This is a genomic window from Leisingera sp. ANG-DT, assembly GCF_000813785.1.
GTDB lineage: Bacteria > Pseudomonadota > Alphaproteobacteria > Rhodobacterales > Rhodobacteraceae > Leisingera.
Genome location: NZ_JWLE01000020.1, coordinates 1 through 55,355, shown reverse-complemented (window position 1 = coordinate 55,355; position 55,355 = coordinate 1). Strand labels below are relative to the sequence as shown.

General features: G+C 63.8%; 55 protein-coding genes (1 of these 55 running past the window's edge). 33 read left to right on the top strand and 22 right to left on the bottom strand.

The window, feature by feature from the left end:
* Positions 1–1,655, bottom strand: the 5' portion of a protein-coding gene (locus RA21_RS15470; RefSeq protein WP_039150483.1) for a hypothetical protein. It extends 151 nt beyond the left edge of the window; only the first 1,655 of its 1,806 coding nucleotides appear in the window; it begins with the start codon at positions 1,653–1,655; its stop codon lies off the left edge, out of view.
* Positions 1,656–2,151: 496 nt separating this feature from the next.
* On the opposite strand from RA21_RS15470, the gene RA21_RS15465 reads away from it, so the two are divergent.
* Genes RA21_RS15465 through RA21_RS15445 form a run of 5 tightly spaced genes read left to right on the top strand, consistent with a single transcriptional unit; the run spans position 2,152 to position 7,057 of the window.
* Complete coding sequence (locus tag RA21_RS15465; protein WP_019298626.1) at positions 2,152–2,712, top strand: F0F1 ATP synthase subunit delta; 561 nt, start codon at positions 2,152–2,154, stop codon at positions 2,710–2,712.
* Complete coding sequence (gene atpA / locus RA21_RS15460) at positions 2,713–4,251, top strand: F0F1 ATP synthase subunit alpha (RefSeq protein ID WP_019298627.1); 1,539 nt, start codon at positions 2,713–2,715, stop codon at positions 4,249–4,251.
* 14 nt (positions 4,252–4,265) lie between these two features.
* Positions 4,266–5,141, top strand: coding sequence for a F0F1 ATP synthase subunit gamma (locus RA21_RS15455; RefSeq protein ID WP_019298628.1), 876 nt, complete (start codon positions 4,266–4,268; stop codon positions 5,139–5,141).
* 21 nt (positions 5,142–5,162) lie between these two features.
* Positions 5,163–6,587 (top strand): F0F1 ATP synthase subunit beta, encoded by a 1,425-nt coding sequence (atpD, locus tag RA21_RS15450; protein WP_039150479.1) that lies wholly within the window; start codon positions 5,163–5,165, stop codon positions 6,585–6,587.
* Positions 6,588–6,643: 56 nt separating this feature from the next.
* The gene (locus RA21_RS15445) at positions 6,644–7,057 is read left to right on the top strand and encodes a F0F1 ATP synthase subunit epsilon (RefSeq protein WP_019298630.1); all 414 of its coding nucleotides are present in this window, start codon (positions 6,644–6,646) and stop codon (positions 7,055–7,057) included.
* A gap of 196 nt (positions 7,058–7,253) precedes the next feature.
* Here RA21_RS15445 and RA21_RS15440 read toward each other — a convergent pair whose 3' ends face one another.
* Positions 7,254–7,769 carry a hypothetical protein gene (locus RA21_RS15440; RefSeq protein ID WP_152610568.1) on the bottom strand — a complete coding sequence of 172 codons (516 nt, stop codon included), beginning with the start codon at positions 7,767–7,769 and terminating at the stop codon, positions 7,254–7,256.
* Positions 7,770–7,998: 229 nt separating this feature from the next.
* Between RA21_RS15440 and RA21_RS15435 the strand changes: the two genes are divergently transcribed.
* Positions 7,999–9,588: a class I SAM-dependent methyltransferase gene (locus tag RA21_RS15435; RefSeq protein WP_039150475.1), complete on the top strand. Its 1,590-nt coding sequence runs from the start codon at positions 7,999–8,001 to the stop codon at positions 9,586–9,588.
* Positions 9,589–9,703: 115 nt separating this feature from the next.
* Positions 9,704–10,921, top strand: coding sequence for a PAS domain-containing protein (locus tag RA21_RS15430; protein ID WP_039150472.1), 1,218 nt, complete (start codon positions 9,704–9,706; stop codon positions 10,919–10,921).
* A 2-nt stretch (positions 10,922–10,923) separates the two neighbouring features.
* Here RA21_RS15430 and RA21_RS15425 read toward each other — a convergent pair whose 3' ends face one another.
* Positions 10,924–11,946 carry a GlxA family transcriptional regulator gene (locus RA21_RS15425; RefSeq protein WP_039150470.1) on the bottom strand — a complete coding sequence of 341 codons (1,023 nt, stop codon included), beginning with the start codon at positions 11,944–11,946 and terminating at the stop codon, positions 10,924–10,926.
* Positions 11,947–12,019: 73 nt separating this feature from the next.
* Entirely contained in the window at positions 12,020–13,492 is a 1,473-nt protein-coding gene (gene nhaC / locus RA21_RS15420; protein ID WP_039150468.1) for a Na+/H+ antiporter NhaC, read from the bottom strand.
* A gap of 324 nt (positions 13,493–13,816) precedes the next feature.
* Here nhaC and RA21_RS15415 point away from each other — a divergent pair, with 324 nt between their 5' ends.
* Positions 13,817–14,167, top strand: a complete 351-nt coding sequence (locus tag RA21_RS15415; protein WP_039150465.1) for an H-type lectin domain-containing protein — start codon at positions 13,817–13,819, stop codon at positions 14,165–14,167.
* Here the strand turns inward: RA21_RS15415 and RA21_RS15410 are convergent.
* Positions 14,164–14,565, bottom strand: coding sequence for a helix-turn-helix domain-containing protein (locus RA21_RS15410; RefSeq protein WP_039150462.1), 402 nt, complete (start codon positions 14,563–14,565; stop codon positions 14,164–14,166). The two genes, RA21_RS15415 and RA21_RS15410, sit on opposite strands and share 4 nt — an antisense overlap.
* A 69-nt stretch (positions 14,566–14,634) precedes the next feature.
* Between RA21_RS15410 and RA21_RS15405 the strand changes: the two genes are divergently transcribed.
* Positions 14,635–15,828 carry an MFS transporter gene (locus tag RA21_RS15405; protein WP_039150459.1) on the top strand — a complete coding sequence of 398 codons (1,194 nt, stop codon included), beginning with the start codon at positions 14,635–14,637 and terminating at the stop codon, positions 15,826–15,828.
* A gap of 53 nt (positions 15,829–15,881) precedes the next feature.
* Here the strand turns inward: RA21_RS15405 and RA21_RS15400 are convergent, their stop codons facing one another.
* Positions 15,882–16,904, bottom strand: a complete 1,023-nt coding sequence (locus tag RA21_RS15400) for a ribose-phosphate pyrophosphokinase (protein WP_039150457.1) — start codon at positions 16,902–16,904, stop codon at positions 15,882–15,884.
* A 172-nt stretch (positions 16,905–17,076) separates the two neighbouring features.
* Here RA21_RS15400 and RA21_RS15395 point away from each other — a divergent pair, with 172 nt between their 5' ends.
* Both RA21_RS15395 and RA21_RS15390 read left to right on the top strand, forming a co-directional pair.
* Positions 17,077–17,871: an alpha/beta fold hydrolase gene (locus RA21_RS15395; RefSeq protein ID WP_039150454.1), complete on the top strand. Its 795-nt coding sequence runs from the start codon at positions 17,077–17,079 to the stop codon at positions 17,869–17,871.
* 67 nt (positions 17,872–17,938) lie between these two features.
* A complete protein-coding gene (locus RA21_RS15390) occupies positions 17,939–18,697 on the top strand; it encodes a nuclear transport factor 2 family protein (protein WP_039150452.1) in 759 nt (252 codons plus the stop codon).
* Between the two features lie 13 nt (positions 18,698–18,710).
* Here RA21_RS15390 and RA21_RS15385 read toward each other — a convergent pair whose 3' ends face one another.
* On the bottom strand, positions 18,711–19,232 hold the full coding sequence (locus RA21_RS15385) for a c-type cytochrome (protein WP_039150449.1): 522 nt from the start codon (positions 19,230–19,232) through the stop codon (positions 18,711–18,713).
* On the bottom strand, positions 19,219–20,502 hold the full coding sequence (gene soxC / locus RA21_RS15380) for a sulfite dehydrogenase (RefSeq protein ID WP_039150446.1): 1,284 nt from the start codon (positions 20,500–20,502) through the stop codon (positions 19,219–19,221). The genes RA21_RS15385 and soxC overlap by 14 nt, the downstream gene beginning before the upstream one ends.
* Positions 20,503–20,692: 190 nt before the next feature.
* Here soxC and RA21_RS15375 point away from each other — a divergent pair, with 190 nt between their 5' ends.
* Complete coding sequence (locus RA21_RS15375) at positions 20,693–21,286, top strand: 2-hydroxychromene-2-carboxylate isomerase (protein ID WP_039150442.1); 594 nt, start codon at positions 20,693–20,695, stop codon at positions 21,284–21,286.
* Positions 21,287–21,304: 18 nt separating this feature from the next.
* Here the strand turns inward: RA21_RS15375 and RA21_RS15370 are convergent, their stop codons facing one another.
* From RA21_RS15370 to RA21_RS15355, 4 genes are all read right to left on the bottom strand, one after another.
* Entirely contained in the window at positions 21,305–22,339 is a 1,035-nt protein-coding gene (locus tag RA21_RS15370; RefSeq protein WP_039150439.1) for a threonine aldolase family protein, read from the bottom strand.
* A gap of 84 nt (positions 22,340–22,423) precedes the next feature.
* Positions 22,424–22,630, bottom strand: a complete 207-nt coding sequence (locus tag RA21_RS15365; RefSeq protein WP_019298646.1) for a hypothetical protein — start codon at positions 22,628–22,630, stop codon at positions 22,424–22,426.
* Between the two features lie 113 nt (positions 22,631–22,743).
* Positions 22,744–23,226: a YcgN family cysteine cluster protein gene (locus RA21_RS15360; RefSeq protein ID WP_039150438.1), complete on the bottom strand. Its 483-nt coding sequence runs from the start codon at positions 23,224–23,226 to the stop codon at positions 22,744–22,746.
* Complete coding sequence (locus tag RA21_RS15355) at positions 23,223–24,155, bottom strand: bifunctional riboflavin kinase/FAD synthetase (protein ID WP_039150433.1); 933 nt, start codon at positions 24,153–24,155, stop codon at positions 23,223–23,225. The genes RA21_RS15360 and RA21_RS15355 overlap by 4 nt, the downstream gene beginning before the upstream one ends.
* Positions 24,156–24,307: 152 nt before the next feature.
* Here RA21_RS15355 and RA21_RS15350 point away from each other — a divergent pair, with 152 nt between their 5' ends.
* Complete coding sequence (locus RA21_RS15350; protein WP_152610567.1) at positions 24,308–24,928, top strand: hypothetical protein; 621 nt, start codon at positions 24,308–24,310, stop codon at positions 24,926–24,928.
* 525 nt (positions 24,929–25,453) lie between these two features.
* Here the strand turns inward: RA21_RS15350 and RA21_RS15345 are convergent.
* A complete protein-coding gene (locus tag RA21_RS15345; protein WP_019298602.1) occupies positions 25,454–25,897 on the bottom strand; it encodes a MaoC family dehydratase in 444 nt (147 codons plus the stop codon).
* A 200-nt stretch (positions 25,898–26,097) separates the two neighbouring features.
* Positions 26,098–26,973, bottom strand: a complete 876-nt coding sequence (locus RA21_RS15340) for a TIGR01459 family HAD-type hydrolase (protein WP_039150427.1) — start codon at positions 26,971–26,973, stop codon at positions 26,098–26,100.
* 226 nt (positions 26,974–27,199) lie between these two features.
* On the opposite strand from RA21_RS15340, the gene RA21_RS15335 reads away from it, so the two are divergent.
* Together RA21_RS15335 and RA21_RS15330 are read left to right on the top strand one after the other, a co-directional pair.
* Positions 27,200–29,104, top strand: a complete 1,905-nt coding sequence (locus tag RA21_RS15335) for a methyl-accepting chemotaxis protein (RefSeq protein WP_241483512.1) — start codon at positions 27,200–27,202, stop codon at positions 29,102–29,104.
* Between the two features lie 122 nt (positions 29,105–29,226).
* Positions 29,227–29,919, top strand: coding sequence for a hypothetical protein (locus tag RA21_RS15330; protein WP_019298599.1), 693 nt, complete (start codon positions 29,227–29,229; stop codon positions 29,917–29,919).
* A 77-nt stretch (positions 29,920–29,996) separates the two neighbouring features.
* Here RA21_RS15330 and RA21_RS15325 read toward each other — a convergent pair whose 3' ends face one another.
* The 3 genes from RA21_RS15325 to RA21_RS15315 form a co-directional block, all read right to left on the bottom strand.
* The gene (locus RA21_RS15325; protein ID WP_039150699.1) at positions 29,997–30,917 is read right to left on the bottom strand and encodes a manganese-dependent inorganic pyrophosphatase; all 921 of its coding nucleotides are present in this window, start codon (positions 30,915–30,917) and stop codon (positions 29,997–29,999) included.
* A 118-nt stretch (positions 30,918–31,035) separates the two neighbouring features.
* Entirely contained in the window at positions 31,036–32,016 is a 981-nt protein-coding gene (locus RA21_RS15320; protein WP_039150424.1) for a TraB/GumN family protein, read from the bottom strand.
* 46 nt (positions 32,017–32,062) lie between these two features.
* A complete protein-coding gene (locus tag RA21_RS15315; RefSeq protein ID WP_039150422.1) occupies positions 32,063–33,046 on the bottom strand; it encodes a TraB/GumN family protein in 984 nt (327 codons plus the stop codon).
* A gap of 150 nt (positions 33,047–33,196) precedes the next feature.
* Here RA21_RS15315 and RA21_RS15310 point away from each other — a divergent pair, with 150 nt between their 5' ends.
* The 10 genes from RA21_RS15310 (at position 33,197) to RA21_RS15265 (ending at position 42,488) form a co-directional block, all read left to right on the top strand.
* A complete protein-coding gene (locus RA21_RS15310; RefSeq protein ID WP_039150420.1) occupies positions 33,197–33,868 on the top strand; it encodes a DUF2161 domain-containing phosphodiesterase in 672 nt (223 codons plus the stop codon).
* A 175-nt stretch (positions 33,869–34,043) separates the two neighbouring features.
* Positions 34,044–35,045, top strand: coding sequence for an isopenicillin N synthase family dioxygenase (locus tag RA21_RS15305; RefSeq protein WP_052257675.1), 1,002 nt, complete (start codon positions 34,044–34,046; stop codon positions 35,043–35,045).
* A 191-nt stretch (positions 35,046–35,236) separates the two neighbouring features.
* Entirely contained in the window at positions 35,237–35,524 is a 288-nt protein-coding gene (locus RA21_RS15300) for a co-chaperone GroES (RefSeq protein ID WP_019298592.1), read from the top strand.
* A gap of 65 nt (positions 35,525–35,589) precedes the next feature.
* Positions 35,590–37,242: a chaperonin GroEL gene (gene groL / locus RA21_RS15295; RefSeq protein ID WP_039150417.1), complete on the top strand. Its 1,653-nt coding sequence runs from the start codon at positions 35,590–35,592 to the stop codon at positions 37,240–37,242.
* Between the two features lie 102 nt (positions 37,243–37,344).
* On the top strand, positions 37,345–38,385 hold the full coding sequence (locus RA21_RS15290) for an HNH endonuclease (RefSeq protein ID WP_241483511.1): 1,041 nt from the start codon (positions 37,345–37,347) through the stop codon (positions 38,383–38,385).
* A 94-nt stretch (positions 38,386–38,479) separates the two neighbouring features.
* Entirely contained in the window at positions 38,480–39,337 is an 858-nt protein-coding gene (locus RA21_RS15285; RefSeq protein WP_039150413.1) for a DMT family transporter, read from the top strand.
* Positions 39,338–39,382: 45 nt separating this feature from the next.
* Positions 39,383–40,159, top strand: a complete 777-nt coding sequence (locus RA21_RS15280) for an esterase/lipase family protein (RefSeq protein ID WP_019298588.1) — start codon at positions 39,383–39,385, stop codon at positions 40,157–40,159.
* A complete protein-coding gene (locus tag RA21_RS15275; protein ID WP_039150410.1) occupies positions 40,156–41,304 on the top strand; it encodes an alpha-D-ribose 1-methylphosphonate 5-triphosphate diphosphatase in 1,149 nt (382 codons plus the stop codon). Before RA21_RS15280 ends, RA21_RS15275 begins: the two co-directional genes overlap by 4 nt.
* Positions 41,305–41,338: 34 nt before the next feature.
* Positions 41,339–41,659 (top strand): hypothetical protein, encoded by a 321-nt coding sequence (locus RA21_RS15270; RefSeq protein ID WP_152610566.1) that lies wholly within the window; start codon positions 41,339–41,341, stop codon positions 41,657–41,659.
* A gap of 205 nt (positions 41,660–41,864) precedes the next feature.
* Positions 41,865–42,488 (top strand): RNA ligase family protein, encoded by a 624-nt coding sequence (locus tag RA21_RS15265; RefSeq protein WP_082008968.1) that lies wholly within the window; start codon positions 41,865–41,867, stop codon positions 42,486–42,488.
* 59 nt (positions 42,489–42,547) lie between these two features.
* Here RA21_RS15265 and RA21_RS15260 read toward each other — a convergent pair whose 3' ends face one another.
* Both RA21_RS15260 and purE read right to left on the bottom strand, forming a co-directional pair.
* The gene (locus tag RA21_RS15260; protein ID WP_039150406.1) at positions 42,548–43,624 is read right to left on the bottom strand and encodes a 5-(carboxyamino)imidazole ribonucleotide synthase; all 1,077 of its coding nucleotides are present in this window, start codon (positions 43,622–43,624) and stop codon (positions 42,548–42,550) included.
* Positions 43,617–44,105 (bottom strand): 5-(carboxyamino)imidazole ribonucleotide mutase, encoded by a 489-nt coding sequence (gene purE / locus RA21_RS15255; RefSeq protein ID WP_039150404.1) that lies wholly within the window; start codon positions 44,103–44,105, stop codon positions 43,617–43,619. The genes RA21_RS15260 and purE overlap by 8 nt, the downstream gene beginning before the upstream one ends.
* A gap of 291 nt (positions 44,106–44,396) precedes the next feature.
* Between purE and RA21_RS15250 the strand changes: the two genes are divergently transcribed.
* Together RA21_RS15250 and RA21_RS22045 are read left to right on the top strand one after the other, a co-directional pair.
* A complete protein-coding gene (locus tag RA21_RS15250; protein WP_019298581.1) occupies positions 44,397–44,711 on the top strand; it encodes a DUF1272 domain-containing protein in 315 nt (104 codons plus the stop codon).
* A 75-nt stretch (positions 44,712–44,786) separates the two neighbouring features.
* Positions 44,787–46,082 carry a PDDEXK-like family protein gene (locus RA21_RS22045; protein WP_052257674.1) on the top strand — a complete coding sequence of 432 codons (1,296 nt, stop codon included), beginning with the start codon at positions 44,787–44,789 and terminating at the stop codon, positions 46,080–46,082.
* 66 nt (positions 46,083–46,148) lie between these two features.
* Here RA21_RS22045 and RA21_RS15240 read toward each other — a convergent pair whose 3' ends face one another.
* Complete coding sequence (locus tag RA21_RS15240; protein WP_019298579.1) at positions 46,149–47,432, bottom strand: uracil-xanthine permease family protein; 1,284 nt, start codon at positions 47,430–47,432, stop codon at positions 46,149–46,151.
* 237 nt (positions 47,433–47,669) lie between these two features.
* Here RA21_RS15240 and RA21_RS15235 point away from each other — a divergent pair, with 237 nt between their 5' ends.
* Positions 47,670–49,709, top strand: coding sequence for an oxidoreductase (locus RA21_RS15235; RefSeq protein ID WP_039150401.1), 2,040 nt, complete (start codon positions 47,670–47,672; stop codon positions 49,707–49,709).
* 187 nt (positions 49,710–49,896) lie between these two features.
* Here the strand turns inward: RA21_RS15235 and RA21_RS15230 are convergent, their stop codons facing one another.
* A complete protein-coding gene (locus tag RA21_RS15230; RefSeq protein ID WP_019298577.1) occupies positions 49,897–50,121 on the bottom strand; it encodes a YdcH family protein in 225 nt (74 codons plus the stop codon).
* A gap of 181 nt (positions 50,122–50,302) precedes the next feature.
* Here RA21_RS15230 and RA21_RS15225 point away from each other — a divergent pair, with 181 nt between their 5' ends.
* From RA21_RS15225 to RA21_RS15205, 5 genes are all read left to right on the top strand, one after another.
* Entirely contained in the window at positions 50,303–50,716 is a 414-nt protein-coding gene (locus RA21_RS15225; RefSeq protein WP_019298576.1) for an Hsp20 family protein, read from the top strand.
* 5 nt (positions 50,717–50,721) lie between these two features.
* Positions 50,722–50,946, top strand: a complete 225-nt coding sequence (locus RA21_RS15220; RefSeq protein WP_039150398.1) for a DUF1150 family protein — start codon at positions 50,722–50,724, stop codon at positions 50,944–50,946.
* A 103-nt stretch (positions 50,947–51,049) separates the two neighbouring features.
* A complete protein-coding gene (locus RA21_RS15215; RefSeq protein WP_039150395.1) occupies positions 51,050–52,198 on the top strand; it encodes a peptidoglycan-binding domain-containing protein in 1,149 nt (382 codons plus the stop codon).
* Positions 52,195–53,343, top strand: coding sequence for a hypothetical protein (locus RA21_RS15210; RefSeq protein WP_152610565.1), 1,149 nt, complete (start codon positions 52,195–52,197; stop codon positions 53,341–53,343). The genes RA21_RS15215 and RA21_RS15210 overlap by 4 nt, the downstream gene beginning before the upstream one ends.
* Complete coding sequence (locus RA21_RS15205) at positions 53,340–54,224, top strand: PhzF family phenazine biosynthesis protein (RefSeq protein ID WP_019298572.1); 885 nt, start codon at positions 53,340–53,342, stop codon at positions 54,222–54,224. Before RA21_RS15210 ends, RA21_RS15205 begins: the two co-directional genes overlap by 4 nt.
* A 22-nt stretch (positions 54,225–54,246) precedes the next feature.
* On the opposite strand, the gene RA21_RS15200 is transcribed toward RA21_RS15205, so the two are convergent.
* Positions 54,247–55,116, bottom strand: coding sequence for a DUF1206 domain-containing protein (locus tag RA21_RS15200; RefSeq protein ID WP_039150391.1), 870 nt, complete (start codon positions 55,114–55,116; stop codon positions 54,247–54,249).
* Positions 55,117–55,355: the final 239 nt, after the last annotated feature.

Here is a 55,355-nt window from a genome sequence, read left to right as displayed (position 1 = left end):
CGGGTGATTTCGAGGGGGCCTTCAATCTCCGAAGGCAGGTTCAATGTGACGGTGAAATCCGTGACGCTTGAGCTAGCCAGCGTCAGCAGCCCCGAGTCCCGGTCCAGATGCTCAGGGTAGATATTCACGGTCATCCGGTCGCCATCGCCAGCCATATGCACATCGTGGCCCATGCCAACGCTGAGCTGATTGCCGCCCTGGCTCTGGACTTCGATGTCTGCGCCGGCGTCGCGGGAAATGTCGACCACATCCGTGCCCAGGCCAGTGCGGACCTCAAGGTTGTCACCGCTGGCCGTCAGCGTGTCATCGCCTGCGCCCAGGTCGATGATGCTGCTGCTGTCCGAAGATCCGGCCGGGGTCCAGACAATGGCATCATCGCCGTTGCCGGCGTTCACCGACAGGCTGTGGCTGGTGGCGGTCAGCACGTCATTGCCGTCTCCCAGCCGTGCAACATCGTGAATGCCGCCCGCCTCAACAGTGTCATCTCCGCCAAAAGTGGAATAAGAGGAGGAGCTGCCGCCAGCGTAGGTTTCACCGGTGCCGTCGCCAAACACCGGGTCAAGCTCCGGTCCGCCGCTGTCGATCAGCAGGATCTGGTCTGCAGAGAGATCGCTGACACCTTCCACCCGGATCACCGCCGTCTTGACGTAGGCGTCAGAGGCGGCATGGGAACCTGTAAAGCGAACAACCACCTCTGTGCTGTCCCCGTCAGGGCGCGTTTCAAACTCCACTATGCTGCCAAAATCCTGTCCCTCGAATTCGCCGGTATAAAGCACCAGTACATCTTCCTCGGGGTCAAAGTCCCGGATGATGGTGGTTGTCTTCTCCGCATCCGTGAGTGTCGCGCCGGTATGCGTCGTCCCAACGTTGAACACATCTGCCCCGGCGCCGCCTGTCAGAATGCCAGGGGCCTCGCTCCGGTCAAAGGCGTGGGTATAGGTCAGCGTGTCGTTGCATTCACCGCCATGAAGATCCACGTGGCCGTTGCCGGTCAGGTTATCTGCGCCGTCACCGCCGCTGCCGTAAGCACGTTCGCCAGACCAGGGCCGGAGGTGGATTTCGTCGTTTCCGGCGCCGCCTTCAAGCGTGCTGCCGCTTGAACCGCTCAGCGTGTCGTCGCCGGTGCCGCCTGAAACCGCGCTCTCCCTGCCGCTGTCAATGAGATCATTTCCGGCACCGCCCGTAACGGTGCCTTGCAAGCCTGCGCTGATCGTATCATTGCCGCTGCCGCCATCAACCTCGGCTTCCCGGCCGGCGCTGATTTCGTCGTCGCCCTGACCGCCGGACACTTCGATGAAGGATCCCGCATCAATCGTGTCGTTTCCGTCCCCGCCTGTGGCGATGCCCTTGTTGCCAAAGTACAGGTAGTCATCCCCGTCACCGCCATGCAGGGTGAGATTGTCCTCAAAGCGCTGGCCGAGAGTGTCGTTGCCGTCCAGGCCAAACCCGGTCTGGCCGCTGAATATCTCAAGCACGTCGTCTCCGGCCGTGCCGCGAACGGTTTCCTCAAATTCAGGCTCGGGTTCTGGCTCCGGCTCGGAGCGCAGTTCCGGCTCGTCAGGGGGGACGGGGGCATCGTCTTCGTCGTTGATCGAGTCGATGACGGCGGCTGCTGCGGCGACGCCGGCCGTGGCCATCAGGATTGCGGCAAGCATACTGCGGGCCCTTCGGTTGAATCATTTTTTTCAATAATCGTCACAATTGCGCCGAAACAGGGGTTTGTCCAGCACTCGGGGCGGCTCGCTGCAAGCAAGAGCGCGCCTTTCCTTTCAAGAGGCCATGCGGCGGCAAAACGGCGTTGCATTTCGATTCCCGAAATCTGTCCGCACCGCCCATTTGGGTGGTTTTTTCTCCATATGTGACGTTTTTTGGCGTAAATGCCGCTTTCCGGAATCGCCAAATCCTGCAGTTCAGCCGCACTTTTTTATAAAACGACTGTGGTCAAAGGGCCGCACTTGGTGCAAGTCGTTGAAAACAATGAAAACATGCTTTTTCCTGTTACCGTTATAGGCAGTTGATAGGTCGCATCCGCTCTGCTAGACCCACGCTGATTTCAACGCCCCGCTGCCAAGGGGGATGTCTCACGCCCCCGGACGCCTCCTGATCGCCAGGTACGCCAACCGGGGCCAAAAACATATCGGAAGGGTGGACGTGTCCGAACCAGCTTCGATTTCTGCAGGCATTGCTGCGCGCTATGCCACGGCGGTGTTCGACATCGCGGAAGAAAACAAGGCGCTCGACAGCCTTGAAACCAGCATCAATGATCTGGCAGCCGCGCTGGCTGACAGCCAAGAGCTTAACAGCCTGATCCATTCGCCGCTTGTGTCGCGCGAAGAGCAGGGCGCCGCAATCACTGCGGTGGCAGACAAGATGGGGCTGGACCCCGTCCTGCGCAACACCCTGGCCCTGATGGCCGACAAGCGCCGCCTGTTCGTGCTGCCCGCGCTGATCGAGGCGCTGCGCGCCCGTCTGGCTGACGCCCGCGGCGAAGTGACCGCCGAGGTGGTTTCCGCCAAGGCGCTGACCAAGACCCAAAGCGAAAAGCTGGCCAAGACCCTGGCCGAGCGCGTGGGCAAGAAAGTTACCATCAATGCTTCCGTCGATGCCTCCATCATCGGCGGTCTTGTCGTTAAAGTGGGCTCGAAGATGATCGACAGCTCGATCCGCTCCAAGCTCAACTCCCTACAGAATGCAATGAAAGAGGTCGGATAAATGGGTATCCAAGCAGCAGAGATTTCTGCGATCCTGAAAGACCAGATCAAGAATTTTGGTCAAGAAGCCGAAGTGGCAGAAATCGGCCGCGTGCTGTCCGTCGGTGACGGTATTGCCCGCGTTTACGGCCTCGACAACGTCCAGGCCGGCGAAATGGTCGAATTCCCGGGCGGCATCATGGGCATGGCGCTGAACCTTGAAGCCGACAACGTCGGTATCGTGATCTTCGGCTCCGACCGCGACATTAAAGAAGGCGACACCGTCAAGCGTACCAACGCCATCGTGGACGTCCCGGTCGGCAACGGCCTGCTGGGCCGCGTTGTTGACGGCCTGGGCAACCCGCTGGACGGCAAGGGCCCGATCGAAGACGTTACCCGCGGCGTTGCCGACGTGAAAGCACCGGGCATCATCCCGCGTAAATCGGTTCACGAACCGATGGCAACTGGCCTCAAGTCCGTTGACGCGATGATCCCGATCGGCCGCGGCCAGCGCGAGCTGATCATCGGCGACCGTCAGACCGGCAAAACCGCCGTTGCTCTGGACGCGATGCTGAACCAGAAATCCTACAACGACGCCGCCGGCGACGACGAGAGCAAGAAGCTGTACTGCGTTTACGTCGCGGTTGGCCAGAAGCGCTCCACCGTGGCTCAGCTGGTGAAGAAACTGGAAGAGTCCGGCGCGATGGAATACTCCATCGTTGTGGCCGCAACCGCGTCCGACCCGGCACCGCTGCAGTTCCTGGCGCCCTACGCCGCAACCGCAATGGCAGAATTCTTCCGTGACAACGGCCGCCACGCGCTGATCATCTATGATGACCTGTCCAAACAGGCGGTTGCTTACCGTCAGATGTCGCTGCTGCTGCGCCGTCCGCCGGGACGTGAAGCTTACCCGGGCGACGTTTTCTACCTGCACTCCCGCCTGCTGGAGCGTTCAGCAAAGCTGAACGAGGACTTCGGTGCCGGCTCGCTGACCGCGCTGCCGATCATCGAAACCCAGGGCGGCGACGTGTCCGCGTTTATTCCGACCAACGTGATCTCGATCACCGACGGCCAGATCTTCCTGGAAACCGAACTGTTCTACCAGGGCATCCGCCCCGCCGTGAACACCGGTCTGTCGGTTTCCCGCGTTGGCTCCTCGGCCCAGACCAAGGCGATGTCCTCGGTTGCAGGCCCGGTTAAGCTGTCGCTGGCTCAGTACCGCGAAATGGCTGCCTTTGCGCAGTTCGGCTCCGACCTGGATGCCGCCACCCAGCAGCTGCTGGCCCGCGGCGCCCGTCTGACCGAGCTGATGAAGCAGCCGCAGTATTCGCCGCTGACCAACGCCGAAATCGTCTGCGTCATCTTCGCCGGCACCAACGGCTACCTCGACAAAGTCGACGTCAAGGACGTTGGCCGCTACGAGGCAGGCCTGCTGAGCCACCTGCGCGGCAAACATGCCGACCTGCTTGCCGACATCACCAACAACGACCGTAAGGTGAAGGACGAGCTGGCTGACAAGGTAAAGGCTGCGCTGGACGAGTTCGCCGCTAGCTTCGCTTGAGGGGGGACGAGGCAATGCCGAGTCTTAAGGACCTTAAAACCAGGATCGAGTCGGTCAAATCGACCCGCAAGATCACCAAAGCCATGCAGATGGTGGCCGCGGCGAAACTTCGCCGCGCCCAGGAAGCTGCCGAGGACTCCCGTCCCTACACCAAGCGGTTCAATGCCGTGATGGCAGGGCTGGCGGCCTCGGTCGGCGGCAGCGAGTCAGCGCCCAAGCTGCTTCGCGGCACCGGCAGCGACCAAGTCCAGCTGCTTGTCGTCATGACCGCCGAGCGCGGCCTGTGCGGCGGCTTCAACTCGAACATTGCCAAGCTCGCCCGCCAAAAGGCGGCTGAGCTGAAGGCCGCGGGCAAGACGGTGAAGATCCTCACCGTCGGCAAGAAGGGCCGCGATGCCCTGAAGCGCGACCTGGGCGATGACTTCATCGGCCATGTGGACCTGAGCGAAGTCAAACGTGTTGGCTATGCCAACGCGCAGGACATCGCCAAGGGGATCCTCACCCGCTTTGACGCAGGTGAATTCGACGTTGCCACGATCTTCTACGCGGAGTTCGTCAATGTCGTGACCCAGATCCCCACCGCACAGCAGATCATTCCGGCGTCCTTCGAGGCATCGGAAGGCGAAAGCACTGGCGCCGTCTATGACTACGAGCCCGGCGAAGAGCAGATCCTTGCGGACCTGCTGCCGCGCGGCGTGGCGACCCAGATCTTCTCGGCCCTGCTGGAAAACGGTGCATCCGAACAGGGTGCGCGGATGAGCGCGATGGACAATGCGACCCGCAACGCGGGCGACATGATCGACAAGCTGACCATCCAGTTCAACCGCTCGCGCCAGGCCGTGATCACCAATGAGCTGATTGAAATCATTTCGGGCGCTGAGGCGCTCTAAGAGACAACCGGAGACCAACTAATGGCACAAGCAAAAGGCAAGGTGACCCAGATCATCGGCGCCGTTGTGGACGTCCAGTTTGACGACCACCTGCCCGCAATTCTGAACGCACTGAACACTGAGAACGACGGCAAGACCCTGGTTCTCGAAGTGGCTCAGCACCTCGGCGAAAACACCGTCCGCACCATCGCAATGGACGCAACCGAGGGCCTGGTCCGCGGTCAGGAAGTGACCGACACCGGCGCCCCGATCTCGATCCCGGTCGGCAACGCCACCCTGGGCCGCATCCTGAACGTCGTGGGCGAGCCCGTGGACGAAAAGGGCCCGGTCAACGCATCCGAGACCCGCGCCATCCACCAGCCCGCACCCGAGTTCAACGAACAGTCGACCGAGTCGGAAGTTCTGGTGACCGGCATCAAGGTGATCGACCTGCTGGCGCCTTACTCCAAAGGCGGCAAGATCGGCCTGTTCGGCGGCGCCGGCGTGGGCAAGACCGTTCTCATCATGGAACTGATCAACAACATCGCAAAAGTGCACTCGGGCTACTCCGTGTTCGCCGGTGTTGGCGAGCGGACCCGTGAAGGCAACGACCTGTACTGGGAAATGATCGAATCCAACGTGATCAAGCCGGACAACCTGGAAGAGTCCCAGGTGGCCCTGGTTTACGGTCAGATGAACGAACCTCCGGGAGCCCGTGCCCGTGTTGCGCTGACCGGCCTGACCCTGGCCGAACAGTTCCGCGACCAGTCCGGCACCGACGTTCTGTTCTTCGTGGACAACATCTTCCGCTTCACCCAGGCCGGTTCTGAGGTGTCCGCTCTGCTCGGCCGTATTCCTTCGGCTGTGGGCTACCAGCCGACCCTGGCAACCGACATGGGCGCGATGCAGGAACGCATCACCTCCACCAAGAACGGCTCGATCACCTCGATCCAGGCCGTCTACGTTCCCGCGGACGACCTTACCGACCCGGCACCGGCAACCACCTTTGCCCACCTGGACGCGACCACCGTTCTTAACCGTGCGATCTCCGAGCTCGGCATCTACCCCGCTGTGGACCCGCTCGATAGCTCGTCGCGCCTGATGGACCCGCAGATCGTTGGCGAGGAGCACTACGCAGTGGCGTCCGAAGTTCAGCAGATCCTCCAGCGCTACAAGTCGCTGCAGGACATCATCGCGATCCTCGGCATGGACGAACTGTCGGAAGAGGACAAGCTGACCGTTGCGCGTGCGCGTAAGATCCAGCGTTTCCTGTCCCAGCCGTTCGACGTTGCGAAGGTCTTCACCGGCTCCGACGGTGTCCAGGTTTCCCTGGAAGACACCATCTCGTCGTTCAAGGCCGTTGTGGCTGGCGAATACGACCACCTGCCCGAAGGCGCCTTCTACATGGTTGGCGGCATCGACGAAGTGATCGCCAAAGCCGAGAAGATGGCTGCGGAAGCCGCCTAAGAACGGATTTTCCCCCGCGCTCCCGTGGTGCGGGGGGACCCTGAAAGGAGGCCCCAATGGCACAAACGATGCAATTCGACCTCGTGAGCCCCGAGCGGAGCCTGGCTTCGCTGCAGGCCAGCGCGGTTCAGATCCCCGGAGCCGAGGGTGACATGACGGCGATGCCTCAGCACGCGCCGACCATCACCACCCTGCGCCCCGGCGTGCTGAAGGTCGAAAGCCCCGAAGGCAATTCGGAGTATCTGGTGACCGGCGGTTTTGCCGAAATCGCAGGCGACAGCCTGTCGGTTCTGGCCGAACGCGCGATCCCGATGGCCGAGATGACCCGCGATCAGATGAACGATCTGATCGAGGAAGCCCGCGAGATGTACAAGACCGCGAAAGAGGAAGACCAGCCGCACGGCCTGGTCGAGGACGCAGCCAAGCTGCTCGCCGACATGGAAGCCCTGGGCACCCATATGTCCCTCTGATCCAGGCGCGGATTGGACGAATAAGAAGCCGGCTCCCAGTGGGGGCCGGTTTTTTGTTGGGCCGCCTAAGACGTTTTCCTGGGAGGGAAACGCCCAGGAAATCTGGCAATTTTTCTAGCCGGAGTTTTGTTGAAACTCCGGGCGGCAGACTGAAAACGGCACAATCAGCCGGGCATGGAGCCTGCCTTGCCAGGCATCAAAGCCTGCGCTCGATCCCGCGCATCAGGGTGAACGTCCGCCGCCAGAGTTTTTCATACTCCGGGACCGACCGGGTCCGGTAGAGTTCACTGGCCTGCTCGAATTTCCCCGCTTCCAGAAGGGTTGAGATTTCCTGCCCGGTTGCAATCGCGGTCTCAAACAGCGCGATTATTTCGGACATTTCCGACGCGGTTTGCTCATCCGTGCGGCCTCTGCGCAGCTGCGCCTTGATCCGGTTGAGGTTGAGCGGGATGACCTGTTTGGAAACGCCGGAGAACACGTCGATCTCAGAGCCGTCTTCATTGGCCGGGCGGGCCCAGCCACCGAGATGCGCAACAAGTGCCTTGGTTTGAAGGTGGTAGAGGTGACGGGAATCATGCTCGACCGCAACGATGGATTCATAGTCGGTGATCAGTTGTTCGGCCGGATCAGTGCCTGAACCGGCCTGAGCGGCGGCGCTTACCGAAGTGGCCATGACCATTGCGGCAGCGATTGCCAAAAGCATTTTCCTCATCAACTCCTCCCAGTAGGCTCCGGCCGAGTGTACCACAGGGCACCCGGCCTGTCCGAACCGGCCCCGGATCTGCCCTTGAGACGGGCAGCGTATCCCGCCAGCAGGGATCCTTTTCCGCATTTCGCCACCGTCCCCGGCTGCTGTTCAAATCACCCAAGCCTTAACCCAATTCTCACCAAATTTTCCGAAATTGCCCTGAATGACGTTTACCTAACCAGCAGGATTCCCCGTGACCGATTGGACCTCCGGCTATGTCGCCGGCATCGACTACACCTTCGACTTCCACCGCCAGTTGACCCCAGCCTTGCTGGGCTTCACCGCAACCGCCCAGGGCCACCGGCACGGGCTGGACGGCGCGGGCCTCACCTATTGCGAGCTGGGCTGCGGCCAGGGGTTCTCCGCCAACCTGCTGGCTGCCGCCAACCCGCATATCGAATTTCACGCGATGGACTTCAGCCCTTCCCATATCGCAGGCGCCGCCGAGCTGGCGCAGGAGGCGGCGCTGGACAACATGTTCTTCCACGAGCGCAGCTTCGAGGATTTCGGCGATACCTCCGGCCTGCCTGCGTCATTCGACATCATCGCGCTGCACGGGGTCTACAGCTGGGTGTCAGAGGAGAATCGCCAGCATATCCTGCGTTTCATTGCCGACCGGCTGAAACCGGGCGGCTTGGTCTATGTCAGCAGCAACACCCAGCCCGGCTGGGCTGCCGCGATGCCGCTGCGCCGGATCCTCGCTGCCCGTGCTGAGCAGGGCCGGGGCACCCTGCAAGACCGGATCAGGGAAGCGATGGCGTTTGGCCGCCAGCTGGCCGGCGCCGGCGGCGGTTATTTCGAACGGAACCCGGCGGTTGCTGCCCGCCTTGAGCACATGGCGTCGATGCCGGAAAACTATGTGGCGCATGAGTATTTCAACAAGGATTGGACCCCTTTCTTCTTCGAGGACCTTGCCGCCGAACTGGGCACTGCCAAGCTCAGCTTTGCAGGCTCCGTCAGCCTGATGGACAATCTCGACTGTGTCCGCTTCACGCCAGAACAACGCGCCCTGCTGGACAGCGAAAGCGACCCGGTCCGCCGCGAAGGCCTGCGCGATGTGCTGCTGAACGAGCACTTCCGCACCGATGTTTTTGTCAAAGGGCGGCTTGCGCATACCCCGCGCGGTGAAATCGGCGCCTGGTTTGCCACAACATTGGCCCTGACCCGCCCCTACAATGGCGGCGCGCTCAAATTCCACCACCGCAGTCAGGATGTGCCGCTGGCGCAGGCAGAATACGCGCCCGTGCTGCAGGCGCTCTCCCAAGGCCCGGCCACGGTGCGCAGCCTGCTGGATCAGGGCGCCTTCGGCACCATGGAATGGGGCGCCATAACCCGGATGCTGACGGTGCTGGCCGGCACCGGCCAGATCGCCCCGGCCTTGCCGCAGGAGGGGCTGGAGCACCGCACCGCCGCTTGCCGCGCCTTCAACCTCGCGGTCTGCAAACGGGCCGAGGAAAGCGATGCCCTGCGCTATCTCGCTTCACCCGTCACCGGCGGCGGGGTGGAACTGGACCGGTTCGAGCAGCTGTTTCTTCTTGCCCGCAGCGAGGGGCTGGAGACGCCCGCGGACTGGGCTGCCCTGGCCTGGCGCATTCTGGCGCCGCAGGGCCAGCGCCTGCAGCATGACGGAAGGGTGCTGGAGACGGAGGAGGAAAACCTCGCCCTCCTGCGTGCCCGTGCGGGTAATTTCGCAGCCCGCCGCCTGCCGCTCTGCGAAAGCCTCGGGGTGACGCTGGAAGACAGCCGCCAGGCCCCGGCGCAGGCGCAGAACGCCGCGGCCTGAACCGTAGGAATGCAGGGGCGGGAAAACATGCGCCATCCGCCCCTCATTAGCATTTCGGCAAGCACTGGCCGGTAAACAGGACCGGTACAAGACAACCACTTACAGGAACCGAAACGTGTCCTTTGAAGACCGCGCGCTGGCTGCTCAATCCACGGGCCGGGAATCGGCCTTTGCCCTTGATGAAGTGTTCTTTTCCCGCACCGATCCCCGCGGTGTGATCCAGGCCGGCAATGCCGTGTTCAGCCGGGTCGCCAAATACCCGCTGGAAAAGCTGCTGGGGGCGCCGCACAAGGTGATCCGCCACCCGGACATGCCGCGCGCGGTGTTCCAGCTGTTGTGGGATACGATCAAGGGCGGCGAAACCGTTGGCGCCTATGTCAAGAACCGCGCCAGCGACGGCAGCTATTACTGGGTTTTTGCAGTGGTCACCCCTTGCGACGGCGGCTATCTCTCCGCCCGCATCAAACCGACCAGTCCGCTGCTCAAGACAGTGCAGCAGGAATACGCCACCCTGCGCCAGGCCGAACTGGCAGAGGAGCTGAGCCCCGAGGACAGCGCTGCCCGGCTGCTGGCCCGCCTGCGCGAGCTGGGCTTTGCCACTTACAGCGACTTTGCCGGCCACGCTTTGGCTGAGGAACTGCTGGCGCGTGATGCGGGCCTGAAACGCCCGCCATGCGCACGTCTCGCCGAACGCCGCGCAATGCATTCCACCGCCGGGCAGCTGGTGGCGGAGACCGAGGCGCTGGTGCAGGAGTTTGAATCGATGCGCACCATCCCTCATAACCTGCGGGTCATTGCCTCGCGCATCGAACCGGCCGGCGGCCCGGTGACAGTGCTGTCCCAGAACTACAGCGCCATGTCGCGCGACATGTCGGACTGGTTTGAGGCCCACGTCTGGGGCAAGGACAGCAACTTCCGCGCCATCAAGGGTACGGTAACGGCGGCCATCTTTGTCGAGGGGCTGGCCCGCATCCTGACCGAATGCGGCCATCAGTTGGAACAGGAAGACGGCAGCGCGGCGACCGACATCACCCGCGAGCAGGGCATTCTGAGCGACCTTACCGGTATCCAGTTCAGCAAGGCGCGGAGCAGCCTGCAGGACGTCCGCTTCGAGGCCGACCGCATCCAGAAGGCGTGTCAGACCCTGCACCGCCATTTCATGGCGCTGACCACAACCCGGGTGCTGTGCAAAATCGAATGCGCCCGGCTGGGTAATGTCGGCGAGACCCTGAACACCATCATCGACGAGCTGGGACGCTTCCAGGACCGGATCTCGGCCCGGCTGGAAAAGATCAGCGAACTCAGCACCGCGCTGGCCAGTGACGAGGGCTGAGCCTACTCCTTGGCTGCCTTCTCTGCCCAGCTCTTGCGGAAGGAGGCAGGCGACTGCCCGTACCGCTTCTTGAAGCGGATCGACAGCTGGGTCGCGCTGCTGAAACCTGTGGCGGCGGATATTTCTGCCACCGTCATGTTGGTCTCATTCAGCAGCGCCAGTGCCCGGCCCACGCGCAGGTCGATATAGAACTGCACCGGTGAGGTACCGACATAACGCTGGAACAGCCGCTCCAGCTGGCGCCGCGAAATCTGCGCGTGCTCCGCCACCACTCCGACCTCCACCGGCTCCTCGATGGTGTCGTGCATGAACTGCATGGCGTTGATCAGATGCTGGTTGCGGCTGCTCAGCGCTACCGAATAGGCCGACTTCTGCAGCGCCTCGCGGTTGTTGGACCGGAAGTGGATGCACATGTCAGAGACAATCACCGCCAGATCCTTGCCGTGGTCGGTCTCGATCATCTCCAGCATCATATCGGTGGCCGCATTGCCGCCGCCGCAGGTCAACAGCCCTCGGTCGATCTCATATAGGTTCGACGTCGGCTCCAGCCCCGGGAAATATTCGGAAAACGACGGCTGGTTCTCCCAATGCAGGGTAAAGCGCTGCCCCTGCAAAAGCCCGGCCTGGGCCAAAGCAAAAGCCCCGGTGCAAATGCCGCCAAAGCGGCTGCCATGGGCATTCTGCCGCCGCATCCAGGACAGCACCTTGGGGCTGGCGCTTTCTGAGGGTTCAATGCCCGCACAGACAAAACCGAAACTGCCCCGCGGCAGGTCTTCCAGCGTCATGTCGGTGTTGATGCCGATCCCGTTGGAGCAGGGCACCGGTGCGCCGTCCTCGCTCAGCAGGAACCAGCGGTACAGCTCCTTGCCGGTGACCTGATTGGCGATCCGCAACGGCTCCACCGCAGCGCTGAAGGCCAGCATGGTCAGCTTCGGCAGAAGCACAAAGTAGATATCCTTGGGCGGCCCGTCGTAATCGACCCGGAAACTGGCCGCACCCTTCGGGACAAAGCTGCGGAGTGTCATATCGCTAACCTAACAGATGGGACGTTCACAGTGAAACGCGCGCCGGAGGGGAGGCTCCGGCGCGCAGGGGGGATCAGGCGGTCAGTTCCTGCACCGGCTCGCCGCTATCCTCCCAGGCCGCGATCTCTTCGTCGCTTGCCTTGGGCGAGAACAGCCCGGTCATCGCATAGAAGATGCCGATGAGCGGTGACAGCCAGCAGGCAAAGGCCAGCGGGATGTACAGCAGGTTCTCGAAGTTGCCATCGGCAATCCCCAGCGCCAGAGCCGAGATCACAAAGGCGCCGCCCGCGTTCCAGGGGATCAGCGGCGACACCAGCGTGCCGCCTTCCTCGATGGCGCGCGACAGGTTCAGCGGCGAGTACTTCATGCCGCGGTAAACCGGCGCATACATCCGGCCCGGCAGGGCAATGGAAAGATACGGATCGCCCGCCACGGTGTTGGTCGCAACCGAGGTCAGAATGGCCGAGGTCTGGATGCCGGCAAAGCTCTTCACCCGGGCAATGATCACCTCGATGATCGCCTGCAGGCAGCCGGTCCGCTCCAGCGCGCCGCCGAACCCCAGCGCCAGCAGCACCAGCGAGATCGTCCACATCATCGACTGGATGCCGCCGCGGTTCAGCAGCGGGTCGATCTCGGCCACGCCGGTGTCGATGGAATACCCGCTGTTGGCGAAGGTAAATGTCTCATGCAGACCCGCGCCCTGGCACGCCATCGCCATGATGCCGCCCACGACCGCACCGGCAAACAGCGACGGGATCGGCGGCTGTTTCTTCACCGCCAGCACAATGACCAGCAGTGCGGGCAGCAGCATCAGCGGCGAGATCCAGAACGCATTGTCCAGCGCTGCGGTGATCGCGTCGATCCGCTCAAACGACACTTGCGAGGTGTCGATCAGGGTGAACCCGACAACCAGATAGATCGCCAGCGCAATCAGCATCGACGGCACGGTGGTCGGCAGCATGTTGCGGATGTGATCGAACAGGTTGGTGCCGGTCACGGCCGGGGCCAGGTTTGTGGTGTCCGACAGCGGCGAGATCTTGTCGCCGAAGAACGCGCCGGAAACCACCGCGCCCGCGGTCCAGTACATCGGAATGCCAAAGCCTGCGCCAATCCCCATCAGCGCCAGGCCGACGGTGCCGACGGTGCCCCAGGAGGTGCCCAGCGACACCGACACGATGGAGCACAGCACCATGCCCGCAGCCAGGAACAGTTCCGGCGACAGGATTTTCAGGCCGTAATAGATCAGCGTCGGCACCGTGCCGCTGGCAATCCAGATGCCGACGATCATGCCGACGGTGATCAGGATAGACACCGACGGCAGCGAGATGTTGATGACGTGGAACACGCCCTCTTCGATATTGTCCCACTTGTGGCCCAGCTTCAGGCCGACCAGCGCGGTGATGGCGATGCCGATCGCCAGCGGGATATGCGGGGTGAAATCCCCGAAGTAGAACAGCTGGATGCCCAGTACCAGCAAGGTCAGCAGGATCGGCAGCAGCGCCAGTCCGAGACCGGGTTTGGCAATATTCGGATCAGATGGTGACACGGGGTATCTCCTCCCTTTGGTCAAAACGCCTGACTTTGGCGGATGCAGATACACACCAGAGATCGCCGCCGCGGACTCGATGCCAGCGCGCCGGAATCCACAGATATTGCGACATTCGGGAAGAATGGCCTCTTTCGGGGATTTTCGGATGATAGGAGGGAATATTCCCCTCATGGCACGCCGGGCCAATGCGCCAGGAAGGGGGGCAGCCCTGGCCTCAGCACTGCAAGAAAGGCCATAGGCAGCGCGGCTTTTCGGCTGGTTTCTGGATTATACCGCTGTATGACTTACTCTGAGAAACGGGCTAACGGCTTGGGAACCGGAATGAAACGACTGCGCAATCCCCGCACCGGCGTCGAACAGGGCGATGTCACCGTGTTCTCGGATTTCGAGGACGGCGGCGAGATGTGGACCGGCACCGGCCCGCGGGTGCGGCGCCGGGCGGTGGAGTTCACCGCTGCCTTTGCCAGCCCGCCCGCAGTGCATGTGTCTGTGTCGCTCTGGGATATGGACACCTCCGCCGCGATCCGCGCGGAACTGGTGGCGGAAAACATCACTTGCCAGGGCTTTGATATCGTCTTCCGCACCTGGGCCGACAGCCGCGCCGCCCGCCTGCGCGCCGCCTGGCTGGCGATCGGCGAACTGCCCCACGCTGATGACTGGGACGTCGACTAAACCTCCGCCGTGATGGACCCGGCCCACAGCAGCTTTCGAAATTTCGGGCACTCCAGATGGCTTGGCGCCGGGCAGTCCGCCACATGGCGCAGCGCGTCCTTCAGCACCGTCAGCTCGCGGATCTGCGCCTCCAGCGCATCGGCGCGGGCGTGCAGCTGGTCCCGCGGCAGATCGGGCTGGCCGTCCTTGCCGAACATGCCTGCAATCTCCTGCAGCGAAAACCCCGCCGCCTTGCCCAAGGTAATCAGCGACAGTTGCAACAGGACCTCCGGTCCGAACTGCCGCCTGAGTCCCTTGCGCCCTGCGGAGGTGATCAGCCCCAGATCCTCGTAATACCGCAGGGCAGAGGGCGCCACGCCGGAGCGTTCCGCGACCTCGCCGATATCCAGAAGTTTCATCCTTGACCTCAAGCTGACTTTAATTTGCAGGCTGCCAGCCTTGCACGGATTGAACAAGGAAAATCCCTGATGACGAGCAACAATCAAAGCCTCTGGCGGCATCCCCAGGCCATTGCGCTGCTGATGGCCGCCAGCCTTACGGTGATGGCCAACGCCACCATCAGTCCGGCACTGGCCGGGCTGGAGCAGGAGTTTGCGGAGGTGCCAGACGCGGGCTTCCTGGTACGCCTCCTGGTCACCGCGCCCTCGCTGGGGGTGATGCTGACTGCGCCGCTGGCAGGCTGGCTCACTGACCGCAGCGGGCGGCGGCGGGTGCTGCTGGCCGGTATCTGGCTGTTCCTCCTGTGCGGCACCGCGGGGTATTACCTGCCGGACCTGTACCTGATGCTCATCAGCCGCTTTGGCCTTGGCATTGCCGTCGGGCTGATCATGACCGCGCAGACCGCGCTGATCGGCGACTATTTCACCGGTGCCAGCCGCCAGGCCCTGACAGGCCTGCAGATTTCGGCCCGTAATTTCGGCGGGCTGGTTTTCATCGGCACCGCTGGGCTGGCCGCCACCCTGTCGCCGCGGCTGCCGTTCCTGATCTACGGTCTGGCAGTGCTGTGTCTTTACACCGTCTGGCGCCACGCCCCCGAACCCCGGCGCAGCACCGGCGGGGCAGGGCAGGCAGAGGCACCGGGTCACCCGGCCTGGCCGCTTCTGGTCATTGCCGTCTCTGCCCTGCAGATGCTGACCAATGGCCTCTTTTTCATGATGCCAACCCAGCTGCCGTTCTTCTTTGCCGCCCAGGGCCTCGATAGCGCGCTGATGACCGGGGCCGGGCTGGGCCTCCTGTCGCTTTGCGGCGGTATCGCCGCGCTGTTCTACGGCCGGCTCAAAGCCCGTTTGCCGCATGCTGCAATCTTTGCGCTCGGCTACGGCGCGCTGGCGCTGGGCTTTGCGGTGCTGGCCCAGCAAGGAAGCGCGGCGCTGTCCCTGGCAGGCGCCATGGTTGTCGGCATCGGTTACGCCACGGTCTCCCCCGGTTTTGTTGCCATTACGCTGGCGCTTGCCCCCTCGGGACGGCGCGGCACGGCAGGCGCAATCCTCACGGCTTCGGTGTTCTGCGGCCAGTTCCTGTCGCCCTTTGCCAGCACGCCGGCCATCACACAGTGGGGATATGTCGGCGCTTTCGGTGCTGCCGCAGCCCTGCTGGCGCTGGTGGCGGCAACAGCCGCCGCCGCGACCGTCTTAGCCGGCCGCCACCGTGCGAGAGCCTGAAAAGCAAAAAGCCCCGCAACCGCGGGGCTTTCCAATTCGATTTAACAGCCGCCTCAGCCCCCGTTGGAATAGAGGCTCTCGTAGATCGGAACCAGCGTCTTGTCCTCGAACAGCGAGGACACGGAGGTGCCGTGCCAGATGTTCAGGATCGCCTGAGTAAACAGCGGCGCGGTCGGCACGATGCGGATGTTGGGCGCGTTCTTTACCGCCTCGGTCGGCTGGATCGTGTCGGTCAGCACCAGCGATTTCATCACCGAATTGCTGACGCGCTCCACCGCCGGGCCGCTCATCACGCCGTGGGTGATATAGGCGTGCACTTCCTTGGCACCGTTGTCCAGCAGCACCTGGGCCGCCTTGCACAGGGTGCCGGCAGTGTCGCACATGTCATCGACGATCAGGCAGATCTTGTCCTTCACGTCGCCGATCACGGTCATCTCTGCCACTTCGCCGGCCTTCTCGCGGCGCTTGTCGACGATCGACAGCGGTGCGCTGATGCGCTTGGCCAGCTCGCGGGCGCGGGCCACGCCGCCCACATCCGGCGACACCACCATCAGCTCGTCCATCCGGTCCTTGAACTGATCTTTCACGTCCAGCGCAAAGATCGGCGAGGCATAAAGGTTGTCCACCGGAATGTCGAAGAAGCCCTGGATCTGGGCCGCGTGCAGGTCCATGGTCAGCACCCGCTCGATGCCGGCGCCGGTCAGCATGTTGGCGACCAGCTTGGCCGAAATCGGCGTGCGCGCCTTGGTGCGGCGGTCCTGGCGGGCATAGCCGAAGTAGGGGATCACTGCAGTGATGCGCTGGGCCGAGGAGCGGCGCAGCGCGTCGGCGATGATCAGCAGCTCCATCAGGTTGTCATTGGCCGGGTTCGAGGTCGGCTGGATGATGAACATGTCCTCGCCGCGGACGTTCTCATAGACTTCGACGAAGATCTCGCCGTCGTTGAACCGCTCGACGCGGGCGTCCACCAGCCCCTGGTCGACACCGCGGTGCAGGCTCATGCGGCGGGTAATGGCTTGGGCAAGAGGAAGGTTGGCGTTCCCAGCAATCAGCTTGGGTTCGTTCAAGGTCGGCATTGGCTGTGATCCCCAGGCAGCAATGGCAATGTGTCAGATTCGTGATATTGAACCCCGCTTATCATGCACTTACCCTCGCGCAAAGTTCTAAGCGGGAGAAACAGCTTTTGGTGGCACGCAGGCGCAGCCCTACAACCCCTCGTCAAAACCCGCATCGTGAAGGGCCAGCTGCATGAGCCGCGCCCCGCAGGTGTTCCATCGCAGCTTCGGTCAGGGGCCTCGGTCTGTTCTGGCGGTGCATTGCTCGCTGGCCCATTCCGGCGCCTGGCGCGGCGTGGCAGAGCAAATGGCAGAGGAGGTCACCCTCACCGGTTTCGACATGCTCAGCCATGGCCGCAGCCCGGACTGGGACGGGCAGGGCAACTACCAGCTCTTGAACATGCAGGCAGGGCTTTCGCTGCTGACGGTTCCCGTGGACCTCGTCGGCCACTCCTTCGGCGCCACCGTGGCATTGCGGATGGCGATGGCCAGGCCGGACCTAGTGCGCAGCCTCACCCTGATCGAGCCGGTGCTGTTTGCCGCCGCGCGGGACGAAGACCCCGCCGCCTTTGCCGCTTTGGAAAAGGCCAGCCAGCCGGCCGAAGCCGCCTGGGAAGCGGGAGACCGGGAACTCACCACCCGTCTGTTCAACCGCATGTGGGGGATCGGAGAGGTGAAATGGCCCGACCTGCCAGCCCCCGCCCGTGCGGCAATGCTGCGCGCCATGCCAGTGGTGATGGCCAGCCGCGCGGTGCTGCATGAGGACGCAAACGGCACCCTGGCCCCCGGCGCACTGGCTCCCGTGACGATGCCGGTGCAGATTCTGACCGGCGCGGACAGCCCGCCGGTGATCCCCGCCATCGCCCGCAGCCTTTGCCGACGCCTGAACGCCGCGCACACCGCGGTGCCGGGCGCGGGCCACATGCTGCCAATCACCCACGCGGCACAGACCGTAGCGTTGCTGCGCAGCTTCTGGCACCTGCACTGACCCTTTGCACCACTGCGATGGACGGGGCAGGATAAGCACCACCGCCTGCAGCGAGGAGACGGCACAGATGGCATCGAAGAAAGACCTGCTGAAAACCCTCCTCAAAGGCTTGGAGACCGGCGACCCGGCCTCTGCCGCCGTCGTGAACGAGGCGAAATACATCCAGCACAACCCGCAGACCCACGAGGGCAGCGAGGGGCTGGCGGAGCTGTTTGCCCGCCTCGCCAAGACCTCGCCCCGCGTCACCTTCAAACGGGTGTTTGAGGATGGCGATTTCGCCTTTGCCCATATCGAATACGATTTCTCCTCCTTGCGCGCGGCGTTCGAAGTGTTCCGCTTCGAGGACGGGCAGGCGGTGGAGCATTGGGATAACATCCAGCCTTTGCGCGGCCCCAACCCCTCCGGACGCGGGATGCAGGACGGCGCCACGGAGATCACGGACCTGGACAAGACCAAAAAGAACCGCACCCTGGCCCGCAGCTATACCGAGCAGGTGCTGATCCGGCGGCAGCTGGACCAGCTGCCGGACTATGTCCACGCGGACCTCATCCAGCACAACCCGGATCTGACCGACGGCCTGCCCGCCCTGCGCGAAGCGCTGTCAGCCACAGAAAACAGCACGCTCGCAATCCAGTACGAGTACCTCCACCGGGTGCTGGCAGAGGGCAATTTCGTCCTCTGCGCCTGCGAGGGGCAGCGGGGCGGCATCCACACCAGCTTCTACGATCTCTACCGCATCAAGGACGGTCGGATCGCCGAGCACTGGGACACGATCGAGGCCATCCCCCCGCGCAGCGAGTGGAAGAACGACAACGGCAAGTTCTAAGCCCGGCCCGTCCTCACCAGGGGTTCGCGCCCTGCTTGGCCCAGACGTCGGTGAAGTTGCCGTGGTTCGGCATCTGCACCGCGGGCAGGGTCTCTGCCGTCATCGCGGTGTCCGCATCAATCACCCCGTTGCGTTCCAGGATATAGGCCGCCAGCGCATAGGCCTCGTCATCGCTCAGCGACTTCGGCGCCTCCAGCGGCATCGCCCGGCGGATGTAATCAAACAGCGTGGTGGCATAGGGCCAGTAGCTGCCTGCGGGCTTGGCCCAGACATCATTGGGGCCAACCGGCGGCATCACCGGGCCCTCGCTGCCGGTTGCGCCATGGCAGGTGGCACATTTTGCGGCATAGATCTCCGCGCCTTGCGCTGCAGTGCCGCTGCCTTCGGGCAGGCCGGTGCCATCGGGTTTCACATAGGTGGCATAAAACGGGATATCCGCGGCCTCGAGCGGCTGCCCCAGCCCCGGTCCTTCGGCGCGGGCGGCGGCAGCAGTCAGCAGCAGGGCGGCGGTGGTGGCGAGTTTAAAGATAGACATTCTGAACCGCTCCTTCTGCCGTGACCCGCCAGGGCTGGATGGCGTTGTAATGCAGGAAATTCGAGGCGTGATAGCGCGCCTTCCAGTCAGCGCGCGCAGGCTGCACCGCGCCGGTCTCGTCGGTGGCGCGGCTCATCAGCACCAGGGGCGATCCGTCCCAGTGCCAGGGCAGGCTGAAGCGTGTCAGCGCCTGCGGCAGCACCGGCCCGGCCAGCGCCGCCTCGGCCCAGCTGGTGCCGCCATCGGCTGACACCTCGACCTTGGCGACCTTGCCCGCGCCGGTCCAGGCCAGCCCGGAAATCTCGTAAAATCCCGGCCCGCTCATGGTCATGGTGGAGGACGGATGGGTGATGAACGACTTCACCCCCATCGCAAAGGTGAACTGCAGCGAGGAGCCATCGGCCAGGATCTCGGTATATTCGCCCGATTCATCCTTGGTATGCACCGGCGCCTCCGTCACCCACAGGCTGGTCAGCCACTTGATGTTCATATTGCCCTCGAACCCGGGCAGCAGCAGCCGCATCGGATAGCCCTGCTCGGGCCGGATCCGCTCGCCGTTCTGGTAGAGCGCCAGCATCCCGTCGCTCATCACCTTCTCCATCGGGATCGAGCGCGCCAGGCTCGGCCCGTCGGCGCCCGCGGCCACCACCCATTTGCCCTCGGGCTTCACCCCGGCTTCCTCCATCAGAATGCGCATCGGGATGCCGGCCCATTCGGTGTTCGACACCAGCCCATGCAGCATGTCGCAGCCCGCCTGCATCGGCTCTGGCATCACCGCGTTGAACAGGCTGTTGCCGGCGCATTCCAGGAAATGGGTCGCCGTCACCATCGGATAACGCTCCAGCGCGTCCAGATCGAACTGCAGCGGGCGTTCCACCAGCCCGTGGATCATCAGATGGTGGCGGGCCGGGTCAATATCGGGCCGGCCGCCGTGATGCACCTCGTAATGCAGCCCGCTGGGGGTGATGGTGCCGCGCAACTTGTGGTGCGGCGTGCCCGACAGGCTGAAGGCCGGCGCCACGTCCTGCCAGGGTTCGATGATGGCGCGCTGCACTGTAGATTCTGCCGCCGCCGGCGCGCCATAACCGCGCGCCCTTGCGCCTGCGGCCTTGGTCCATTCCGGGATTTCCGCCTCTGCCCGCGCCACGCGCGGCTGCAGCAGCCCCGCGGCCGTCCCCGCAGCGGCTGAAGCCAACAGCGTCCGGCGGCTCAGCAGCCCGCCGCCCGCGGCATAGTCCAGCGCCGCGCCGTCAATGGTGGATCGTGTCATTTGAATGTCCCCTCCCTTGCTGGCAAATGCTGCTCGCTCAGGGCCCCAGGACGCGGGTCTTGCCACCCGCTGCTTTCGTTACTCTACCATAAAACAGCCCGCGGCAGCAGGGGCGGCGGCAGGGGGAGAGTGGATAAACCGCGCCCCGCTGCTAAACTCTACCGCAGGTCACGACTGACAGGAGGCTCCCATGCCCGGACTGGATTTCTGGTATTCGATCGGCAGCACCTACAGCTACCTCACCGTGATGCGCATCGGCGATGCGGCGGCGCAGGCGGGCATTCCGGTCCGCTGGCGCCCCTTCAACGTGCGCCATGTGATGACGGTGCAGAACAACATCCCGTTCAAGGATAAGCCGGAAAAGACCGCCTATATGTGGCGCGACATCGAACGCCGCGCCGGGCGCTACGGCCTCCACGTGCGGCTGCCTGCGCCGTACCCGTTGCCGGAACTGGTGCTGGCCAACCAGGTGGCGGCGCTGGGCGCGGCAGAGGGCTGGGGCGAGGCCTATACCCAGGCCGCCTACCGCTGCTGGTTCGAGGCCGGCCAGCCCGCGGGCGAGGACCCGAACCTCTCCGCTAGCCTCCAGGCCGCGGGCCAGGACCCGGGCAGGGTGCTGGCTGAGGCGGTGTCGGACAAGACCGTCAAGATGCTGGCGGATGCAACGGAGGAGGCGATGGCGCTGGGCATCTTTGGCGCCCCCAGCTTCGTTGTGGCGGGGGAGGTTTTCTGGGGTGACGACCGGCTGGAGGACGCGTTGCTCTGGGCGCAGGGCAAGCGCTGACCGCGGCCCTGCTTGCGGTCAGAGTAGCGACAGGAACGCCCGGATGTCCTCCTCCGGCACCGACCAGTCGCAGACAAACCGGGCCGTGACCATCTCGTTCTCCGGCCCCTGCAGCAGCCCGTCCCAAAGGTGATAAATGGCGCCGGCGGCGAACAGCTCCTGATGCTTGCGGCGGGGCAGGGCGGCAAAGATCATATTGGCCTGCGCCGGGTGGGTGAAATGCGCGCCCGCCGCCTTCAGTCCCTCGGCCAGCAGCGCGGTTTTCGCATTGGCAGCGCGGGCGTTCTCCAGCCACAGATCGTCGCTCAGATAGGCCAGCATCTGCGCTGACAGGTAACGGTGCTTGGAAAACAGATGCGCACCGCGCTTGCGCCGGTACTCGAACTCCTGCGCGTGGCGGGGATCAAAGAAGATCACCGCCTCTACCCCCATGCAGCCGTTCTTGGTGCCGCCGAAGGACACCGCATCGACGCCCGCTTTCCAGGTCATCTCCGCAGGCGTGCAGCCCAGCGACACCAGCGCATTGGTAAACCGGGCGCCATCCATATGCACCGGCAGCCCGTATTCCTTGGCCGCCCCGCAGATGGCCTGCAGCTCCTGCAGGCTGTAGACGGTGCCGAACTCAGTGACCTGCGTCAGCGACACCGGCCCCCGCTGCGGCCCGTGCACGCCGCGGGTCTCCTCACCCTCGATGGCGGCGCGCAGCCCTTCGGAGGTCATCTTGTCCGCCTCCGTCACCAGCGTCAGCTTGGCGCCTCCGCTGTAAAACTCCGGCGCGTTGCATTCATCCATGTTGATATGGGCGGGCTTGGTGCAGAACACCGTCTGCCAGGGCTGCGCCAGGGTGGACAGCGCCAGCACATTGGCCGCGGTGCCGGTGGCCACCAGATAGACGGCCGCCTCAGGTGCCTCGAAAATCTCCCGGATCCGCTCCGTCACCTCTGCCATCTCAGCGTCAGAGCCATAGCCCATGGCATAGCCCTGGTTGGCCCGCGCCAGCGCGTCGAGGATCTGCTGCGGCACCGGGCCGGAGTTGTCAGAGGCGAAATGCATCAGCGAAGTCCCTTGTCTGCCAGAGTATCCGTCTAGCAGTAGGCAGTTCCGGCGCCGATGCCAAGCCGCCCCGGCCCGGCGGGTTCAGAACATCCGCGCAAACAGCAGCCCCAGCCCGATGCCGGCAAAGGTCCCGACCGTGGCCCAGACCGTCAGCTGCTTGCCCAGGTGATACTGATGCCAAGCCTGGATCTCCGCGGCCTGCTTGCCGCTCAGCCCCAGGGTCGAAAGGAACGCCTTGGCCTTATAGGCTTCTTTCTCGCTGAAATAGGTGCCGTGCTCGAATGGCATTTGCTGCCCTCCTTGTGGGAAACCCGCTTGGATTCCCTCATCATGGCGGCGGGGTGGCGTGCAATGCAACCTGAAATTGTATTTCTGTTTAACAGTCCCGCGGCAGGGCAGGATCAGCCGGTCGGCTCGTCGATGATGTGGTCCTCCCACTCATCCTCGGCAATCTCAAACTCCGACACCGTCCAGCCGCGCACCGAAACACCTGCCTCATGCACGCTCTCGGGGGTACCGGTCAGCAAGGGGTGCCATTCCGGCAGCGGCTTGCCTTGCCACAGCAGCCGGTAGGCGCAGGTTTCGGGCATCCAATAGGCGTGGGTGTCCAGGTTCTCGGGCTTCAGCACGATACACTCGGGGATGAACTGATGGCGGATCGGGTACTGGGCACAGCGGCAGGTGCTGTCATCCAGCAGGCGGCAGGCCACCCGGGTCAGCGCGACCTCGCCGGTCTCCTCATCCTCCAGCTTGTTCAGGCAGCATTTGCCGCAGCCGTCGCACAGCGCTTCCCATTCCTTCTGGCTCAGTTTCTCCAGCGGCTTCTTCTCCCAGAAGCGCTGGCCAAGGCCGGAGCGGTCGATCACGTCTTTTGCAGGTTTCATAGCGCCGCCAGTATGTCACGCGCCTCGGCGCAATCCGCGTCCATCTGCGCGATCAGCGCGTCCAGCCCGTCAAACTTCATCTCCGGCCGCAGGAAAGCCACCAGCCCCACCGACAGCGTCGCGCCGTACAGGTCGCCGGAGAAGTCGAACACGAAGGTCTCGATATTCGGGACCACGCCGCCGAACATCGGCCGCACCCCGACAGAGGCAGCGCCGTGGTAGCTGCCCTTATGCGGCCCGTCCAAAACATCGACCAGCACCGCATAGACGCCAAAGCACGGCTGATGCAGCCCGTCGATCGACATGTTGGCGGTGGGAAACCCCAGCTCCCGCCCGCGCTGCTCGCCGCCGATCACGGTGCCCTCGATCCGGTGCCAATGGCCCAGCATCTCTTTGGCATCCGCAGGCCGGCCCTCGCTCAGCGCGTTGCGGATCGCGGTGGAGGACACCGCGTGCTCGGAATATTCCATCAAGGGCGCAATCGTCACGCCAAAACCATACTGTTCGCCAAAGTGCTGCAGGTCCTCGGCGTTGCCCGCACGCCCCTTGCCGAAACAGAAATCGGCGCCGACGACCACATGCGCCAGCCCCAGCCCTTCGGAGATCACGTCGCGGGCGAACTCCTCCGGCGTCAGGCTCGACAGCGCGGTATTGAAGTTCAGCTCATACAGCCGCTCCACCCCCAGCTTCTCCAGCCGGTGGGCGCGGGTCTCGGCCCGCATCAGCCGGAACGGAGGGCTGTCGGGCGCAAAATACTCCCGCGGGTGCGGCTCAAACGTCATCACCCCCAGCGGCGCCTCCGGTGCCGCATCGCGGGCCAGCTCGATCACCGACTGATGGCCCAGATGCACGCCGTCAAAATTGCCGATGGCAACGGTGGCGCCCCGGTCCTGGTCTTCGACGAATTCATAATCTCTGACGATACGCATGGCGCATCCGTACCCGCAGCCGCGCGGCGGTTCAAGCGGCCAGTGGCGGGGGAGGGCGGGACCGGCAGTCACAAGGACTCTGGCGGGGGACCGCGTTAAAAGCTTAGAACAGGCTGATTGAAAAAGCGCATCAGGTTAAGGGTATTCGAATCTTGCGACTAACAATTCTGGCCGCAATGGCAATGTATGCAACGCTGCTGACTCAGGCTCGGGCGGAGCTGATCGCCCAATTCACTTTAGGTACAAGTACAAAGAGCTTTGTCCTGATCAAAGCAATCGTTGTATGCTCTCAGTATCCTGAACTGAATGCGAAACGCCTCAGGGGATTTCTGAAAGAAGCCACAGGCATCCAGCCGGATTTTCACATTCAGGATGGGCCATTCCAATTCGTTGACCCGGCTCCGAACAAGGAACGAGTTCAAAAAATGATCCTGGTCGCGGCCGAACAGGAACCAAGCCAGGTCGTTAAGGAATGTATTCAGGAAACCGTACCGTTTGGCGAAAAGGTGTTGCGGCAAGTATATGACACATGGGCCAGAATCGGAGGACCATTGACTGCAGATGTGCCAAACAGCAGTATTTTGGGACCTGTGAAAACGTCCCGGCATTACTCCTATGTCAATGATGACAATGGCAAACGGGAATGGGTAATAGTAACTGTTGCGTCAGAGTTTTCAAGCACGCCCCATGAAATCAATAGCACAATGATTGGCCTTTTCGATCTGGACCAAAAGGTTTGCCAGGGAAACAGGTTCTGTCTGGCAGAAGATTGAGTGACTAGGGCGCACGCTGCCGCCGGGTTTCACAGGGGCTGAGGCTGCAGGTTGAGTGGCATGTTCACAGGGTGTTGCGGACCCACCGTACGCCCCCTTCACGCAATCCTCATGCCCCTCTGCCATACTCCCCAATGATCGCGATCCCCCGCCATGGCTCCGCGCATGGGCCATGATACGAGGCGCAGGCATCTTTGGGCTGCCTGCGCGACACCCCGGAGACCGGCCCTGATAAAAAGGGGGTCGTCCAGGATATCCTGTCCGAGCAGGCCCCCGGCGGGGTCTGTCCACCTCCACCCGGCGGCGCCGCCCCCTTAACTGGGACACAGCGCAACACCCGAACGGAACGAAAGAAACAACAGGCACGGCAAGAGAAAACCGCCAAGGGCAGAGGCCCCCGGCGGCTGAAACTGCTGCGCGCACCGCGCACACCGCGCCTGCGCTTCTTTCTGGTCCGAAATACCCAGGGGGTGAGCGCCAAAGGCGCGAGGGGGCAACGCCCCCTGTCCGGGCTCGGCCTCTGCCTCAGTCGAACTTGCGCGATGGCGCCATCACCATGGCCTCGCCCACCAGCACCTTCTTGCCATCCACGATGCAGCGGCAGTCCAGCTTGACCCGGCGCTTGTCGATCACGATGTCGGTCACCTCGACCTCCGCCAGCACCAGGTCGCCCGGGCGCACCGGCGCCAGGAATTTCAGCGACTGGCTCATGTAGATGGTGCCGTGGCCCGGCAGCTGCTCGCCAATGACGGCTGAAATCAGCCCGGCGGTGAGCATCCCGTGCGCGATCCGGCCCTCGAAAATGGTGTCCTGGGCGTAATCGTCATCCAGATGCACCGGATTGCGGTCGGTTGACACCTGGGCGAACTTCTCGATGTCCTCATCGGTGATGACTTTGCGCAGGTAACGCACCATGCCCATCTCGATGTCCTCGATGCAGATGGTTCCGCGCGGCATGTTGTCCAACATTTCATCCTCCGTTCGCCCGGTCCTGATCGTGCTGCTTGACCGTTTGGCGTTGTAACTTTTGCGCGCCAGCGTGACGCCTTGCGCAACTTTATTACTTTGCAACTGCAGAAAATCAAGAAGTTTCTGACAAAAGAAAACCCCGCCCAAAGCGGGCGGGGTTGCAAGGCATAGTAAGCTGGAAGGGGTGCCGGCCGCTGTATTTACCGCAGGAAACCAATGGCATAGCTGGGCGCGGACTGCTCCTGCGCCAGATAGGCTTCCAGTGCCTCCGGGTCCGGCTGGACTGATGTCTTTGTCTCTCTGGCTGCAAGCCCGCCGGTAATGAACAGGGAATCGATGCCTTCGCCCATGGCGCCGGCAATATCCGTATGCGGCCCGTCGCCGATCGCCAGGATCTCGGAATCGGCAATCCCAGGCGCCACCTCCTGCAGCCGCAGCCGGGCCAGGTCATAGATCGGCGGATGCGGTTTGCCGAAGTACAGGCTCTCGCCGCCCATCTCGGTATAAAGCCGCGCCAGAGCGCCCGCGCACCATTCCCGTTTCTCGCCGCGATCGACGATGATGTCAGGGTTGGCGCACAAGAGCTTCATCCCCATCTGCTTGGCATAAAGGAAATCGGCCCGGTTCACCTCCGGGTCTGCCATGGTGTCGAACGGGCCGCAGCAGACGATGCCCTCGGCCTCCTTCAGCGGCACCCGGGTGATCTCCACCGGGTCATGGATCACGTGCAGCGGCTCGAAAAAGCCCGCATCGCGCTCCCACTCACCCATGAAGTAGACCTTGTTGCCCACGGCACCGGTGAACATCGCCGCCCGTGCGCTGTCGCCGGAGGTGGAGATCGTGTCATAGGCATCATCCGGCACGTTGAACTGGCCCAGCTGCGCCGCCACACCGGCGCGCGGCTTCGGCGAATTGGTCACCAGCACCACGATGCCGCCCGCCGCGCGGTAGGCCTGCAGCGCCGCCACCGCATCAGGAAAAGCAGTGATGCCATTGTGCACGCAGCCCCACAGGTCCACGAACAGCGCCTTGTAGCGGCTGGAAATGTCGGAAAGGGAGTTGATGATCTGAGTCATGTCCGGGCCTTCGCGCGTGGGATCTTTGCCGCCAGCTATGGCAGAGACGGCAGCAGAAGGCCAGTGGTCCGCGCGCCCCGGAATTGCCGCCGTTCCGTTCAGCTACCGTTAAAAAGCTGCATCGGGCCTGCAGATTTTTCAAAAATTAACCCGGGCGATCTTGTATGTCAGAAAACAACCCTGTGGTGATTTTGTCATGTTTCGCAGTCCGTCTATTTTTCGCACGATGTCCCTGAAACGGCGGCTTCTGCTGTCCGGCGTCATCGCCATGTCCTCGGTGGTTATCCTGGCCACGGTATCGCTCTTCAGCCTGTGGCAGAGCGAGCTGAACCTGGAAAAGCAGATCAATGTGACCCAGGCGGTCCGGCATGAGCTGACGGCGGACATGGCCCACAGCAAGGTGGAGGCCGCGGTGGTTTCTGCAGTGGTGCTGGGCCAGAACGGGGCGGAGGACCGCAAGGCAGAGCTGCAGGCCGCCATGGAGGCTGAAGCAAAAAAATTCCGCACCGAGATGGAGTTGCTGCACGGGCTGGAGCAGCCGGAGCATATCCGCAACATGGTGGCGTCGCTGCTGCCGCTGGTCGACGGGTTCAACAATACGGGTGCAGAGGTCGTGGCGCTCGCCTTTACCGACACGGCGGAAGCCGTCGATGCGTTGCCCGCCTTCCAGTCCTACTCCGCTACGATCTCCGAAAAACTGTCCAGGCTTGGCACCGCGATCAAGGCATCAGCTTCAGAAACCGCGATTGAAGCACGCCAGCATAATTACAACCTGCTCTATCTGGTGCTGGGTATTTCGGCGGTTGCGACGGTCATCATGGCCCGCAATTCCCGCAAGGTGACGCTGACCATCACACGGCCGATTGAACGGATGCGGGCCGCCCTGCGCGAGGTGGCAGAGGGCGACTTCAGCCTCAAGGTTGCGGACCGGATGCGGGCGGATGATTTCGGCGAGATTGCCAAGGACATTGATGCGGTTTCGGGCCGCGTGGTCAAGGCGCTGGAGGAGCAGAACAAGCTGCGCCAGGAAGGCGAGGCAGTGATCGAGCGCTTGCGCCAGGCGCTGCAGCATCTGGCAGAGGGTGACTTCAGCGACCAGATTGCTGAACAATTCGGGGCCGATTACGATCCGCTGCGGGTGAATTACAATGAGACCGTCGACAAGCTGAATGAGCTGCTGTCCAAGGTGGTGCAGGCCGGCGGGCGGCTGAACAGCCAGGCGGATGGCATCCGCACCGCGGCAGAGGATCTGTCGCAGCGCACCGAAAGCCAGGCGGCGACACTGGAGCAGACCGCCGCGGCGCTGGAGCAGATGACGGCCAGCGTCAATTCCTCGGCCCAGAACGCGCAAGAGGTGCAGGGCGCGGTTGAGGCCGCCCGCGCCGATGTGGAGCGCAGCGGCGAAGTGGTCGAGGGCGCGATTGCGGCGATGAACGAGATCGAAAACTCCTCCAACCAGATCAGCCAGATCATCGGCGTCATTGACGATATCGCCTTTCAGACCAACTTGCTGGCGCTGAATGCCGGGGTGGAAGCCGCCCGCGCGGGCGAGGTCGGGCGCGGCTTTGCTGTGGTTGCGTCCGAGGTCAGGGCGCTGGCGCAGCGCTCCTCTGACGCGGCGATGGAGATCAAGACGCTTATCAGCGCCAGCTCCGGCCATGTGCAGGACGGCGTCCATAAGGTGGATGGCGCCGGCAAGGCGCTGGAGACCGTGGTCACCCAGGTCAGCCGCATCACAGAGCTGGTGGCCGGCATCTCCCGCCAGTCGGCAGAGCAGGCGCAGGGGCTGAACGAGATCAACATAGGCGTCTCGCAGCTGGACGCGGTGACCCAGCAGAACGCCTCGATGGTGGAGGAAACCGGCTCCGCGATCCGCGCCATGAGCGGCGAAACCGTGGAGCTGAACCGCATGGTCGGCCAGTTCGTGCTGCTCGACCGCGCCCGGCCGGATGCGCTGGACACGCAGGTGAAGCCCGGGCCGGCAGACATGGGCAAGCAGCAGCTGGACACGGAGACGGTCTATGAAGAGGCCATGGCGGCAAGCCTGGAAGAAGACCGCTGGGAGGACTTCGGCGATGAAGGCGCAACCTGGTCCGGCAAAGAAAGCGAACCGGCTGCCCGCTCCGCCTGAGGCAAGCCGCTGGAATAACCTGGCGTGAGTAAGAGCCCGGCCTCCGTAAGGAGGCCGGGCCTTCCGCATTCACAGCCTCTGGTGTAGCCTGCGCCCTGAACTTCAATTTTTTCAGGCGCTTGATGCAATTTATTGAACGGTCTTTCATGGGGCTGAGGTCCGCCCGCCATGTTTTCAAAAGCGCCGCACACCCGGCAGAGGTGACCCTGTTCCCGATGCTGCATATCGGCGAGGCCGGGTTCTATGACGCGGTCTACCGCGACGCGCTGGACCACGATGTTCTGCTGTTCGAGGGTGTGAAATCGCCGGTCGGACAGAATTTGACCCGGTCTTACCGCTGGCTGCACGGCAACCGCCTGGGGCTTGTGACGCAGCCCAAACTGCCGGCCGGAGCGGGCCGGGCAGAACGCATTCACGCCGACGTCACCCAGGCGGAGTTCGAGGCAGCCTGGAAGACGCTGCCGCTTGCCATGCGTGCACTCTGCTTCGTCTATGCGCCTTGGATCGGGCTGCGCCGGCGCTGTTTCGCCACCCGGGACAGCCTGTCGCGCGGGCGCAATGTGGATGACCTCAGCACGCGCGAAAGCAGCCTGTCCTGGGATACCGAAGAAGCCCTGCTGCGCGGCGTGTTGCTGCATCAGCGCGACACGCGCCTTTGCGAAAAGCTGGCGGATGTGCTGGACCGGGATCAGCCGCTTTCCATCGCTATCGTCTATGGCGCCGCGCATATGCCTGCGGTGACGCGGATGCTGGCGGATTACGCCGGCTTCCGCCCGGCGGGCAGCGAATGGATGACGGTGTTCGGGCTGGACTGACGGCACGCCTAAAACGCCGGCACAAACGAAAAAGGCGCCCCGCGGGCGCCCTTTTTTAAGCTTGGCCAGAAGGCGGATCAGACCTTGAGGTTCGGAATGATCTGCTTCTTGCGGGACATGATGCCCGGCAGCACCACGGTGTCACCGGCCGCATCGGCGCCAAAGGACTTGGCGGCAACGGTTTTCACCAGGTCGTTCGGCACCAGCAGGGTGGCTTCTTCGTTCAGGATGTCGACCACGAACAGCAGCACCTGATCAACGCCGTCCTCGGCCGCGACAGAGGTCATCGTGTTCATCAGCGAGGCCTTGCGGTCCAGCACCACGCCCGGCGCGGTGGTTTCCAGAACGGAGACGCGGAACTTGGTGCCGTCGACCTCGTATTCCTTCGAGTCCATGCGGATCAGCTCCGCATCGGAGAAGGAGGAGACGTCGGATTTTGCGGCAAACATCTCGGCGGCATATTCGGAGATGTTGATGCCCAGCTCACCCGCCAGCTTCTCGGCCACGGCCTTGTCATGGGCGGTGGTGGTGGGGGAGCGGAACTCCAGCGTGTCGGACAGGATGCAGGTCAGCGCTGCGCCCTTGACGGCTTCCGGCATCTTGGCGGCATCGTCGCCCATCAGGTCGTGCATGATGGTGGCGGTGCAGGCCAGCGGGCGGATGGTGATGTCGATCGGGCCTTTGGTTTCCAGGCCGCCGACCAGCTTGTGGTGGTCGATGATCGCCTGCACGTCGGCGCCGTTGATGTTGGCGGGCAGCTCTGCCGGGTTGTTGGTGTCGACGATGACAACCGCCGCGTCGTCAGACACATCGGCGATGATTTCCGGCTTTTCCAGGCCCCAGCGCTGCAGCATGAAGGCGGCTTCGGTGTTCGGCTCGCCCAGCAGTTTCGGGGCGGCGGCCACGCCTTTCACCTCGTTCAGGTACCAGGCCCAGACAATGGGGGAGCCGGTGGAATCGGTGTCGGGGGATTTGTGGCCGAAAACTTGGATGGTCATGGGGCTGTCCTGTTCGTCGAAAGAGTCGCAAAGGCGGGATTTGCGCGCCTTATAGGGCTGGCGCGCAAGCTTGTCACCCCGCAGCTGCTGCAATGCGGCGTTGTGCCGGAAGGGAGGCTCAGAATGGCGCGCGCTCCAGCGTGTAGCCTGCCTGCTGCAAGAGGTTCAGCACGCCGGTCTCACCAGGCAGGTGCAGGGCGCCGGCGGCGACCACGATCAGGTCGCCCTCCGCCGCCTCGATCACCGGGATCCAGGCGCGGTTGCGGTTGTCCAGCATCGCCTCCATCGACTCCTGCCAGATCCGGCGGGTTTCCTCAGGCGGCAGCGCGTCGGATTGCAGGAAGTCGCGCTCATAGATGGTGAAATAGGTCAGCGCCTGCTCGTCGAAATAGCTTTCGATCATGGTAAAGAGGGCGTCCTGTTCACCGCCCAGCAGGGTCAGATAGGCGCGCAGCTGGCGGACCTGTTCCTCCAGCGGCTCGCTGTTGAAGACCTCAAACAGGGTCATCGGGCTTTCCAGCGCGCGGGTTCCGGTGCCGGCTTCATCGGCGGCCTGCTCCAGCCGTTTGTCGAGGCCGCGGGTCCGTTCGGGTGATGTGCGCAGGCAGGGCGGCACCGCCATCGAGACGGCCAGGAACCAGGGCCGCATCTTGGCGGCCATCCAGGGCGCGACGCCATTGGCGCGGGCCTTGGCCGCCAGGTTGTCCCATTCGGCAGGCGGCAGCCGGTCGATCAGGCTGGGGCCTTCGGTGATCAGGGTCAGCGACGGGTCGCGGCCGATGGCGGCCATCAGCTCCGCCTCCTCGCGCTTGGTGCCCTCCAGCAGCAGCAGGTCGGCCTCGGCAATCACAGGCTTCAAGGCAGCGGTCACCGCGTCCAGCCGCGGGTCGTTGATGTGCATGGTGCCGATCACATGCAGGGTGCGGCTGCCGCGCCGTGCAATCCAGTGGTTGCCTTCGGCAAAGGGGGCGGCGGCGACCTCAGCGTCAATGGCGGCGCGGTCGCTGGCGCTCAGCGCCAGCCGCTGGTCAGTGCCGGTGCAGGCGGCCCAGAGCGAAGCAGGCAACAGCAGGAAGACAAAGGCGAGAATGAAACGCATGAAGAAATGTCCTGAAACGTGAATTGAATGGCAGGTTTGCCGCAGCCTACCACGGGGCGCGGGCCAGGCTGAAGCCCTGTGCCTTGAGCAGGTTCAAGAGGCCGTTTTTGCCTGGCAGATGGGCGGCGCCGACGGCAATCACAAAGCGCTCCTGCCGGGCGGCGCCGATCACCTTCATCCAGCGGATGTTGCGCTGGTCCAGCAGGCGGCGGTTGTACTGGTCCCAAAGCCGCGTGGTCTCGGCATGGGTGAAACTGCTGTACTGGGCGCTGATCCAGGGGGCGAGCACGAAGGAGGTCCAGACACTCTGGTCGAAATAGGCCTCAACCGGGGTGGCGTCCTCGGGCTTGTCGGACTGGATCAGCTGCAGCTCCAACTCCAGCATCCGGGCCTGGTCACGCAGCGGCATTCCGGAGATGGCCGCCAGCGCCTGCTCCGGGGTTTCCAGGGCACCCAGCGGGATCCGCTTGCGGGCGGCGAAATCGGCGATCCGGTCGTCCAGCCCGCGGCGCAGGCCAAAGCCGTAGGGGCGGCAGCCGCTTTGCACCAGGAACATCGAGATTGCCCAGGGCTGCATCCGGTTCATGGTTTCCAGATTGGCGCCGGTGACCTGGGCGGTCAGCTTGAAGCGCTGCCAGGCGTCGGGGGCCAGCAGCTGGCGCAGCTCGCGGCCCTGCGGCAGCAGGAAGCTGCGCGCCATCGCGGGCGGCATCCGGTCCAGCCGCTCCATGTCCTGATCGGAGGTTTCCAGGTAAATCGCCTGCGCCGAACTGAGCGCCGGGCGCAGGGTGCGCATCACCTTGGCCATGCGGGCGTCGCCGCCATGCATGGTGCCGATCACATGGATGGTGCGGCGGCCCTTGGTGGCGACCCAGTGGTTGCCTTGGGAAAACGGGGTTGCGGCCATTTCGCGGTCGAGCTGCGCCTGGGTCGCGGGCGGCAGGTGGTCGCGGTAGTCGATGCCGCGGCAGGCGGCAAAACCGGCGGTGGCCTGCAGCATCAGCGCAAGTGCCAGTGCAATCCGTTTCATCACGCGCCCTTTCCCCGGGGTTTCCGAACTTTTGGCCTGAACTTAAGAGCCTAGGGCGGGGCAGGGGCGGCGGCAATGTAAAACCCTGCGTTGCCCCGTAAAACCGGGCGGCGGATTGCCAAGCCGCGCGCTTCCTGCCAGTCATGGGGCATGGAACGCGAGGATCAGCTTTATGCGCCGGTGAAGGCGTTGCTGGAGGCCCAGGGCTATGCCGTCAAGGGTGAGGTGGGCGCGGCCGATGTGGTGGCTGTGCGCGGCGCTGAGCCGCCGGTGATTGTCGAGCTGAAGCTGAAGTTTTCGCTGTCGCTGTTCCACCAGGCCATCGCCCGGCTGGCCATCACCGACCATGTCTATATCGCGGTGCCAAGGCCCGGCGGGCGGCAGGCGCGGCGGATGATGAAGGACAATCTGGCGATGTGCCGGCGGCTGGGGCTGGGGCTGATCACGGTGCTGGCGGACGGGCGGGCAGAGGTGCATTGCGATCCCGGCCCTTATGCGCCCCGCAAGTCGAAGAAAAAGCAGGCGCGGTTGTTGCGCGAATTCCAGGCCTTGCGCGGCGACCCCAATGCCGGCGGCGCCACCCGGCATGGCATTGTCACCGCCTACCGCCAGGACGCGCTGGCCTGCGCCGCGCATCTGGCCGGGGCGGGCGCCTGCAAGGGGGCGGAGGTCGCCAAGGCCACCGGCGTGGCGCGGGCCACCCGGCTGATGGCCAGCAACCACTATGGCTGGTTCGAACGGGTGGAGACCGGCATCTACCAGCTGACCGATGCGGGCCGTGAAGGGCTGGTGCATTGGGCGGAGAGCTGGGAGGGGAAGTGATGTGGCGGCTTTGTGCTGTTGCGGGCTAATGCGTTCAGTTGTGTACAGCCCCTATTTTGCAGGAAATTGTCGCCCCTTGAGTTAATCAGATTCATGTCAGTTGCATTTTTTCCCTGTTGAGCGCGGGGCCCTGTCAGCCGATGACTGCCCCAGCTTTGCACAAGGGGAGAGAGCAATGGCAGATCAGGACATTGACCGGCTTCAGGACCGGCTGCGGGCGCAGCGGGTCTCTTTCGACAAGATCCCGGTGATCGACATCAGCGCGCTGAACACGGGCGGCAGCCTGTTTGAGGTCGCCAAGGAAATCCGCTGGGCGCTGACCAACGTCGGCTTCTTCTATGTGAAGAACCACGGGGTGCCGGAGGCGGTTGTGAACGGCGCCTTTGATGAAACCCGGGCGTTCTTTGACCTGCCGCTGCAGGACAAGATGGACCTGCATATCTCGAAATCCGGCCTAGCCCTGCGCGGCTATATCGAGATTTTCGGCGAGAACACCGACCCCAAGAAGACCAAGGATCTGAAGGAATGTTTCGACATCGGGCCGGAAGGCCCGGCCGGGGACGCGCCGTTCTTTGGCCCCAACCTGTGGCCCGCGGTGCGGCCGGAATTTGAACGCGCGGTCTATGGCTATCATCAGGAGATGAAGGGGCTGGCGCAGCGGCTGATGCGGGCGATTGCGGTCAGCCTGGATCTGGAGGCGGATTTCTTTGCGCCTAAGATGCAGAACCCGATCACCATCCAGCGGCTGCTGCACTACCCGCCGCAGGAAGGGCAGATCGACGAGAGTGTAATGGGGATCGGCGCCCATACGGATTACGGCAGCCTGACCATCCTGGCGCAGGATGATGTGGGCGGCTTGCAGGTGATGAACCGCGACGGCCAGTGGGTCGAGGGGGCGCCGATTGCCGGGTCATTTGTCATCAATATTGGCGACCTGATCCAGCGGCTGACCAATGATCTGTACCTGGCGAACCTGCACCGGGTGGTGAATGCCTCGGGCCGGGAGCGTTATTCGATTCCGTTCTTCATTGACGCCGATGCGGACGCCGTATTCCAGCCGCTGGACAGCTGCGTCAGTGCGGATAACCCCGCGCGCTATGAGCCGGTCAGCTGCGGCGCGCACAAATTCGGCCGCTTCAAGGACAGCTTTCCGCATTTGAAAGACAAGGCAGCATAAGCGGAAATCCGAAGCAGGACAGGGGGCGCTCCGGCGCCCTCATTATTTTTGCTGATTCCGTGTTGACAACATGCGGGGGCATTCCTAGCTTCCCCTCGTTAGCACTCACCCCTCGTGAGTGATAACGGCCCCGCCGGGGAGGCGGAGGTCCAACAGATAACAACCTTTGAGCCTTTCAAGGAGCTGCAAAGATGGCATTGAAACCGCTGCATGACCGTGTGCTGGTGCGCCGCACCGAAAGCGAAGAGAAAACCGCGGGCGGCCTGATCATCCCCGATTCCGCCAAGGAAAAGCCGAGTGAAGGCGTTGTTGTTGCATGCGGCGCTGGCGCCCGCAAGGACAGCGGCGAGCTGATCGAGATGGCCGTGTCCGCTGGCGACCGCATCATGTTCGGCAAATGGTCCGGCACCGAGATCACCGTCGACGGTGAAGAGCTGCTGATGATGAAGGAAAGCGACATCATGGGCATCATCGAGTAAGCCCGCGGGCCTGCTCTGATCCCCCTATCGCTGATACACACAGAATTTCTCTAGGAGAGTGAAAAATGGCTGCTAAGGACGTCAAATTCGACACCGATGCCCGCAACCGCATGCTGAAAGGCGTCAACATTCTGGCTGACGCCGTGAAAGTGACCCTGGGCCCCAAAGGCCGCAATGTGGTTCTGGACAAATCCTTCGGCGCACCGCGCATCACCAAGGACGGCGTGTCCGTGGCGAAGGAAATCGAACTGGAAGACAAGTTCGAGAACATGGGCGCCCAGATGGTGAAGGAAGTTGCTTCCCGCACCAACGACGAAGCCGGTGACGGCACCACCACCGCAACCGTTCTGGCCCAGGCGATCGTCAAAGAAGGCCTGAAGCAGGTTGCTGCCGGCCTGAACCCGATGGACCTGAAGCGCGGCATCGACCTGGCAACTGCCAAAGTCGTGCAGGGCATCAAGGACATGGCCCGCGAAGTGAAAGACTCCGACGAGGTTGCGCAGGTTGGCACCATCTCCGCCAACGGCGAAGCTGAAATCGGCCGCCAGATCGCCGACGCGATGCAGAAGGTCGGCAACGAAGGCGTCATCACCGTCGAAGAGAACAAAGGCATGGAAACCGAGACCGACGTGGTCGAGGGCATGCAGTTCGACCGCGGCTACCTGTCGCCCTACTTCGTCACCAACCCCGACAAGATGGTCGCGGATCTGGAAGACTGCATGATCCTGCTGCACGAGAAGAAACTGTCTTCGCTGCAGCCGATGGTTCCGCTGCTGGAGCAGGTGATCCAGTCGCAGAAGCCGCTGCTGATCATTGCTGAGGACGTCGAAGGCGAAGCGCTGGCAACCCTGGTTGTCAACAAGCTGCGCGGCGGCCTGAAAATCGCAGCCGTCAAGGCGCCGGGCTTCGGCGACCGCCGCAAGGCCATGCTGCAGGACATCGCGATCCTGACCGGCGGCCAGGTGATCTCCGAGGATCTGGGCATGAAGCTCGAGTCCGTCACCATGGACATGCTGGGCACCGCCAAGAAAGTCTCCATCACCAAAGACGAGACCACCATCGTCGACGGCGCTGGCGAGAAGGCCGAGATCGAAGCACGCGTTGCCCAGATCCGCACCCAGATCGAAGAGACCACCTCTGACTACGACCGCGAGAAGCTGCAGGAACGCGTTGCCAAACTGGCAGGCGGTGTTGCCGTGATCCGCGTCGGCGGCATGACCGAAGTGGAAGTGAAAGAGCGCAAGGACCGTGTGGACGATGCGCTGAACGCGACCCGCGCAGCCGTGCAGGAAGGCGTGATCGTCGGCGGCGGTGTTGCCCTGGTGCAGGCCGGCAAAGGCCTGGAAGGCCTGGAAGGCGCCAACGCTGACCAGAACGCAGGCATCAACATCGTCCGCAAGGCCATCGAAGCGCCGCTGCGCCAGATCGCCGAAAACGCAGGCGTCGACGGTGCCGTGGTTGCCGGCAAGATCCGCGAATCCTCGGACAGCGCATTCGGCTACAACGCGCAGACCGGTGAATATGGCGACATGTTCTCCTTCGGCGTGATCGATCCGGCCAAAGTGACCCGCACCGCGCTGGAAGACGCGTCCTCGGTTGCCGGCCTGCTGATCACCACCGAAGCCATGGTTGCCGACAAGCCCGCCAAAGAAGGCGCAGGCGCCGGCGGCGGCATGCCCGACATGGGCGGCATGGGCGGCATGGGCGGCATGATGTAATCACAAATCCCTTGGGATTTGGGATGAGGCGACAGGCGATTGGCCGACCAGGCCAATCTGCCGAGAGCCCGCCGCTGATGACTGCAAGATTTGGGGCTGCCTGTGGGCGGCCCCTTTTCGTTTTTACTGGGAGAAGAAGGCCCGCCTTGCAGGCCTGCCTGCGGCGCGGGTATTTGTGCAAAGGTGAACGCGGGGTGCTTCTTCTCTCCCCTCTTTTCCTTTTGGAAACAGCGCCCTAAAGTCGCCGCCATGGTCAAAGCGGTTTTCATTCAGTCTTCGCATTCTGGTTATGACGACCAGCCTGGCAAAGCGTACCATTTCCCGAAAAAGCACTATCTCAGCCGGGTTGAACAAACCGTCGGCGACTGGGTCATCTTCTATGAGGGGCGGCGCGGCGGCGGTAAAGGCTACCATTCCGTTCAGCGTGTGCTTCAGGTGCAGGATGACCCCGCGGATCCTGTATTGGCTTATGCGCTGCTGGACACAGGGAGTGAGCTTTCCTTCGAGAATTTTGTTCCCCGGTGGGTGGAGGGGGAGGGGCCGTATGAAACCGGCTTGCCCAGGTCGCGCGGCAGCAATACCAGCGCGGTCCGGCTGATCTCCGATGCGGATTTTGCACGCATTATCAACGCTGGTCTGGCGGCGCGCGAAGAACCGAACGCCATTCCGCGCACCGGTGATTTCACCGCAGAGCCTGGTTTTGCTGAGGCGCAGGCCGCCTTCGAACCCCAGGGTCAGCCGCGCGAGATGCTGCTGTCCCAGCGGGCATTCCGGGACCGTAGTTTTGCGAGGCAGGTCAAACACGCCTATGGCGGACGCTGTTCCATGTCTGGGCTGGAGTTGCGCAATGGCGGCGGACGGCCGGAGGTGGAGGCCGCGCATATCGTTCCGGTGTCGGAGCGCGGCCCGGATACGGTGCGGAATGGGCTGGCCCTGTCGGGAACCGTGCATTGGATGTTTGACCGGGGGCTGCTGTCGATCAGCGATGACAATGAGGTGCTGGTTGCGAAGAGGGCGGTGGATGAGGCGACACTGAACCGTTTGCTGCTGCCAGACCGGCGATTGATTGAACCGGTAAACCCGGCTTTCAAGCCACATCGATCCTACCTTCGCTGGCACCGGGAAAATGTGTTCAAGGGTTAAAGCCTGTTGGCGGCGGCAGATGTCCTGTTGGGAACCAGTGGCTGACACGAAAATATCACTGGCCCGCGTGGGGTTTGCGCGCTACCCCTTGAAAATGCGCCTGTTTCTCCTTGTCTCCCTCACCATGATCGCCTTTGCTGCGAACTCCATCCTCAGCCGGCTGGCAATTGGGGCCGGGCATATGGATGCGGGCAGCTTTGGCCTGCTGCGGCTGGCCTCGGGGGCTGCGATGCTGGTGGTGCTGTGCCGGATGCAGGGGCTGGCGGTGCGCCAGAGCTTGGGGCCAAGCCTGCGCGGCGGGGCGGCGCTGACGCTGTATATCGCCGGGTTTTCGCTGGCCTATCAGCAGCTTGACGCAGGTCTTGGCGCGCTGGTGCTGTTCGGGGTGGTACAGGTCACGATGTTCCTATGGGGCGCGCTGCGGGGCAATCCGGTCAGCGCGGGCCAGGTGGCAGGCGCGGTGCTGGCGTTTCTGGGGCTTGCTTATGTGGTCTGGCCGGATGGCAGCGGCACGGCGCCCCTTGGCGCGTCGCTCCTGATGGCGGCGGCGGGGCTTGGCTGGGGGATCTACAGCATTCTGGGGCGGGGTGCTGCGCAGCCGCTGGCGGCGACGGCGGTGAATTTCCTGTGGTCCACAGTTATGTTCCTGCCGGTGGCCCTGTGGCTGGGCGGCAGCACGGTGAGCCTGTATGGCGCGGTGCTGGCGGTTGTATCAGGCGCGGGGACCTCCGGCATGGGCTATGCGCTGTGGTACCGCTTGCTGCCGCAGATCCTGCCCGCGGTGGCCGCTACCGTGCAATTGAGCGTGCCGGTGATTGCGATCCTCGCCGGGGCGGCCTTGCTGGGTGAGGCGATTGGTTTGCGGCTGGTCTTTGGCAGCGCGGCGGTGCTGGGCGGCATTGCGCTGGTGGTGCTGCGGGCGCCTGCGCGCAGGGTTCGTGCAGCCAAGTAACTGCGGGGGCTTCCCTGTGGTGCCGCTTGCGCTTATCTGGGCCCCATGCGTGATGTTCTGAAACCCCTGTTTGCCGCTGCTGCAGTGCTGCTGCCGCTGCCTGCGGCGGCCGATTGCGTGATCCTGCTGCATGGGCTGGCGCGCTCCGAGACCTCATTCGCGGTGATGGAGGAGGTCTTGCAGTCGCGCGGGCTTGCTGTGGTGCGGCCCGGCTATGCCTCGACTGAGGAGACTATCCAGGTTCTGGCAGAAGAGACCCTGCCCGCCGCCTTTGCCGCCTGCGGCGGGGAGACGGCCCATGTGGTGACCCACTCGATGGGAGGTATTCTGCTGCGGTACTGGCTGCAGGACAATAGCCCGGAAAACCTGGGCCGGGTGGTGATGATGGGGCCGCCGAACCAGGGCAGCGAGCTGGTGGACGAACTGGGCGACTGGGAGGTCTTTGGTTTCCTGAACGGCCCCGCCGGGCTGCAGCTGGGCACTGGTGAGGACAGCTTGCCCAAGAAGCTGCCGCCGGTGGCGTTTGAGCTCGGCGTGATTGCGGGGGATGAGACGCTGAACCCGGTATTTTCGGCGCTGATCCCGGGGGCGGATGACGGCAAGGTCTCGGTCGAAAGCACCAAGGTGGACGGCATGGCGGCGCATCTGACGCTGCCGGTCACCCATACCTACATGATGAACAACCCGCAGGTGATGACGCAGGCGCTGCATTTCCTGGAGGAGGGGCGGTTTGAGCCCAGCCTGGGCTGGCTGGCGGCGGTGGAAGAGATCATTGGCGAGGCGTGCCAGCTGAACGGCGGCTGTGAAGAGGCGGAACAATGACATTGGAACTGACGCTGCAGGGCGGCGATGTGCTGCGCCCCGGAGGGCTGGAGCGTGGCGGTGAGATCGCCATTGCGGGTGGTCTGGTGACGGATGCGCCTGCCGGGCGGGCCGTGGACCTGTCAGGTTACCTGGTACAGCCGGGGATCGTGGATGCGCATGGTGACGGGTTCGAGCGCCACCTGGCGCCGCGGCGCGGGGCGATGAAGCAGATGGCGGAGGGTGTGGTGGCCGCAGAGGCGGAGCTGGCCGCCAACGGCATCACCACTGCGGTGCTGGCGCAGTTCTACTCCTGGGAGGGCGGCTTGCGCGGTCCCGAGTTTGCAGGACAGGTGTTTGAGGGCATCAAGGCGGTGCGCGGGTCGCTGGTGACTGATCTGCTGCCGCAGCTGCGGTTCGAAATCCATATGCTGGAGGACTATGCCGCACTCGCCGCCAAGGTTGCGGATTGGGGGGTGCCTTATGTGGTGTTCAACGACCATCTGCCGCATGAACGGCTGGCAGCGGGCAAGAAGCCGCCGCGGCTGACCGGCCAGGCGCTGAAGGCAGGGCGCAATCCGGAGGTGCACTGGCAGATGCTGAACGATATGCACGCGCGCCGGGATGAGGTGCCGGGCAGGCTGGATGCGCTTTGTGCTGAACTGGCCGCGCTGGATGTGCGGCTGGGCAGCCATGACGATCAGACCGCCGCAGACCGCGCTGCCTGGCGCGACCGCGGGGTTCGGATTTCGGAGTTTCCCGAGACGCTGGAGGCGGCAGAGGCTGCGCGCAGCGCGGGTGATCCGGTGATCCTCGGCTCCCCCAATGTGGTGCGGGGCGGCTCCCACAAGGGCAATGCCTCCGCCGTGGAGCTGATCGCCATGGGGCTGTGCGATGCGCTGGCCTCCGACTACCACTACCCCAGCCCGCGGCGGGCGGCGCTGATGCTGGAACGCTCCGGCCTGCTGGATTTGGCGGGGGCTTGGCGGCTGGTCTCGGAAGGGCCTGCGCAGCTGCTGGGGCTTACGGACCGCGGCATGCTGGAGGCAGGCAAGCGGGCGGATATCGTGGTGCTGGACAAGGAGAGCCTGCGGGTTGCGGCGACACTGTCCGGCGGGCAGGTCAGCTATATGTCGGGGGAGGTGGCGGGTCGTTTCCTTGCCTGAAGGCAGGGGCAATCGGTTGGCACGATAGAACAACATGCGTTCATTTCTTAAGAAAATACGCAATATGTTGGGCTGGGTTGTACATGGTTATCTGGCAATCAGCCTGTTAGCCGCGCTTTCTTTGGAAGGTCATGTGCGGGAGGCCAAAACCGATGCAGGCCAGTACTTTCTCTTGCTACGCGTGGGGAGGAGGCCTGCTGAATGGGTAGAGCCGACCGCACTGCGTATTTGGTTTGAGACTGCACTCGACATGGCGTTTTTTGGAGTGGTCCTCTGTTGTGTGATTTGGGCGGTTATCTATTGCGTCTGGCGTCAGTGGCGGAAGTCGCAGGGGCTGAGCGCAAAGTTCGACTAACCCCGCGCCGGTGCTTTGCTGCAGTGATTGTTAGCCCGCAACGTTACCGCCCGGTTCTTGGAGCAGGAGCGCCGCGCATCAGGCCGGATGGCCCTCTTTGCGGCGCGTGAAACCGGCGGGGCCGCTTTCACCGGGCCGCCTTGCTGCGGAGGCTGAGCACGGATAGGTTGCGGGTAACCATTTTGACCAACCGGTAATTACTGACATGCTGCGAAAATACGGCCGCACTTTTCATTTGCCACAGTCACCAGGGGCAACCAGCGATGACAAGATCCTGCAGGATGCCTCGGCGCTGCTGGCGGAGCCTGAGGTGGTCATCACCGAAAAGATGGATGGTGAAAACACCACGATCCATTCCGGGGGGTGCCATCCGCGCAGTCTGGATGCGCGATATCATCCGTCGCGGGACTGGATGAAAGCCTTTGCTGCGGGTATTTCACCAGCCCTGGCAGAGGGCGAGCGGATTGTGGGTGAGTATCTGTTCGCCCGCCATGCTATCGCATATTCCGCACTGCCCAGTTACTTTCTGGGGTTTGCATGGATTGTGGATGGCGTGATCCAGCCCTGGGAGGAGACGTTGGCCCGGTTCGGTGATCTGGGCATCGTCAGCGTGCCAGCGCTGTACCGAGGACCGCCCTCGGCACCGGTGATACAGGAGACCATCTCTGCGTTGGATTTGGAGACACAGGAAGGGTTCGTGATCCGCACCGCCAGAGAATTCGCCGAGAAGGATATGCAGACGCTGCTGGCAAAGTACGTCCGGGCAGATCACGTGCAGACAGAGGTGCATTGGATGAACGCGGAGACTGTAAAAAACGGCCTCGCCTGAGGCCGCCTGCTTCTTCTGGCTGAAAACATTCCGGGGGTCTGGGGGCAGCGCCCCCAGCCTTAGCTTTGGGGCTTCTGCACCCGATTCACATGGCCCATCTTGCGGCCCGGCTTGGCCTCCGCCTTGCCATAGAGGTGAATGGCGCAATCGGCCTCTTTCGCCAGCTCCGGGATGCGGTCCACGTCATCGCCGATCAGGTTTTCCATCACCACGTCAGAGTGGCGCTGGCCGTCGCCGAGCGGCCAGCCGGCCACCGCGCGGATGTGCTGTTCGAACTGGTCCACGGTGCAGCCGTTCTGGGTCCAGTGGCCGGAGTTGTGGACGCGCGGGGCGATTTCGTTGACGATCAGCCCCTGCGGCGTCACGAACAGTTCCACCCCCAGCACGCCGACATACTCCAGCGCGTTCAGGATCTTGCCCGCCATCAGCACCGCATCCATGCGCTGGCCGGTGGTCAGCTTGGCGGGCACGGTGGTGGTGTGCAGGATGCCGTCGCGGTGGACGTTTTCGCCGGGGTCGAAACAGGCGATCTCGCCGGTTACGCCGCGGGCGGCGATGACGGAGACCTCGTGGCTGAAATTGACGAACCCTTCGAGGATCGAGGGCGCGCCCGCCATGGACGCGAGGGCTTCCTCGGCGTCTTCCGGCGTCTTGATGCGGGCCTGGCCCTTGCCGTCATATCCGAAGCGGCGGGTCTTCAGGATCGACGGCGCACCGATATCCGCGAGCGCCGCGTCGAGGCTGGCCTGATCAGTGATGTCTGCAAAAGGCGCGGTTTGCAGGCCGAGGTCCTGCAGGAAGCTCTTTTCGGTCAGCCGGTCCTGGCTGATCCGCAGCGCCTCGCGGTCCGGGCGGATCGGTTTTTGCGATTCCAAGAGGTCCAGCGCGGAGGTCGGGATGTTCTCGAACTCATAGGTGATGACGTCGACCGAGGCGGCAAAGGCGGCCAGCGCCTCGGCATCCTCGTAGCCTGCGGTGGTCACGCGGTCGGCGACATGGCCTGCGGGCGGGTTGGCGCCGGGTTCAAAGATATGGGTCTTGAAGCCGAGGCGGGAGGCGGCAATCGAGAGCATCCGGCCCAGCTGGCCGCCGCCGAGGATGCCGATGGTGGCGCCGGGAGCAAGCACGTCAGTCATCGGAGGGTTCCTCGGGGATGGAGGCGGAGAGCGCCTCGCGCCAGTTGTCCAGGCGCTGGGCCAGGGCGGGGTCCTGCAGCGCCAGGATGCCAGCGGCCATCAGGCCCGCGTTGGCGGCACCGGCGGCGCCGATCGCCATGGTGGCAACCGGGAAGCCCTTGGGCATCTGCACGATGGAGTAAAGCGAGTCGACGCCGGAGAGGGCGCGGGTCTGGACCGGCACGCCGACTACCGGCACGCGGGTCTTGGAAGCGACCATGCCGGGCAGGTGAGCTGCCCCGCCGGCGCCTGCGATGATCACCTGCAGGCCGCGGTCGGCGGCGGATTTGCCGTAGCTCCACAGCCGGTCCGGGGTGCGGTGGGCAGAGACGATCTTGGCCTCGTATTCGACGCCCAGTTCATCGAGGATATTGGCGGCTTCCTTCATGGTGGGCCAGTCGGATTGGCTGCCCATGATGATGCCCACTTTGATGTCACCCATGGATGGTGGCTCCTGTCGCGGCTTGTGGAGCGCGCACTATAGGGAAAGTTGCGGTTTTCGCAATGCGGGTTGGATGGGTAAACGGCGGGATTTGCCTTGTTTTGCGAGGGCCGGCGCTATGCCGCAGGGGGATGGGCGGCGGCAGCTCCCGCCCGCGCGGGAATGCAGGCAAGCTGCACCGCCCCCGCGGTTGGGCGTGGCGCCGCGCCCAGGCGCGGCGCGTGTGGCTGCGGCGGGGCTTGCGGGCCACCGGCAAGCGGGGCACGGTGGCGGCTGAATGAGGAGAGCAAAATGCTGGAACTGCGCCCCAATTGCGAGCTGTGCGACAAGGATCTGCCGCCGGAGGCTGCGGACGCGCGGATCTGCAGCTATGAGTGCACCTACTGTGCGGAATGCGTGGAGCGGGAGCTGCACAACGTCTGCCCGACCTGCGGCGGCGGTTTTGCGCCGCGCCCGGTCCGGCCCAAGCGGGCCTGGCGGGAGGCGCTGAAGCTGGGGCTGGGGAACCATCCGGCGTCAGTGAAGCGGCGGCACTCGAAGTTCAGCCGCGAGGATATTGCGGCGCATGTGGCGCGCATCCGGCATTTGAAGCCGGAGGAGAGGTAAGGGGAGCCAAATGTGCCTGGCTCCGATTGATCATTTCTCTGGGCAGACCGATTTTAATTGAGGGTAATTTGACCAATGCAAACCAAAGACCAGATGCCATCGCATAGCGCGCTGGAAGCGCTGTTCGTGAACAATGAGCACCTGGAACGGATCGAAGCCTATCTGAACCGGTTCAACCCGATCCGGGTCATGAAGATGGAACGGATGGAAATCCGCCATTCTGCCATACTTGCCTGGCTGTTGGATCCAAGCGAAACGCATGGTCTGGGCGACCGGTTCCTGAAGGTCTTTCTCGCGGAGGCCTACCGCGGCAGCAGCCTGCCGGCAGGGCCGACTGCGCTGGAGATTTCGCAGGCAGATATGCGCGATGCCGAAGTGCGCTGTGAATGGCTGAACATCGATATTTTCATTCTGAGCGAGCGCAACCGCTGGGCTTTTGTCATTGAAAACAAGTTCGACAGCAAATTGCACGGGGACCAGCTTGCGAATTACATGAGGAAAGTCCGCGGTGTCTACAAAACGCAGGAGGACTTGCAGATCCAGGGCGTGTTCCTGACGCTGCGCGATGAGGCCTTTGACAACCACGACTATGTGCCGATTGGCTATGGCGAGATCTGCACTTTCCTATCGCGTTTTCTGGAGCAGGAGGCCTATCTTCTGCGGCCCGAGATCAGCACGTTTTTGACCCACTACATAGAAATTTTGCAGGAAGCGACCGGCATGAGCAAGGAACGCGATGAAATGGTGAAACTGGCGCGGGAATTGTACCGCAGCCACAAGAAGGTGCTGGATTTTGTCATTGAGCATGGTGCGGCATCGGAGTTCGCAATGGCGGCGCATGAGCAGTTCGGAGACAGTCCGGGGCCGCTGGAAGAAAAGAAAATCGGCAAAGGCGTCTTTTGCTTTGGGGCCCTGCACCGCGACGGGGTGAGCTTTCTGCCGCAGGAGTGGGTCGCCGCATTGGGTCGGGGCGGCAGCTGGCCGGGCTGCGAAAACTGGTGGATGGGGTTTCCGTTGACCAGCTGGCTGGCGCTGGTGCCGGGCAATGACGGAAGCAAGGGTCAGTTACGGCTGTTTGCGGAAGTCGGGCCGTTGTCCGACCATGCCGCGCGCAAGGCATTGATCGAAGAGATTGAGGGTGTGGCCGCTTCTGAAGGTTTGAGCCGGATCCGGTTCCAGAAAGGGGCTGCCGGAGAGGGCAAGAGATACTCAAAATTCCTGAAGAACAACACGCTGGAGATCCGGGATGTGCATGATGCAGAAAATATCAGCGCTGCGATGAAGCAGCTTCTGGATAAGTTCCGGCCCGAGTTTGTGGCCATCGCAGAGGTGCTGCCGGGCTTCATGAGTCGAGAGACAGTGGTGTCCTGAGAGTCGTGCAACCTGCCATGACAAGGTGCTGCCTGCGCAGCCGCCGGGGCTGCGCAGGCGGTGGAATCAATCCCGCTGCTGCGGCAGGATCAGGTTGAGGAGCAGGCCGGCAACACCCGACAGGCCGATGCCCGCAAGGGTGAAACCTTCGCCGAACTGCAGTGTCAGCCCGCCGAGGCCGATGATCAGCACGGTGGAGATGATCACCATGTTGCGGGCCTCCGACAGCGCCTCGCCCAGTTTCGCGAGCACCGACAAGCCAACCACGGTGACCATGCCGAACAGAAGGATCATGATGCCGCCCATCACCGGCATCGGGATGGTCGACAGCGCACCGGAGAGCTTGCCCGCGAAGGACAGCGCAATGGCAAAGACCGCGGCCCAGGTCATGATTGCCGGGTTGAAGGCACGGGTCAGGGTGACGGCGCCGGTCACCTCGGAATAGGTGGTGTTGGGCGGGCCGCCCAGCAGGCCCGCGGCGGCAGTGGCAAGGCCGTCGCCCAGCATCGTGTTCTGGATGCCGGGTTTCTCCATGTAGTCGCGCTTGGTCACGCTGGAGATCGCCATGATGTCGCCGAAGTGCTCAATCGCGGGGGCAATGGCGACCGGCAGGATGAACAGGATGGCGGCGAGGTTGAATTCCGGCGCGACAAAGCCCGGTACTTTGAACCAGGGGGCATCCGCCAGCGGGGCGGTGTTGACCAGGGTTTCGCCGGTGACAGCGCCCAGCACCAGCGCCGCGATGTAGCCCGCGGCGACGCCTGCAAGGATCGGCACCACCCGCATGATGCCGCGGCCGAGGATCGCCGTCAGCATGGTAGCGCCCAGCGAGATGGCGGCAAGCAGCAGTGCGGTATTGCGCGGCATCACCTGGGTGTCGCCTGCGAGGCCGGTGGCCATGTTGACCGCCACCGGCGCCAGCGACAGGCCGATCACCATGATCACGGGGCCGACCACGACAGGCGGCAGCAGCCGATGCAGGAAGCCGGCGCCAAAGGCGCGGATGGCGAAGGAGAGCGCCACATACAAGAGGCCCGCAGCGGCGAGGCCGCCGGTGGTGGCGGCCATGCCCCAGGTCTGCACGCCATAGATGATCGGCGCGATGAAGGCGAAGGAGGACGCCAGGAACACCGGCACCTGGCCGCGGGTGACGATCTGGAAGATCAGCGTGCCAAGGCCTGCGGTGAACAGCGCGACGCTGGGGTCAAGGCCCGTGAGCAGCGGCACCAGCACCAGCGCGCCGAAGGCGACAAACAGCATCTGGGCGCCGACAAGGGCTTGTTTCGGGGTGAATTTGTAATCGGTTCCGGGGGCGGAGGGCGCGTCGGCGGGGTCGCTGGTGGCGGTCATGGTCTCGCTCTTATCTCAGGTGTTTACGCAGGCCCGGACCGGGGTGTTGCTGGGGTGCGGGCAAAATTGCAGTGCTCCTAAAGGGAAAATCCGGCTTTGACCATCCGGTCAGAGGGTGTTTTTGCGGCCTGCGGACAGGGTGTCGCAACAGAGGCGGGCGGATGCCGGTTTTCTGCAAGCCAGGGGGCTGGCAGGGCCGCTCTTGTGCTGGGGAGATTTTGCCCGGAAAATTCCCTGATGACCCAGCAGACCGACCCGCTCCTCCAGCCGTTGCAATTGCGCCATCTGACCCTGCGCAACCGGATCATGAGCACGGCGCATGCGCCCTCGTTCCAGGAGGGCGGCCATCCGCGGGACCGCTACCGGCTGTACCATGAGGAAAAGGCGAAGGGCGGCATTGCGCTGACGATGATCGGCGGCTCGACCAATATCGCGCCGGACAGCCCGTCTGTGTTCGGGCAGCTGTATGCGGGTGATGACAGCATCATCCCGTGGTTCCAGCGGCTGACGGACGGGGTGCGCAAGCATGGCGCGGCGGTGATGTGCCAGATCACCCATATGGGCCGGCGCACCGCCTGGGACGACGGCCACTGGCTGCCGGTGCTGGGGCCGTCCGGGCGGCGGGAGCGGGCGCACAGGGCGTTTCCGAAGGTGATGGAGATGGAGGATATCTCCCGCGTTATCAAGGATTTCGCCGCCGCTGCTGAACGCTGCCGGGCGGGTGGGTTTGACGGAATTGAACTGCTGTCGCATTCGCATCTCTTGGGGCAGTTCCTGTCGCCCTTGGTGAACTGCCGGGAGGATGACTACGGCGGCTCCTTGGACAACCGGCTGCGGCTGACATTGCAGGTCCTGGAAGCGGTGCGTGAGGCAGTGGGGCCGGACCTGATCCTCGGCATGCGGGTCACCGGCGATGAGCTGACCGAGGGCGGACTCGGCGCGGCAGACTGTATTGAGGCAGCGCAGAAGATTGCCGCCACCGGTGCTGTAGACTTCCTGAACGTGCTGGCAGGGGCGCCCTATGATGACCTTGGCCTTGCCGGCTGGGTGGCGCCGATGGGGATGCCCGCGGCGCCGGATCTGAACGTGGCGGGCGCGATCCGCGCGGCGGTGGATCTGCCGGTGTTTCATGCGGGCGGGGTGGCCGATATTGCCACTGCGCGTCATGCCATCCGCGAAGGCCAGGCGGACATGATCGGCATGACCCGGGCGCATATGGCCGACCCCTATCTGGTGCAGAAGCTGCGCCAGGGCGAGGAAGAACGTATCCGGCCCTGCGTGGCGCTGGGCTATTGCGTCGACCGGGTCAATCAGGGCAAGCCCGCGGTTTGCGGCCATAACGCCGCGACGGGGCGCGAGATGGTGATGCCGCATGTGTTTGCGCCCGCGGAGGTGCGGCGCAAGGTGGTGGTGATCGGTGGCGGCCCGGCAGGGCTGGAGGCCGCGCGGGTGGCGGCGGAGCGCGGCCATGATGTGGTGCTGTTTGAGGCCGCCAACAGGCTTGGCGGCCAGATTGCGCTGGCGGCCAAGGGCATGACCCGGCGGCAGATCTGGGGCGTTGCGGACTGGCTGATCTCGGAGGTCGAGCGGCTGGGCGTGGATGTGCGCCTCAACACATATGCGGAGGCGGAGGATGTGCTGGCGGAGGCGCCGGATGCGGTGATCGTGGCGACCGGCGGTTGGCCGGGGGCTTTGGACATCCCTGGTGGGCATCTGGTGACCTCCAGTTGGGAGGTGCTGTCCGGCGAGGCGCGGGTTGCGGGTGAGGTTCTGCTGCTGGACGAGGTCGGCGATCACGCGGCGCTGGTTTGCGCCGATGTGATGGCGCGAATGGGCTGCGCCGTCACGCTGGCAACGCCGGACCGGATGGCGGGGCATGATCTGGGGCCGACCAACTCAGCCGTGGTCCTGCGTGATCTGGCGCGGCATGGGGTGATGTTCGAGAGCCTGCTGGAACCTGTGTCTTTGGCTGCCGAGGGCAACCGCAAGCGCATCACCCTGCGTCATGTGCTGACCGGAGAGATGCAGGAGAGGGTGGCGGATCATGTGGTCTCGGAGCATGGGGTCACCCCAGCGGAGGATTTGTACCACGCACTGAAGCCGGGCTCGCGCAATCTGGGGCAGCTCGATCACCAGAAGATGATTGCTGGCCGCAGCCCCTTTGCGGAGGTGAACCCCGCTGGGAAATTCTGGCTGGCCCATGCAGGCGATGCGGTGGCGGGGCGCAATATCCATGCGGCGGTCTATGATGCGCTGCGGCTGTGCAAGGATCTGTGATACCTGCCGCACAGCGCAGCCGCAGCGCGCCGTCAGGCTCGCTGCCATGCCCAACGCCTCTCGTCGCAGCTTGCCTGCGCGGAAGAGGGGCGGGAGGCCCTGTTTGAACTAAGTGAAACCGCTGCGTTCTGCAGCTTTTCCCGTGCAGCTTGGGCACAGGGTGGCGCGCCGGACACCCGGCGCGGGGTCAGGCGATGATGTCCGGGGTCAGCCGGTCTTCGATCAGGGCAATCTTGTCCTTCAGGACCAGCTTCTGCTTTTTCAGCCGCCGGATGGTCAGCTGATCGGCGGTGCCGCGCTCTTCCAGCGCGGCGATGGCCTCGTCCAGATCACGGTGCTGCCTGCGGAAAACCTCGAGCTCGACCTTCAGGACTTCGTCCGTCTTCATCGACACATCTGTGGGTGCATTCATGGGGGACTCAATCGGGCTTATGAATGAAGTGAGAGTGAAGATACTTCGTTAAGGGCTTTTCCGCTAGACCTATGGGCACATGGTCTTGTGAATCCATAAAGAACTTCCCATATTCTTGGGGAAGCGGCTGCCGGGACCGGGGCCGCGCGCATACGTCGCTTTGGCATAAAGGACGAACAACGTGTCGAAACTAACCTTGGGCTCTTACCCGCATATGCTGGGGTTCGAGCAGCTGGAACGCCTCCTGGAACGCTCGGCAAAATCGGGCAACGAAGGCTATCCCCCCTATAATATCGAACAGACATCAGACCATTCCTACCGCATCACCCTGGCCGTGGCCGGTTTCGCCGAAGAGGATCTGGCGATCACCGTCGAGGACCGCCAGCTGGTGATCCGAGGCCGACAGCGCGACGACAGCGAGGGGCGGGTGTTCCTGCACCGCGGCATCGCGGCACGCCAGTTCCAGCGCATGTTCGTGCTGGCCGATGGCGTCGAAGTGGGCGAGGCGGTGATGGAAAACGGGCTGCTGCATGTGGATCTGACCCGTGCGCGGCCTGAAACCGTGGTCCAGACAATCAGTATCAGAAAGGGGTAAGAGCAATGCATACACCGTTTGACTTCAAGGATGCCGGAGACCGGACCGTCTATGTGAAGGCGGTTGCGGTGGCAGATCTTCCCAAGGACGTGCAGGAGAATGCCGGCGGGCGCGAGCTGCTTTACGCCGTGCACGACGCCGAGGGCGGCCAGCTGGCGCTGGTGGCCGACCGGCAGCTGGCCTTTGTGCTGGCCCGGCAGAACGACATGACGCCGGTTGCGGTGCACTGACGTCCCGGCATCCGCCGGAAAACACTTGCATTTCTGAGAGGCAGGCTCCCATTTTGGGGGCCTGAATTGTTTTCAACGGCTGATATTTCAAGTGAGGCAAATAATGATCCGGAATTTCCGTCCGCTGGTGCAGGCGCTGGGGCTGGCGTTCGGGCTGTCCGCCCTGGCTGCGCCTGCAGGCGCTGACCCCTTTGTGAAATGCGTGCAGCAGCAGCTGACGGATCTGGGCTATGCCGCGGGCCAGCCGGACGGGCGGCTGACGCAGCAGACCAAGGGCGCCTGGCAGGCACTGCGCCAGGCAAAGGCGGGCACCGCGCTGCAGGCCGCGCTGCCGCCGCTGAGCCAAAAGACCGCGATCCACTGGTGCCGCGAGCTGCCGGCTCTGAAGACCGGCCTGGAGCGGCATATGCCGTCGGCGGCGCCGGTGCGGATCCTGGCGGATACGCCCAACGTGGAAAAGGGTATCCGGCAGGCCTATGACAAGGTGCTGCGCTTCATGGACCGGGAATACGGCATCGTGCTGGCCGGGCATATCGGCATCGGTGCGGCAGGCAACACAAAGGACGTGCAAACCTATGTGCGCCGCCTGCTGCGCGATATGTCGAGCGCGCGGTTCAACCCGGATGCCTCCATCGCCGCCCATTGCAACAAGCCCTTTGGTGTTGCTGGCGCGGCCTATCTCAAGTTCATGTATATCTGCTGGGACAACCCGCATGAGGCCGACAATGCCTGGCTCAAGCGGTCGCGCAAGTGGCTGGGCATGATGATGGCGCATGAATACATGCACCTGGTGCAGGCGGAACTGGGCGGCGCCCGCTCAGAAGGGTTCCACAGCAATTCGCTGCGCGCCCGCATGGGGCCGGCCTGGCTGGTGGAAGGCAGCGCCGAAGTGGTTGCGGCACGGTTCGGCAAGAGAGCCCTGCGGCTGCGCGCGCCGGGGCTTGCGGAGCTGCACGAATGGTCATTGAAGTCAAAGAAGAGCCTGCGCGGCATGCGGGCGCATAAGACGGTCAGCACCAGTGGCGACTATGATTTCGCCCATTATGCGGTGCATATCCTGACCCGGATCAGCGGCGAGGAGGCGCTGTTCACCTTTTGGCGCCGCCTGAACGCGGGTCAGAACTGGGAGCAGGCTTTCAAGGGCGCCTTTGGCATCGCTCTGGCCGAGTTTGAGACGCAGGTAATGGAGCTGCGCAAGCGGCCCGGCACCGCGCGGGCCTATATTTCCAAGATGCGGCGGAAGCAGTCTTGAGAGCTGGCGGGAGGCTGCGGCGGCTTGTGCTGGCGGCGGGGCTGGCCCTGGCGGCCGTCCCGGCTGCGGCAGACCCGTTTGTCGCCTGTGTTCAGGGGCAGTTGGCGGAGCTGGGGTTTGATCCGGGAGCGGAGAACAACCGGGTCACCTACCAGCACTGGCAGGCCTGGAACAAGATGACCGGCAACCAGGGGGACCGGCTGCCCGGGCGTCTGGGCCGCTTGCCGGGGCTTTCGCAACGCAGTGCCGTGCACTGGTGCCGGGAACTGGCCACTTTGCGTCCGAAGCTGGCGCGGCACATGCCGAACGATCAGCGGCCGGTCATTCATGCGCAGCAAGGCATGGCGCGCACCGCATTGATGGTGAACTACCGAAAGGTGCGGAACTTTTTCAACAATAGCCTGAAGATGCCTATGGCGTCGCGGCCTGGCATCGCTGTGGGGGAAGACCGCAGCAGCCTGATGCTGCAGACCCGCTATATGCTGGAGGACCTGGGGCTGCCGCCAATTGATTTTTCTGCAGTTATAGAGGAGGCCTGTTCCATTGATGGCGGCTATGCGGGACGGGCCTTCCCCGGCCTTTTCATCATCTGCTGGGAGAAGGTCGAAAAATACGATGCGGAATGGCTGGAGGCATCGTACCGCTGGCTTGGCCCGGTAATTGCGCATGAGTACATGCATCTTTGGCAGGCGGAAGTCTCGGGCGAGTTCGGCATGCTGAAACCGAACCAGGCGAATTGGTCCCTGGCCCATCCCCTGTGGCTGATCGAAGGCGCCGCAGAGATGGTACAGGAGGAGTTTGCCTTCGAGATGCTGGATGAACCCAGGGCGTCTCTCGGGGAGCTGCGCCGGGAAGCAAAGGGATCCTCCCGCAGTTTGCAGGAAATGCGCCTGTCAGAGGTGGCCTTCGATTCAGACAACTACCCGCTGGCACATTTTGCCGTACGGCTGCTGGCGGAGGAACACGGCAAGGCAGCGGTATTTGATTACTGGCACAAGCTCGGGCAGGGTATGGGCTGGCGGCAGGCCTTTGCCAGCAGCTTCGCAATGCCGGTTGAGACATTTGAAGTAAAGGTGGAGCGCCGCTTGCAGGCACCGCTCGGGTTAGGGCGCGGCAAAGAGGCCGGAAAGGACAAGAAACAATGAGTCTTTTGAATTTCGACTGGGTGGATGCGTTCTCGGACCGGGCGTTCGGCGGCAATGGTTGTGCGGTGGTACATGGCGGCGCGCATCTGCCGGTGGAGGTCTGCACCGCTTACGTGCGGGAGACCTCATTGGTGGAGTGCACCTTTACCGGTCCGTCGGAGGTAGCGGACGTTAAGGTGCGCTATTTCCTGGCCAGCCGCGAGATCCCTTTTGCCGGTCATCCGACCATTGCGACAGTTGCGGCGATGCGCGACCGGGGGCTGTTTCAGGGGGACAGCATCACCCTGGAGACCGGCGCCGGGATCGTGCCGGTGCGGCTCGATGGCGATCTGATAGAGATGACGCAAGTTGCGCCAGAGTTCGGCCCCTTTGCCGATCCGGAACTGGTGGCGGCGGCGGTGTCGCTGCCGGTGGAGGCCATCGTGGGGCAGCCGCAGAAGGTCTCTACCGGGTTGCCGTTCTGTGTCACCGTTTTACGCGACCGCGCGGCGCTGGAGGCGGCGGAGCTGAACCTGGAGGCGCTGGCCGTTTTGGGCAAATCGCTGGGCGCTGATGGCATCGACATGATGGAGCCGTTTCTGGTGACGCTGGAAGGCGCGACCGCGGCCGGCGACACGTTCTCGCGCCTCTTGATGGCGCCGCCAAGCCCGCCGGAGGACCCGTTCACCGGGTCGGCCACCGGGGCGATGGCATCTTATTTGTGGAAGCACGGACTGATGGAGAAGGCGGAATTCACCGCAGAGCAGGGCCACGGGCTGGGCCGCCCCGGTCAGGCCCGGGTGGCGCGGATCGGCGCGCCGGATGCGATCGAAGGCGTGCGGGTGGCCGGCGAGGGCTTTGTGCTGATGCGCGGCACGGTGGATTTGCCGGAAGCGGGATAGGCCGCTTTCGGGCAGGCCGCCCCTAGCTGTTCAGCATGTCTTTCAGAGTTTGGAGGCCGCGGTCATCGGCCTTGGGCACGATGCACCAGGCGGCGTTGACGAAACAAACCAGGGAAAATCCCAGGAGGCCGATGCACAGGAAGGTCACTAGGATCTGGCCGTAGGTCTTGTCCTGCAGCCAGTTGAAGGCGGTGCCAATCCCGCCGGCTTCGTGGCTGGAGGCATAGGCGGCTGCCTGCATCATCAGAAACCCGATGATGGCAATGACAACGCCATGGGCGGCCATGCCAGCCTTAAGCACCAGGTTCAGATGCAGGGTCGCCGGATTGCCCTGCATGTGGTCGCGGTAGCCTTCGCTCCAGGCCTTGTGCAGGTAATAGCCGCCGGCGCCGAGGGTGAGCGCCCCGGCGATGCCTGCGGCGGCCTGCCCGCCGGGGGAGGCGAGGAGGCGGTTCACCAGCTCTGTCTTTCCGAGGCCTTCGGAGCGTCCCAGAAGCACCGTGATGGCGAGCCCGCTGAGGCCCAGATGCACCAGGCCGGTAGTGATCATCCCGGCGCGGGCGATCAAGCCCTTGGGGCTGTTTCCGTAGTCTTCGAGATCCCAAATGCTGTCCACCGCGCGCCAGATGGCGTAGGCGGCCATGCCAAGGGCAATCAGCAGCAGAATGGCGGTGCCAAGCGCGCCCTGCAGGCGGCCCATCGCCTCGCCTGTGCCTTCGGCGCTGCCGCCGTGCCAGATCGACCACAGCGAAGCGCCGCCCACCAGCAGGTAGACCAGACCGCGCCCGGCGTAGCCTGCGCGCATCAGCGGAACCGCCCAAGCGAAACCGCGGGCAGAATTTTCTGCCGGATCGTCGCGGCGGGACTCAGGCGGGGCGGGGTGTTGCGGCATGCGGGGCTTCCTGACTGCGCGGAGCCGGGGGGGGGACGGAATAACCACGCCCCCGCCGGGGGAAAGGCGCCCAGACGGCGGCTCCGCCCACCCCAGAAACGAGGGTGGTGCGGCGTGGCTCCTCTGCCAGCGAAACAGAACGCCGCCCCCAATTCGCTTCCCCTCCACACACGTGCCTGGCAGGCCACAGCCGGGCCTGAAGACGTGACCGCGCGCCACCACCCGCGCAGCAATGATGG

Excerpts from the sequence above, each read along its gene's own strand:
- atpA (WP_019298627.1), top strand. The coding sequence starts at position 2,713 with ATGGGTATCCAAGCAGCAGAGATTTCTGCGATCCTGAAAGACCAGATC.
- RA21_RS15455 (WP_019298628.1), top strand. The coding sequence starts at position 4,266 with ATGCCGAGTCTTAAGGACCTTAAAACCAGGATCGAGTCGGTCAAATCG.
- atpD (WP_039150479.1), top strand. The coding sequence starts at position 5,163 with ATGGCACAAGCAAAAGGCAAGGTGACCCAGATCATCGGCGCCGTTGTG.
- RA21_RS15445 (WP_019298630.1), top strand. The coding sequence starts at position 6,644 with ATGGCACAAACGATGCAATTCGACCTCGTGAGCCCCGAGCGGAGCCTG.
- RA21_RS15440 (WP_152610568.1), bottom strand. The coding sequence starts at position 7,769 with ATGAGGAAAATGCTTTTGGCAATCGCTGCCGCAATGGTCATGGCCACT.
- RA21_RS15425 (WP_039150470.1), bottom strand. The coding sequence starts at position 11,946 with ATGACACTCCGCAGCTTTGTCCCGAAGGGTGCGGCCAGTTTCCGGGTC.
- RA21_RS15415 (WP_039150465.1), top strand. The coding sequence starts at position 13,817 with ATGAAACGACTGCGCAATCCCCGCACCGGCGTCGAACAGGGCGATGTC.
- RA21_RS15410 (WP_039150462.1), bottom strand. The coding sequence starts at position 14,565 with ATGAAACTTCTGGATATCGGCGAGGTCGCGGAACGCTCCGGCGTGGCG.
- RA21_RS15405 (WP_039150459.1), top strand. The coding sequence starts at position 14,635 with ATGACGAGCAACAATCAAAGCCTCTGGCGGCATCCCCAGGCCATTGCG.
- RA21_RS15400 (WP_039150457.1), bottom strand. The coding sequence starts at position 16,904 with ATGCCGACCTTGAACGAACCCAAGCTGATTGCTGGGAACGCCAACCTT.
- RA21_RS15395 (WP_039150454.1), top strand. The coding sequence starts at position 17,077 with ATGAGCCGCGCCCCGCAGGTGTTCCATCGCAGCTTCGGTCAGGGGCCT.
- RA21_RS15390 (WP_039150452.1), top strand. The coding sequence starts at position 17,939 with ATGGCATCGAAGAAAGACCTGCTGAAAACCCTCCTCAAAGGCTTGGAG.
- RA21_RS15385 (WP_039150449.1), bottom strand. The coding sequence starts at position 19,232 with ATGTCTATCTTTAAACTCGCCACCACCGCCGCCCTGCTGCTGACTGCT.
- soxC (WP_039150446.1), bottom strand. The coding sequence starts at position 20,502 with ATGACACGATCCACCATTGACGGCGCGGCGCTGGACTATGCCGCGGGC.
- RA21_RS15375 (WP_039150442.1), top strand. The coding sequence starts at position 20,693 with ATGCCCGGACTGGATTTCTGGTATTCGATCGGCAGCACCTACAGCTAC.
- RA21_RS15370 (WP_039150439.1), bottom strand. The coding sequence starts at position 22,339 with ATGCATTTCGCCTCTGACAACTCCGGCCCGGTGCCGCAGCAGATCCTC.
- RA21_RS15365 (WP_019298646.1), bottom strand. The coding sequence starts at position 22,630 with ATGCCATTCGAGCACGGCACCTATTTCAGCGAGAAAGAAGCCTATAAG.
- RA21_RS15360 (WP_039150438.1), bottom strand. The coding sequence starts at position 23,226 with ATGAAACCTGCAAAAGACGTGATCGACCGCTCCGGCCTTGGCCAGCGC.
- RA21_RS15355 (WP_039150433.1), bottom strand. The coding sequence starts at position 24,155 with ATGCGTATCGTCAGAGATTATGAATTCGTCGAAGACCAGGACCGGGGC.
- RA21_RS15345 (WP_019298602.1), bottom strand. The coding sequence starts at position 25,897 with ATGTTGGACAACATGCCGCGCGGAACCATCTGCATCGAGGACATCGAG.
- RA21_RS15340 (WP_039150427.1), bottom strand. The coding sequence starts at position 26,973 with ATGACTCAGATCATCAACTCCCTTTCCGACATTTCCAGCCGCTACAAG.
- RA21_RS15335 (WP_241483512.1), top strand. The coding sequence starts at position 27,200 with ATGTCCCTGAAACGGCGGCTTCTGCTGTCCGGCGTCATCGCCATGTCC.
- RA21_RS15330 (WP_019298599.1), top strand. The coding sequence starts at position 29,227 with ATGCAATTTATTGAACGGTCTTTCATGGGGCTGAGGTCCGCCCGCCAT.
- RA21_RS15325 (WP_039150699.1), bottom strand. The coding sequence starts at position 30,917 with ATGACCATCCAAGTTTTCGGCCACAAATCCCCCGACACCGATTCCACC.
- RA21_RS15320 (WP_039150424.1), bottom strand. The coding sequence starts at position 32,016 with ATGCGTTTCATTCTCGCCTTTGTCTTCCTGCTGTTGCCTGCTTCGCTC.
- RA21_RS15315 (WP_039150422.1), bottom strand. The coding sequence starts at position 33,046 with ATGAAACGGATTGCACTGGCACTTGCGCTGATGCTGCAGGCCACCGCC.
- RA21_RS15310 (WP_039150420.1), top strand. The coding sequence starts at position 33,197 with ATGGAACGCGAGGATCAGCTTTATGCGCCGGTGAAGGCGTTGCTGGAG.
- RA21_RS15305 (WP_052257675.1), top strand. The coding sequence starts at position 34,044 with ATGGCAGATCAGGACATTGACCGGCTTCAGGACCGGCTGCGGGCGCAG.
- RA21_RS15300 (WP_019298592.1), top strand. The coding sequence starts at position 35,237 with ATGGCATTGAAACCGCTGCATGACCGTGTGCTGGTGCGCCGCACCGAA.
- groL (WP_039150417.1), top strand. The coding sequence starts at position 35,590 with ATGGCTGCTAAGGACGTCAAATTCGACACCGATGCCCGCAACCGCATG.
- RA21_RS15285 (WP_039150413.1), top strand. The coding sequence starts at position 38,480 with ATGCGCCTGTTTCTCCTTGTCTCCCTCACCATGATCGCCTTTGCTGCG.
- RA21_RS15280 (WP_019298588.1), top strand. The coding sequence starts at position 39,383 with ATGCGTGATGTTCTGAAACCCCTGTTTGCCGCTGCTGCAGTGCTGCTG.
- RA21_RS15275 (WP_039150410.1), top strand. The coding sequence starts at position 40,156 with ATGACATTGGAACTGACGCTGCAGGGCGGCGATGTGCTGCGCCCCGGA.
- RA21_RS15270 (WP_152610566.1), top strand. The coding sequence starts at position 41,339 with ATGCGTTCATTTCTTAAGAAAATACGCAATATGTTGGGCTGGGTTGTA.
- RA21_RS15265 (WP_082008968.1), top strand. The coding sequence starts at position 41,865 with ATGCTGCGAAAATACGGCCGCACTTTTCATTTGCCACAGTCACCAGGG.
- RA21_RS15260 (WP_039150406.1), bottom strand. The coding sequence starts at position 43,624 with ATGACTGACGTGCTTGCTCCCGGCGCCACCATCGGCATCCTCGGCGGC.
- purE (WP_039150404.1), bottom strand. The coding sequence starts at position 44,105 with ATGGGTGACATCAAAGTGGGCATCATCATGGGCAGCCAATCCGACTGG.
- RA21_RS15250 (WP_019298581.1), top strand. The coding sequence starts at position 44,397 with ATGCTGGAACTGCGCCCCAATTGCGAGCTGTGCGACAAGGATCTGCCG.
- RA21_RS22045 (WP_052257674.1), top strand. The coding sequence starts at position 44,787 with ATGCAAACCAAAGACCAGATGCCATCGCATAGCGCGCTGGAAGCGCTG.
- RA21_RS15240 (WP_019298579.1), bottom strand. The coding sequence starts at position 47,432 with ATGACCGCCACCAGCGACCCCGCCGACGCGCCCTCCGCCCCCGGAACC.
- RA21_RS15235 (WP_039150401.1), top strand. The coding sequence starts at position 47,670 with ATGACCCAGCAGACCGACCCGCTCCTCCAGCCGTTGCAATTGCGCCAT.
- RA21_RS15230 (WP_019298577.1), bottom strand. The coding sequence starts at position 50,121 with ATGAATGCACCCACAGATGTGTCGATGAAGACGGACGAAGTCCTGAAG.
- RA21_RS15220 (WP_039150398.1), top strand. The coding sequence starts at position 50,722 with ATGCATACACCGTTTGACTTCAAGGATGCCGGAGACCGGACCGTCTAT.
- RA21_RS15215 (WP_039150395.1), top strand. The coding sequence starts at position 51,050 with ATGATCCGGAATTTCCGTCCGCTGGTGCAGGCGCTGGGGCTGGCGTTC.
- RA21_RS15205 (WP_019298572.1), top strand. The coding sequence starts at position 53,340 with ATGAGTCTTTTGAATTTCGACTGGGTGGATGCGTTCTCGGACCGGGCG.
- RA21_RS15200 (WP_039150391.1), bottom strand. The coding sequence starts at position 55,116 with ATGCCGCAACACCCCGCCCCGCCTGAGTCCCGCCGCGACGATCCGGCA.